The following is a 57,671-nucleotide window of genomic DNA, read 5'->3' on the forward strand; positions in this document are numbered from 1 at the left end:
TTAACGATTTATAATACCGAAAGACCGCATGAGGCGTTAAATAACATGACACCGATTGAGTATAAAACACTAAAACAAGCAGCATGATTTTCTACGTGAGTTGTGTACTAGGTTTGGGGTATTTACAAAATATAACCTGAAAAGTGAACATCACATCTTCACTCAATTACCTATCTCTTTCAGCTTTTCCATTGATTTAAGGGCAAACGGTTTCATGAATATTTGATTGATACACTGGTTATTACTCGATTTAATAAATACTGTGCAACCTCAATTAATCGCGAAACGGTATAGAATCCTGAATATTTTTTACAAAAATCTAAAAAGAGAATATTTAACTTACTGTCTTAATTTATTTGCAGACATGTAATACCATAATTGACAGTTTTATAACGTTCTTTCTTACTAGATAAGGAAATGAACAGCTTCAATTGACCTTTCTTTGGCATATTATAAATAGTCAGATGAATGACCATAAAGCGTTTTGCCAAATTAGGCACGGTGATTTTTCTTTATGACGTAAGCGACATATCGCTTATCTGTGAGAAAGCGTTGTTTTGTTTTTTTATGTTTATCCATTATCGTAGTTTCTCAAATTACAACAATGCGAGCAATTCCTACATATCATCTATGTTTAAAATATAATTAATATGACCTACAAAAATTATTAGTATATAATTGGTGAAAGTTTATTTTCCATTTTTGAGATAAGGGGTTATAGATGGACAAGGAAAAAGCAAGCGCATCATCATTTCAAGATGTATTAGAATATATTCGTCTATCACGTCGTTTAAATAAATTAAAGCGTGAAATATCGGATAATGAGAAAAAAATTCGTGATAACCAAAAACGCGTACTCTTACTTGAAAACTTAAGTGAATATATTAAACCAGATATGACTTACGAAGAGCTTCAAGCGATTATTGCGAATATGAAAAGTGATTATGATGATCGTGTTGATGATTATATTATCAAAAACGCGGAAATATCTAAAGAGCGCCGCGAAATTAGCAAAAAAATGCGTAGTTATCGATCTAATTAACATTGATTATTTTATAAATAGCGTCCATTTTATTATGGGCGCTATTTTTATAACTAAATCATCCGCCAGCTAGTTTTACTTTAAATCCTTTACCTTCTAGCAATGACTTTAATAAATCGCGTTTATCACCTTGAATTTCAATATTGCCATCTTTAAGCGAACCACCACATCCACAGCGTTTTTTTAATTCTGCGGCTAATTGTGATAATTGGGCATCATCAATATCGAATCCCGTAATAACACATACGCCTTTGCCCTTACGACCTGATGTTTGCCGTTGAATTCGAATAATACCATCCCCTTTAGGACGCGAGATGACCGGTTCAGTAGGTTTAATTCGTCCTTTATCGGTTGAATAAACAAGTGGATTACCAGACATAATTTAATTAACTCTTACTTGGTTCAAGTGTTGCTAAAATTGTTTGTAACGCGTTAGCCGGATCTTGTGATTGCGTAATCGGGCGTCCAATCACTAAATAATCAGAACCGGCTGCCTGAGCTCGCTGAGGCGTCATAATACGACGTTGGTCATCCGGATTGGTACCTGCTGGTCTTATACCTGGTGTGACCAATTTAAAATCACCGCCTAAACGTGTTCTAAAACTTTGTACTTCTTTAGCTGAACATACCACACCGTCAAGCCCACAGTTTTTAGCAAGTATTGCCAATCTTGTCGCTTGTTCTAAAGGCGATACATTGATACCAATGTCTTGAAGATCGGTTGATTCCATACTGGTTAATACTGTCACAGCGATCAAAATTGGCGCATCTTTACCGTACGAATAAAGCGCATCTTTAGCTGCTGTCATCATTCGCGAACCACCGCTAGCATGAACATTTGTCATCCAAACACCAAGGTCAGCTGCTGCGGCAACTGCTTTTGCGACAGTATTTGGAATATCATGAAATTTAAGATCTAAAAAAACATCAAAACCTTTTTGCATAATCTGTTTAATAAAATCAGGCCCTGCATGCGTAAAAAGCTCTTTACCGATTTTAAGACGGCAATCTTTTGGATCAACTTTATCAATAAAATTCCATGCTGATTTAACATCCGCAAAATCAACTGCAACAATAATTGGTGATGATGATGACATAACTCATTTATTCCTTTTAATCAAAATTTGTTAGCTATTTTTTCTAATAAATTCATTTAAATCAGCATAAAAAATGCGAGCACTTTCTTTGTAGCCTTTTAAAGTTTGGTGCACTAAATCAGGACGAGCCAATCCTCGTTGTCGCCACTGTTTAATGGAAAACTTACCCCCCATCGCAACTTGCCAATCCCAAAATAATGTTTTTTCGGATTTGGCAACTTGTTTTTGAATATTCATTATTTTTGCAAAAGACTTTGGCATATTTTTTTCATTTGCCATAGTATCAGGTGGCGTCATTATTAAAATGGCCGCATTAGGTAAATTTTTACGAATCAACCTGATATTACTCACTAAATTTTTTCGGTATTGATTGGCGTCTAATGTTTCATCAAAACTTTCATTTGTCCCATATTCTAAAATTACTAAATCACTTTGTGATACAGCAAGTTCTTTAAACCAATCCTTCCCCCACTTTTGCCAAATCGTTTGTTTAGCACCATTAGTAGCAATAGATGAAACAATAACGCCAGATTGTTGATTGCGCGTTAACCAAATTCCACCCAGCTCCACATCTTTTTGACCTTTTATAACTAAAGGCATTTTAGTCACAACCGATGCAGTTTGCCAAACATTTGGGGTTGGCGTATAGCTTAAATTAATTTTTTTATCATTTGTATCATAAAGCGCTAGCGATCTTGAGTTGTTTTTAAGTGTCTTGAAAGTTAATTTAATTTGCCAATCTTTATTATTCGATCCTCTTGGAACAATTTGAATAGTAGCCGAATCTTTACTGGGTTTTGCAATAAAGCCGCCCATAGGAAAGTCTAGGTTACTTAACGTTCGGCTACTTAGCACATCCCAATTTCTAGATTTCCATGTAACAACCGCATGACTTTGTCCTTTTATAGCGACAGGCGTTATCCAACCAATACCGGCGTTACCATATTTTTGTTGCATTAATGTTCTAAATTCACCAGTAAAGAAATCGGCTGCCGAATGCGAATCACCAAATTGTGTAATATTGACGACTTGATTTGTTTTTTTGTTATCGGCTAGCGATTTTAAACGCGTAGCGAATTTTTTAGCGTTAGGATCACCAAAATCAATAATAGTAGATACTGTGGTCGTTTTACTTTCCGCCACACTGCACCCAACCGTAATCGCTATCGCAATTACGGCTGTAATATATTTTAAAAATCTAATCATTATGGGTATCCTCTAATTCTTTATAAATTATTTTTTCCATAATAGCCTTTGCCAAAATTTTTTGGCCTATTGACGTAAAATGGACCCCATCATCAACCCTTACTTTAATTTTTGCTTTATCGGTTTCTATAAAATTACTAAATTTTTCGTATGTACAACCCAGTAATTCATTTGTTGTTAAAAAATGTTGTTGAACTTTTTCTAACTCCGACTCATACAAATTATTTAGGTAAACCATCCCATTGTTTAATTTTGGTTTTCGCATACAAGGTGCTGCAAGCCAAAGTACTTGAACATCATGTTCAATGGCGCTATTTAAAATAGACTCAATACGTAAACGATAATGTTCTTCCCATAATTCGGATTTAAATTTAGCATATTTGACATAGCCTTTAACTGGAAAATCCCAAGGATCATTAGCGCCAAGAAAAACAACAAGCAATTTGATTGAAGGATCGGCAATTAGATTATCATTAATTGTTTTTGGCCAATCAAAAGCGCTTGGATAAGCAAGTCCTGTGCTCTGTTTGCTTAAGTCAAGGCTTTCTATTTTATATTGCTTAAAAAGCATTTTTTTAACATATGGTGCAACTCCTTGCATTAAAGAATCACCAGCAAAGAACACTTTATCATTACTTGTTAATACAATCGGTAACGGCTCATGGGGTAGTTCAATATCCCCTTGTATTTTTTTAGGTTCATCTTGTAATGCTAGCTCGGCTTTGGGTTTATTATGATCGACGAAATCAGAATAATTTTTTAAATCAGGGCCCATCAAGCTATTTTCAGTATCGACTTTTTGATCGCTTTTTACTTCGGCAGTATTTTTATTTTGTTTTATATCTTCAAGCTCAGTGACGGCTAATTTAGATGTTTTATTTTCGGTGACAGGCAACACAGCATCAAACGGCCTAGTAAATGGGATTGATGTGTGTGTTGATGCATATTTTTGCTCGTCACTTTTGCTGTCTTCAAGCTCTTGTATTGAAGTTTCTTGAATCGCTAACGTGTCACTATTAAACAAATCGGTATGATACACTTGCTCGCCATAAATCAATATTGATTTGTAATAAATCGCTATTAATGCAATGGCGGTAACAAACAATATCACCAATATATAACGAGCAGATAAAGGTTTACTTGCAAGAATAGGAGAAGTACTTACTTTGTTAGTTTTTTTATGATCTTTTTTAAGCGTATTTTTATTTAGCGATTTATGACGTTGTCGCTTCAAATTCGATTTGGATTTTCTATTATTTTTTGAACACGATTTTTTATATATCATCATAATTAAGCGTTATTAAAAATTAGCATAAATAAAGTTTGGCATACCTGATGGTGCAATATAAATAACTAACCACAAAATTAAAATAAAGACCATTGGTAAATAACAATGCGGTATTTTTGTTAGCTGTATAATAAACCACTCAGGAAAATTTTTACACATTGGATAGGCAAAGTAGATGAAACAAATAACCAAAAATGCCCCCGCATAGTGCGGTTCTATCAGAAAGTTATGCATTAATGCAGTCAAATAATCAACTGCATCAGACAAACTTTCACAATTAAAAAATAGCCATGTAAAACAAATATAATGCCATGTTAATAATCGTGCAACCAGTGGCGAGCGTGCTGTTACCCAGCCTTGTCCAAAATAACGATCGCCGATATTAAGTGCCACTATACCAATACCATGACAGCCCCCCCAGATAATAAAATTAATACCAGCACCATGCCATAATCCTGATAGCAACATAGCTAACATGACATTAATCTGAGTTCGTATAAACCCACGACGATTTCCACCGAGAGGAATATAAATATAGTCGCGAATCCAACGTGATAAGCTAATATGCCAGCGAGCCCAAAAATCTCTTAAATTCAATGCCAAGTAAGGAAAATTAAAGTTAATTGGCAAGCGAAATCCTAACAATAACGCAATACCTGTAACTAAATCAGTATACCCCGAAAAATTTAAATAAATTTGCATTGCATAAGCATAAAGCCCCACTAACAAATCAATCACACTAAATTCTAACGGATTGGCAAATATTGGATTAACCCAGTGTTCACTAATAAGTCCGCCTAGACAATAAACCTTAATCACAGCCAAGATAAGCAACGTAAAGGCACGAATTGGTTCTAAAATTTCACGGGGCTGAGTTATGTTAATTTGCGGCAAAAAGTCTTTAGCACGGTTAATTGGGCCGGCAATTACACTTGGGAAAAAAGACAAAAATAAGGCAAAATCCCAAAATTTAGCAACGGGTAGCTCTTTCTTTTTTACCGAAACTAAGTAACTTACCGAATGGAAAGTATAAAAGGAGATACCGATAGGTATTAATACGGTTATAACTGGTAATAAAATAGGCAAATTGAAGAAGTTAAGCAGATCTTGCAACTCATAACGAAAGAAATCAAAATATTTAAATAATGCAAGATTAACGATTGATACACATAACCCCAAAAATAGCCATCGCTTTGCATGCCGATTCGATGCTGCAATCATCACTGAAAATAAATAGATCGCACAAGTATAGATAAAAAGGATAAGTGCAAATTGCCAGCTATAACTACCAACAATGAGATAACTTGATACTAAAAGTAGGATATTTTGTATTTTAGGCGATCGGTAACATCCCCAATACAAGGCAAAGAAAGCGATAAAGAGTAAACCAAATTCAATAGATAAATAACTCACTACGATCCTTTTTTACTTAAACGTATGGTTTCCTGAAACTTCTTTACAAAACCCTTTATAAAAAGACTTAGCTTTTTACTTCGCTAATTAATTCGGATTGAGCAAGTACATTATAAATAATAAGTTCCTTATTCAATCCAGTAATCGTTAACAACTGATTTCTTGCTTGCAACCATAGATGATAAAGGGCAGAAATCTTTTCATTACTTTTAGTCGCAAGTAGCCGAATTAATGGGACTTGATCACGATTCACAATAAAACGCCCAACTTTTTGCTTCGCTTTCAGCGCATCGCTTAACAAGGCACAAAACCAAACAATTCGTTCAATAAAGTCTTCATTATCAAAAGTTTTAGCTAGCTGCCAATAATTATTTTGTGGTACCAGTTCTAATAGATGATCACAAAATGCTTTTCGTTGTTGCCACTTTTCTGGTGCTAATAGTGCAGCCGCTTTTAGTGGCGCATTTTCGCTCAATAATAACGCCGAAGCAAGCTCATTATCGCTGCATTGCTGATTTTGTTTGCTTTTTAGCCATTCAATCGACTGCTGTAATTTAGGAACAGGTAAAAAATAAGAAAAGCAACGACTATGGATCGTTGGTAACAATTGGCTGTTATGCTCATCACTTAAAATAAAATAGGTGTTTTCGGGCGGTTCTTCTAACGTTTTTAGTAATGCATTGGCGGCAGCTTCGGTCATTAAAGCTGCCCGTTTTATCCAAATGACTTTATTGCCACCTTGCTGGGATTTTTCGTAAACCTTGCTCGATATATTACGTATTTGATCAATACCTATTGACTGTTTACCTTGTTCATTGGTTATCACATAATAATCGGGATGGTGGTGAGACAAAAACAGTTGACAACTATGGCATTTTAAGCACGGTTCCAATTGCAGTGAAGATTGACATAATAAACGGTTTACAAGCGTTGAAACAAACTCATCTTCACCACTGCCTTGAACATAATGTATTAATAAGGCATGATGAGCCCGTTTATGCATAATGCCAGTAGCTAATTGCTGATAAGGTAAGGAAAGCCAAGGATAGTCATTTAAGATCATGCAATATTACCCTGTTTTGTTAACCATGTTGTTAAAATTTGTTCAATTTGCTTAGTCACATTGTCGATTGGTTTTCCGGCATCAACAGTAATAATTGTTTTATCTTGCTTGGCAAGTTCTAAATAGCGTTGACGAATTCGTTTAAAAAATGGCAATGATTGTTGCTCAATGCGATCAAGCTCACCTCGAGATCTTGCTCGCATTAAACCAATTTCAGGTTCGATATCCAAATATAAGGTAAGATCAGGTTTAAAATGACCTAATACTTGCTCCTTTAATGTCGTCATAAAGACTTTATCTAACCGTCGCCCACCACCTTGATAAGCTTGCGTGGATAAGTCATGGCGATCGCCAATCACCCATTTACCTGCTTTAAGTGCAGGTTTAATCACATTATCAATCAACTGAATGCGTGCAGCATATAACATTAACAATTCGGCTTTATCTGTCAAAGGCTCATTATCTAAACCATTTTTAATAATATTACGTAATACTTCAGCTATCGGCGTTCCACCTGGCTCACGTGTAAATTGCAAATCACCAATATCGTGTTGATTCAAAATGCGAGCAACAGTATTAATAGCCGTTGTTTTACCCGCCCCTTCAAGCCCTTCGATGACAATAAATTTGCCTGTCATACTAAATTCCTAATCTATTTATGATACGCCAGTGTTAAATACCGCGCTATTGTACGCTATTTTTGTCCATTATTTTAGCCTGCTATTATTAATACATACTTTCAGTTTTACAAAATAAATAAAAATTACCAATAAATGCCAAAGCACAAGTCACAACAAAAAACATGCCGTTAGACTATTATTTTATTATTTTATTATTTTCATAATAAAGATTTTATTAAATAAATAATTAATACAGTTATTACCAAATTTTAGATGTTTAATGAAGTAACTAATAAAATCACCTAATAAAACCATTGATTGATTGATTGATTTTTTATGTGTAACAGACTTATATATGCCAGTAAAAAATATGATAGATAGATGGGTAGATAAATAAAATATATATTTAATAGCCTAATTAATTATATAGAAGTTAGTTTATCCTTGTGTATACAAGGAACACATCATAAAGAAAAAAGAAGAAAATAAAACCAACAAACTTTAATCTATACCATGATTCAATTTATTAACTATCCAAACTCTCAGTTTTTTCCCCTTTGATCTAGATGAAAAAACCCAATATCCTTTGTATTCCGTTGGAACAGTGACTGATATAAAATATCGTTGAGATGCGGGAATATCGTTATGTAACAATACATCCTGATTGCAATCGAATTCAATATCTGAGTTTAATTTGTTAATAATCCAATTCGCTAGTGTTAAGTTGTTCTTTTTTGCTTCTTTGCTCCACTTCGACTTTGTTTTAAAAGTAACAGCAAATTTAACGATAGTAGTTTTCATAAAAAGCTCCCTATATTAAAAAAAGTAACTATTGATAAATAAATAGTTAATTTCTCGTATACATGTTATATAGAAAATTAGTTTCTACCGAATATGATAGTTTCAAAATATTGTTCAACAGTATTACGATCATTACTTGATAATGATTTAAAAAATTCCAGTTTATCCCTGTGTATACAGGGAACACGTTGTCGGTTGTTCCTCCGCTGTATTCTCCACCGGTTTATCCCTGTGTATACAGGGAACACCCAACATTAAACTTGGCATAAAACTGCCCTCGCGGTTTATCCCTGTGTATACAGGGAACACTGTGAAGTGTCGTTTGCTGAAAAAGATGATGACGGTTTATCCCTGTGTATACAGGGAACACTTTGCAGTTGTATTTGAACGGGATTCATATTCCGGTTTATCCCTGTGTATACAGGGAACACCCTGTTAGGATCAGGATTGTGGAATATACAAACGGTTTATCCCTGTGTATACAGGGAACACAAATTATATGTAGAACATGTTAATGAAGTGCCCGGTTTATCCCTGTGTATACAGGGAACACCAATTATGAGTTGACCGCTCATACCGTATGAGCGGTTTATCCCTGTGTATACAGGGAACACTCTAAACATAGCTATTTGTTTTATTTATAATTATATCGACTGATAAATTCCACCAAATTTTTTAAATTTTTAAAGAACTTTAACCTATTGATTTTTAACAGGTAAAAAAGAGACCAACCGTAGTCCATCTAGATCTACCGGAACTCTTCTATTTGTACCATAAGTTTGGAAGTCAAATCCGGATTCGGTATTCGTTGCCCAAGCAAGTACTACATTGCCTTCTTCTGCTAATTCCATTATCTGTTGCCATACCATTTCTCTAATTGGTCTGGAGATATCACCAATGTAAACTCCTGCTCTAACTTCTAGCAACCAAATAGCTAAACGCCCCCTTAGTCTGGGCGGTACATTTTCGGTCACAACCACACACATACTCATAATTAGTGACTCCTAAAGCCACTATCGGCAAGCGATTTAGGTTCAGGGATAGCTGGAGGCTGAACATCATCAGGTGGTAATGGCGGTTCAATTCCTCCGGCTGATAAGACATCTTCAATCAATGGGATTAATTTAGCTAATGTTTTTTGACTTCTAAAAATTTCACGGCATGCAATACGTACTTCGCGATCAGGATCAGGGATTTTTTTAGCGGCTATTTCAAATGCTTTGGGTACAACCGTATCAAATTTAATAATATCTGCTATGTCATAAACAAAAGAGAGTGGCTTTCCGCTATGCACAAAACCAATCGCTGGCGCATAGCCGGCAGCCAAAACCGCAGCTTCAGTGATACCATATAAGCAAGATGTTGCGGCACTAATGCACTGATTGACTTTATCGCCTTTTTCCCAATCTTTAGGATCATACTTTCGACCATGCCATTTCACATGATAGCGTTTAGCTAATAATGAATAGGTTTCGCGTACACGTGCTCCTTCTATACCTCGGAGCTGATCAACCGAACGTCTAGTTGGTGCTGGCTCGCCAAAACGTAGTTCAAACATCCTTTTGACGACTTTTAAACGTAAATCATCATCTAACGCTAATTTTGCTTGATAAAGTAGTTTATCCGATCTCGCTCCGCCGGGCTGTCCAGATGAATACATTCGAACACCGGCTTCACCAACCCAAACAAGCAATGTTCCTACCGTTGCCGCTAATTTGACAGCAGCATGAGAGATCCTTGTGCCAGGTTCGAGCATAATACAAGCAATAGAACCAACGGGAATATGGGTTCTAACGCCTGTTTTATCAATTAATACAAATGCACCATCTAACACATCAATTTGTCCATATTGTAAAAATATCATTGATGTTCTATTTTTGAGAGGGATGGGATTAAGCGGAACATATACCATGTTATGTTCCCTATTGATGCCGTTTAATCAAGAATAATCCACAACCAAACCCTTTACTTTTACCAATTCCTTGATAGAGCGTATCTAAAAACAGTTCAGGATGAGTAACCGTTAAAACGCCTTGAAAATCAACACTACTAAAAGTAATAGGTTTAGCATCTACTTTCTTTTTAAATCGATGTTGATAATAACCAATAATATTACATTTAGGTTGCTTCCCTGTATTTTGCATAAGTGAAAATCCTCTTTTTTCACCTTGATTAACTAACCAATTTAATGCGGCTTGATTCTGTAAACCGTTTATCTCTATTGCCGAGGATAGTCCTTGCTGTTTTGCCAAAAATTTGGCATTCATCATCACATCACTGCGTTTACCATTTTTAAAAATAATAGGATTAGCGCGCAGTGAAAACATTAAATTCATACCGATGGTTAATTGTGGTGCATAGGGTTTTGTTTCAACAATAAATAATTGATGATCTTTTATCGGTGCAACTTCAGATAGCAGATAGTAGTATCTACTTTGTCTTGTTGCTTCTTCTCGAAACAAAAATGTCCGTTTTTCTTGATGAGGAAAAAGTTGCCATAACCATTGATGAATCGCATATTGACCAGCATACTGCATCTTTTGCTGCATGACATAAGGGAGGCGATCTAGTTTTAGGGTAACTCGAGAAAAATACATCTATTCGCTCCTTTTTAAATATCCTGAATATTGCAGGCGTGGTTCAAAATACCAATGATTACGGTTTATTGGTTGATCTTGCCGGCGCTGAATTTTTATTATTTCAAAATCGGCATCTTGATCTTTATGTTCCCAATAATATTCATCAGCAACACTGTTTAACAAATCGCTAATGACAGGATCGCGTTGATGATATTGTTGATAATGTTTATCAGCAAAAATAAATGCATCACAAAGCGTTCCTTCATAGAGAACAGGGGATAAAGGCAGTGCCAATGGCGAGTTTTTTCTACCTACATATAATGGAAAAACTGGCGTTAATAATGCTTGTTGTATTTGCTGCACATTATAGGGAGCACCTTTGGTTTCTGTCATCACAATTTGATAATAAATGTCGTTATAATATTCACGCTGTGAAAGTAGGGTTTCTAACTCATTAGGATTGCGACGAATTTCATCAAAACGGGTATATAATAACTGCTTTTTATTTGCTCTGGGGGCTTGGACGGTTTGAAAATCTCTAAACCAACTGCTGTTTGCTTTAAATGGGCGTATCGCAAAATTATAGTGTTGATTAAACGTATCGACTTTATTATCTTCACGCCGAATACCTAATGCCGCCGCCACTAGCCCTAATAAAGCCGAGCGAGAAGGAATATCATTACTATGGCGAACCTCGCCAATAGCATGCTCTCCCCACGATGTCAATGGTGCATAAATCTGGAAGATAAGATGTTTTATCATCTCGACGGCTCCTTATTTTTGGGCAACAAAATCTAATGCAGCGGTTAAGGTTCCTTTTCCTGTTTCAGTATTGAGTACGTAGCGACTATCGGCACATTGACCATATACCTTATCAAATTTATCAAGCTGTTGTTCTAAACGCGCAATCGCATCATTAACCATATCGTCGCTACGAATTGGATTAAAATAAGCAACAGCTAACGAGCGTGGTTGTTGAACCCCTTTTTCAATCAATAAGTAAGAGGTATAAGCCCGTGATGCAAAACTATTTTGCATACCGGTTGGTGCTACTTTAGCCGCAGCTTCGGTTAAGGCTTTTAATGTTTTTTCAACCAATGCCTCATCGCCATTTAGGTTTTCTAACAATAACTCACGACTAATACAGATGTAAGTATAAAACAGGGCTGAAGCAAAACCACGCTCATTTAAATGTGCTGAGCCGGCATCTTCCTCATTATTATTTAAATCATCCACTGCAGTAAAAAAGTCATATTCAATAGTAACGGTACTAACCCCTAAAGCATGAGATACTTGGCAAGCAGCTTCAACATTAAATGCAGGACTATCAGCTAACATTCGTCCAAACAAAGCAATATCAATGCAGCTATTTTCTTTACGGAGTAATTTCACCTCGGCATCGGTCGGCTCACGATTTTCATTAATTAACACGTCTACTAATTGATCAATGGCTTGTTTTTCATTGCTATTAATATGCACCAATTGTTCAATCTCCAAATTATCCAATGGATCTTTGGGGGATTTTTCATTTTTTACTTTGCCAAATTGTGCAGCAATTTTAATGGCGCTCGCTTTCGCAATTTTTTCCGAAATGCCTTGATCAAGCATATTTTTATAAACCCAATCTCGCGCAAATCGACGCGAACGCACGCCTAGATTGTCACTTAATGATTGATAAAAGTAATCCGAAGTTCGCCATGCTCTTTTTAAACTTTGCGATGAGATACGTAATCGGTCACTATTGCCCATTTTTGCAGTTTTTGGTCGACCAAGTTCATCACGGTTCAAATTAGATGGCGCATAAGCAGTCAATAAGTGTAATTGAATAAATGTTGTCATTGTCGTTATTCCTTAGGTAATTTATTAGTCGAATAGTAATCCATCGCCCAACGAACAGAAAGGCGTTCAAACGGATTGATAGTTGGAGATAAATTTTGTAGTCGATTATGCCACTCTCGCACCCACAAAAAAATTCCATCAGCAAGTGAAAAAAGGTTGACTCCCTGTTCACCACGTAATTTGGCAGCACGAATTAATCGTCGACAAAACTCTTCAGGTGTTTCACTGGTTTGCAATTGCTCAAAACGTAAAGGAGACATAATATTACGCTGTCCGCCTTTTGCCTTTTCGCTTAATTGTGCAGCAAAAGGGGCTTTCTCATTATTAGCGCTTGCAAAAGCAGCAACCGCAACAAATATTGCTAATGCCTGCTGATGAACAGGGGTTGGGGTTAATCTGTGAGTATCGTTAAATAGTACGTTGGCTAAACAAAAATACCCTTCATGTAACATAACCCCAAAAGGTAATGTCGCTCGACGTAGTTCAGCTCGTAATTTTCGCCCATTATAAGTCCCGCCATAAAAAGGATATGATCTTTGTTGCAGCATTGAAAACCATTCATTAATACATTTTTTGTGACTTTCATTTAATATAATTGTCTTTTTAATAAGATTGTTTGACATACTGTTCTCCCTATCCAAAAACAAGGCTATTTGGTGTTTTTTATCTTTTTTATATGCTTTAGTTTATTAAAATCAATGAGTAACTTTTCTCTAGCACTGATTTTTTGGGATGTAACCAACTGTTCATCAGGATTAGCAAACGCCGCTTTATCATAGGTTTGAGTAATATAATGTAGTAAAGTATTTGCCCAATTTGCTAACAAATGGAATCGACCTTCGGGATTATCTTTTTGGTCTATTAGTTGTTTTACAAATTGGTAAAATGCTGGTTCGGTCTCTTTCCAATAAGCGATGTCTAACAAACTAGATTGTTTATTTATCGCTGTCATAGCTTTACGCAGTATTGGCAAGGTCTCTTTACTTAATTCTAATGCCAGTGCAATAAGCTCTTCTAGGTCGCTGTCAGGATCAGCTAAAGCGGGATATACAGGAAAAGTGTGTTCATACCAGCAACGTGCTTTCATATTGTCAAAATCATAACCAAAGCACCATAAGCGATAGTGTTCGTTATCTTTTAGCCTACGCGCTTCATGGATAAAGACCACTTTTGCCGCTTCAACATTATCATGTTTTGTTAGCATACCTAGCCAATCGCGATAAATTAAACCACCGGGTTGACCTTTAATCGCTAATGGTGCGCCTGATTTACTATCAATTCGATATGGCGTTAAAGGATGTCGCCAATGTTGATATTGAACACCATAATTTTTAGTGTGATATTGCGTAATTAATTGTGACGAAGTTGCACCACACAGATCACATTTCCCTTGCTTAGTCTGTTCAAAATCAAGTTCTATTCGTCGTGGCATTCCCCAAAAAGCTTGGCAATAACTGGCTTGTTCAGGAAATAGACTCAAATTCTTCGGTGGTTCACTGGTTTTAGTCGTATTGAGCCATGGAAAGACAGATTCATCAAATTGGCGTGGTTTATCATCATCTAATGGTATTACGTTTAACCATAATTTCTTCCATAATGGTGTTGGTTTATTTAGTTCTGGCATAATCAACGTCGTTATCGGCCCACCACCACGCAAACTAACTCGATGTCCTTGTCCACCAGATGGTGCATTAGTTTGTAAAGTAAATAGTGCTATTGCTGCACAGTGTGGGCAAATTTCCTTGACAAAATCACGTTTGATAAAGTGGTCGGTGTTCTTCTTTAATGCGTTTTCACCCGGTGCTTCAACTAATAAACCTGATATTGGTAAAGCATTGCCGTCTAATTTCGTGAAATCTTGCATAAAGGCGGGTTTATTTGCACCAAATTGCATAGCCGATTTAACTTGATCAAATGCTTTATCTAAATCAGATTGCGAAATACCATCATCCCAGTAGTCAAACCACTCCTCATTATCTTCTGGAGAAAAGGTGGTTTGCAACAAACCGATAAGAAACTGATAGGCAGCACCTTGAAAATCAGCTCTAAAATAGGCTAAATCAGAAATAGTTTCATCAGCGATTTGACTAGGTTTAATCTTACTAACATGACCATCAAAATGGATAACCGGAATCCATTTTTCATCTAACAGCGAGAAAGAAGACAAACTATACTCCTTATTTAGAATTTTAATGTAAGCGGAAAGTTAGTTGTTCCGCTTATCGGCATTAACTTAAATTATTTAAGTGTTCGAGGGCTTGTTTATTGATCTCAATACTTAAACAATAAGATCGCGTTTCTTGATCATCTATTTTCTGTTTGATTTCAACAGCCCAAACTTTCTTACAAAATTGGCTACTTTTTTGCATTGCTCTTTGTATTTGTAAATGAATAAAATACTTTATAAAATCCAAAGTTAATTATTATAAATACTAATTTAAATTAGCCATTAAAAATATAAACAATATATATGTATATCAAGAATTACTAATTTTAACCATCTTTAAATTAGCATAAAAAAAAATCAGCATCAATAAAAAAGTCTGTAGACAATATAAAAATTTAGCGATATGTTAAACTGGTACTGTTTAATATGATCGTTCCTTATTTTATAGGGTTAAACCGTCTGTCGACAAAATGTAGTGTAGTTCCCCACATCTAGTGGGGTTTTCCATCTAAGAATACTACTTAAACAAAAATTTTTATTTTTGACTACTATTTATTGTCAAAAATGAGATCTGCATTTACTCTTTTTCAAGATATAAAAATAATTTCGCTAAATAGACTGTATTTAAAACTTGATAGTTAAAGCTCTTCGAGGCACATTATGCGAAGCATTATATTAACCAATGCCTATATCATAGCAGCCCATAAATGAACGACATACCGTTGATTAGCCATTATAATAACGAAATAAATATTAACCCTAACAAATCATTACCAATATAATGCAACCTAGAGAGATTTATGAATCAACAAAATAACAATAATTACCTTGATGCAGTTCAAACTGATGTAAAGCCCCCTTTTATAATTGCTATAATGCGTAAATTAGTCCCTTTTTCAATGATTTGGATAAGCTTAGTGTTAATGTATGGTGTCGTTTGTATGTACACAAATGCCGTTGGGCAAGATGAGTTTTACCGTTTTATCTTCTTTTTGCGTAGTCCATTTGTTGTGGCGCTTAATTGTATTGCGTTATTGGTTAGCGTTTTCCATTCAATAAGTTGGTTCAACTCAGTGCCTAAAACGATATTTTCATACCATACTGATAAAAAAACAAAATATTATTTATTCATTGTAGGGTTATGGCTGGTAACAGTTTTTGTTTCGGCATGTTTATTATTATTTATATTAAAATAAGTGGTCTTTAATCAATGAAAAACCAACAAATGCAAGCTAAAAGGTCTCATGGAAAAATCACAAAGGGGTTATTTGCTTTAGGTGGCACATGGGCGGCTGTTTTTTCACCCATTGTACTGGCGATTATCACATTTATCATTCCTTTTGGTGACGCAGCAACACGTTCTCATATTCTAAAAATAGCCAATACTGAAATGGGTAAATTGTTTTTATTTTTGATGATTTCATTACCTATCTGGTGTGGATTACAACAAATTTTAACGCTTTTGCACGAGCGTAAAATCTATCCAAAACGCGAAAAATTACTGACTTTTGGCTTAGCGTTAGCATGGACAATACATGCTATTTATATATTGTTTATTCGGGTATAGCTGGCATTTTTGATTATAGGAATATAAAAAGCGTCATAAACAAAATAACGCTTTTTATATTTTCAAAAACTAATAATATGTGAGTTCGCGGATAATATTCGTTTGTTTATTCTCTTGATTATTTTTAACTTTACTTGCCGTAAGCCAATCATTTTTTTCATTAAACGTTAAAAATTTAGTTAAATAATGTGAAACTTCTTTTCCTGATGATAAGTAAGAAGATTCAATGGTAGTTAATCGATGATGATCGTTATCATATTGATACGAAAAATCACTTTCGTTTGTCATATTGTTGCTAAATTGGTACGACACTTTAGCAAGCTGTTGCTCTTGATATCCAAACGTATAGACTGAAGCCCCTTTTTGCTCTGCTCCGGTATATTTACCATTTTCATCAATTTCTTTAAGCTGCCATTGTACATTTTTATTGATAAGACAGTGATTACTATCGTATACGTAATTATCGGTTTCGAAAAAAACAAAATCGATAGCTTTTTTAGTCTGCTGTGATACGACAATTTTACCTTGTTCATCAGTATTAAATTGGATGATGCTATTGGTTTTATCTTCTACATCCTCAATAATATTTTCCCAACCAGATTTATTTTTTTGTAAGTGTTCGGAATAAATTCGAAAGTTTTTATCCGAATAAAGATCATAATGGCTTTGTGTGATAAGCCCATTAGGATCATATTCTAACGTGTGCTTAGCTAGCGAACTATTCGCATCAGTACCCAATTTGGTGGTTGAAGTCCGAATCTCTTGCTTTATACCTTTTACAGGTGAATCAATATAATCGAGGATTTGAAAAATATAGTTATTTGCCTCAACGATATTTTGGTTTGGATTATCACTACAGGTTATCGCCATCGCATTTATTGAAATGAGGGATAAACAGGGTGTTAATAAAAAAGGAAGTATTCGTTTTTGCATAATGAAACCTGTTAACTAGATTGATATATGATTTATTAACAATGGTCTATAATATAGACCATTGTTATCTATTGCTTTATACATTTATTTTTTGCGCATTAACAGTGCTTCTTCCCAATTGACCTTTTTGTCTTGCTGTTGCGCTGGCTGAGTATCATCTTTATGAGCAAATTTTTCTGTTTTTTCAACTTTATCTGCGTGTATCAATGTTTTATTTATTTTACGAGGTGGTTTATCTAAAAATGAGAGTAATGTTTTGGTATACTCAGTTTCGGGGGAATAAAAGATCTTTTCCCGTGAGCCTTGCTCAATAATGTTCCCCTCTTTCATAACAACCACTTGATGACACAGAGAATAAACCAAAGCTAAATCATGGCTAATAAACAAATAACTAAGCTGATACTTTTCTTGTAATGACTTAAGTAAATCAATAATTTGTTTTTGAATAGTATGATCTAATGACGAAGTTGGTTCATCTAAAATCAATAATTCTGGCTTCAAAATTAAGGCACGGGCAATGGCTATTCGCTGGCGTTGCCCCCCTGAAAACTCGGTTGGATAGCGATAACGCATATCAGGATCAAGACCAACTTCTTGCATAATGTCAACTACCGCTTGCTCACGCTCTGATTGGCTCAGTTTTTTGTGAGTGATTAAGCCTTCACTAATAATCTGTTCAACATTAAAACGCGGATTAAGAGATGAAAATGGATCTTGAAACACCACTTGGATACGGCTTCGAAATGGTAACAGCTTTTTGCTGGTTAGATTTTGTATCGGATGGCTGTCAAATACAATGTTACCTTGCGATTTTATCAACCGTAAAATAGCTAAAGCAGTAGTGCTTTTGCCCGACCCTGACTCACCAACAATCCCAACTGTTTCGCCTTGATGCACGGCAAAGCCAGTATTGTTGACGATCTTCTTCTTTTGACTGCAAAATAAACGTTTTTTGGCAATAACTTCAACATTAAGGTGGTTAACATTAAGCAGTATTCCAGGTGTATCAGGCAATGGCACCGGCTCACCATGTGGCTGAGAATTTAATAGTGTTTGCGTATATTCATGTTCTGGACGTAAAAAGATACGCTGCTTATTATTGTATTCAACAATTTTGCCTTGTTGCATCACCGCTACTTTATCAGCGATTTTTTTAACAATGCTAAGATTATGCGAAATAAATAGCATGCTCATATTCAGTTCTTTTTTTAACTCTTTTAATAACTGAATAATTTGTGCCTGTACTGACACATCTAAAGCAGTGGTGGGTTCGTCTGCTATCAATAATTTTGGATGGGTTAAAATTGCCATAGCAATCATAACTCGCTGCCTTTCTCCGCCTGATAACTGATGAGGATAAGCCGATAATTTACTTTTTGGATCTTTAATCCCCACACGATCAAGATATTGCAAAATCTCGCAACGCGCATCATGTCGATGCATGCCTCGATGTAATGCTAGTACTTCATAAAGCTGTTTTTCAACCGTATGTAGAGGGTTCAATGACACCATTGGTTCTTGGAAAATCATACTAATTTGATTGCCACGTACCTGACGAAGTTCTTTATCTGGCGCTGATAATAAAGAGTTTTCTTCAAATAAAATATCGCCAGTTGGATAAACTACTTGCTCTTTATGTAGCAAACGCAGGATAGACAAAGCGGTAACACTTTTACCTGAACCTGACTCACCAACGAGTGCCAATGTTTCTTGCTCATCAATATCAAAGCTGATATTACTCACGACTTGTGATATCGTTTGTGTACCACATTTAAAAGCGATACTTAAATCCTGAACGGATAATAAAGGAGAACTCATCGATACGCTCCTTTGTTTGGATCGAATGCATCTCTTACTGCCTCACCAATAAAAATAAGTAATGAAAGCAAAGTTGCAATAATTAAAAACGAACTAAGACCAAGCCAAGGGGCTTGCAAATTGTTTTTCCCTTGTAGCAACAGGCGACCTAAAGATGGTGAATCAATCGGCAAACCAAAGCCCAAAAAATCTAGCGACGTTAAGGTGGTAATTGATCCACATAGAATAAAAGGTAAAAAGGTTAATGTTGCCACCATTGCATTAGGTAATATGTGGCGAAACATAATTTTACTGTCGCTCACCCCCATTGCTCTGGCCGCACGGATATAATCAAAATTGCGAGTACGCAAAAATTCGGTACGTACAATTCCAGCTAACCCCATCCAACCAAATAAAACAGTAATGCCCAGCAACCACCAAAAATCAAGTGGTAAAATGCTGGCTAATAAAATAATTACAAATAAACCCGGCAAACCACACCAGATTTCAATAAATCGCTGTCCTAACAGGTCTACTGTTCCGCCATAATAACCTTGGATTGCCCCGATGATGATACCAATAAATGAAGTAAACAATGTCAAAAAAATAGCAAAAAACATTGAAATACGAAAACCATATAAGATATTGGCCAGTACATCGAAACCCGCATCAGTTGTACCTAACCAATGCGATGCTGAAGGAGGCGTTGGGAAAGTATTTTGCGTATCATAGATTAGTGTACTATAACTATAGCGAAACGGAGGCCATAAAATCCAGCCATTCGCTTCTATTTGATTTTGCACAGCAGGATCAAGATAATTAGTTTGTGTTTCTAATTGCCCACCAAACTCCGTTTCTGGATAAAAATGAAAAATTGGTGAATAGTAATTATCCTGATATTTAATAAAAATGGGTCTATCGTTAACAATAAAATCAGCAAATAGACTCATCACAAAAAAGATCGAAAATAACCAAAGTGAATAATAGCCACGGCGATTATGTTTAAATCGTTGCCAGCGTTGTTGATTAAAAGAATAATGAGTGGTCATCAGTTTCGAGCCTCAAAGTCAATGCGTGGGTCTATCATCATGTAAGATAAATCAGACAGTAGTTTTGTGATGAGTCCAACTAACGTAAAAATATAAAGCGACCCAAAAATTACAGGGTAATCACGTTGAATAATTGCTTCATAGCCTAATAAACCAAGCCCATTAAGCGAAAAGATGATTTCAATTAGTAATGAACCGGTAAATAAAATACCGACAAAAGCAGCGGGAAAACCCGATACAATCAGTAACGTGGCATTACGAAAAACGTGTTTATACACGATCTTTCTTTCACTTAATCCTTTTGCACGTGCGGTTATGACATACTGTTTGCGAATTTCATCTAAAAATGAGTTCTTGGTCAACATAGTAAGTGAAGCAAAACCACCAATAACCATTGCAATAGTAGGCAAACAGATGTGCCATGCATAGTCTTTCACTTTTCCCCAAAAATCGAGTTGTTCAAAATGATTCGAAATAAGTCCACGAAGTGGAAAAATATCCCAATAACTACCACCGGCAAACAATACAATTAACAACACTGCTAATAAAAAAGGCGGTATGGCATAACCAATAATAATTAGGGTACTTGACCAAAAATCAAATGCCGAACCATCTTTTACTGCTTTGCGAATACCTAACGGAATTGAAATCAGATAAACAATTAACGTACTCCATAATCCCAATGAAATTGAAACAGGTAAACTTTTGGCAATCAAGCCTAATACCGATTCACTTTTAAAAAAACTGTTACCAAAATCAAATAATATGTATTTGTTTAGCGTTTCGATATAACGTTCAAATATTGGTTTATCAAAGCCGTATTGTTTTTCAATCATCGCGATAACTTGTGGATCAAGCCCGCGCGCTCCACGATAGTTTGACTCATTTTTATACTGCTGTACTGATGTAGATGAACCACTGCTCCCCGGCAATAGCCCTTGCCCTGCTTGCGGTCCATTTTCAATCATAGCAAGCGCCTGATCGACCGGTCCACCTGGTGCAACTTGCACAATAAAAAAGTTGATTGTTAAAATTACAAATAATGTTGGAATAATCAGTAACAATCGACGAATAAAGTAATTTAGCATATTAATGTTCCCGATTTTTAGGCAGGCTAGCTGCTTTGTCTGCATCATACCACCAGCTATCAACCCCGATTGCGTAAGTCGGTTGTATAGCTGGTTGCCCAAATTTGTTCCAGTATGCATAATACGTTTTACTGTTATACCACATTGGAATCATTGGATATTCTTGCGTTAAAATACGATCAAGTGCTCGCCCAAGTGGCACTAGCTCTTCTTGATTATCCACATTTTTGGTAATTTCAGCAATTATGCCATCAATAGCCTTGTTATGTAATCCTGAAGCATTCCATGATGAGTTAAGATACTCACTTCCCCACAGTACCAGCAAATTTGAACTTGGGTAATTTACGGCATAATAATCACGTGCCACCATATCATAATCACGTTCACGAACGCGGCGTAATTGTTGTGCCGAATCTAGCAAGGTAATTTTCATGGTGATCCCCAAACGTGCCAAATTTTGTTGAAAGGGAATGGCATATTTAATATCACTACCAAGATAACTGATTAGTTCAAATTCAAATGGTTGCTGTGTTTTAGTGTTAATGAGTTTGCCGTCTTTGAGCGCCCATCCGGCTTGTTTTAATAATTCTGTCGCCTTTAATAAATTATCACGATTAAAACCCTGACCATCACTTTTTGGTACATAATAGGCATTGCCAAAAGCACGCTCAGGAATAATCTCTTTGTAAGCATTAAGCCACTTTAGCTCTTGCTCACTAGGCATACCTGTTGCTGCATATATCGTATTTTCAAAAAAGCTATAAGGTCTTTTGTAACTGTCATAATAAAAGGCATGATTTAACCATTCAAAATCAAATGCCAAGGTAATGGCTTCACGCACTTTGACATCTTTAAACAGATCGTTTTGTAAATTAAAGGCTAACCACTTAGTATCAGTTGCCGTTTGAACGGGTCTTTCTTGTTTAATAATATGGTTAGAATCAAAATATTTGCCTTGATATTGAGTAAACCAGTTTTTAGGCTGATCTTCTGCGCGCAGATCATATTCACCTGCTTTAAAGGCTTCTAGCGATACGTTATCATCCATATAGTAATCAATACGTTTTTCGTCAAAATTATCTAAGCCTTTATTAATGGGCAAATCGCGCGCCCAATAATTCGTATTACGTCGATAAACTACATACTGTCCTAATTTATATTCACTAATATAGTAAGGACCACTACCAACCGGTGGCGAGCTTAATGGTTCAGAAAGGTCATGATTTTGCCAAAAATGTTTAGGAATAACCCGCATACTACCAACAAATGAAAGGAGTTTTTCACGATCAGAATCAGGTATATCAACACGCACACGGTAATCATCTATTGCCTTAACCGTAATCCCTTTATTATAAACACGATACTGAGGTACCCCTTCGGTCATAAATTTATCAAAGGTAAATTCAACATCTTTAGCTGTAATTGGCTTATCATCTTGAAAACGCGCATTAGGGTTAATTGAAACTTCTGCCCAGCGGTAACTATCGGAATAAGTTATTGATGTCGCTATAAGTGGGTAAAAACTGGTAATATCGTCAGCAGTATTAGTAAAAAGGGTGTCATATAGCGATGCCGAGTTTCGCTCAGGAGCGCCACGGCTAGCAAAACGATTCAAATTATCAAAAGAACCAACTTCAGCCAGTTTGATTATGCCACCTTTCGGAGCATTGGGATTAACGTAATCAAGATGCTGAAAATGATCCGGATACTTGGGTTGACCTGAAAGTGAAAAGATAGTTTTGTGATAAATTTTCTCACGTTTTTCACTAGGAGCAACGATATCAATTTGTTTATCATCAGTCAATTGAGCTGGACTATTGGCATCAGCATCAATCTCTCTTTGGGGTAAAATTTGTTGTTCTTCATCGGCAAAAGCAGGTGCACAACAAATGACTATGCCACTTAGGCAACTCAAGATGAATAATGTTTTTATGGGTTGTTTCATTCGACTAATCATCCTAATTCCGTTCCTGCTTTTATTTAACAATAGCATGTTTATATTTCTTTTTATTTATTATTAACAAATCCAAATCATTTAAGACAATCATAATCGCCCTGTCAGGGCGTCTATTTTGCCAAACTTCAACTAAATGAGCAAAACCTAATTAATAAAGTTTATATAAAATGATAATATTAGCTAAAAACATAGCTTTATTTTTACATTAGAAATGCCTATATTAAACTAATTGTAAACAATAGGTCTCTTTACGTTTTTCAATATAAATAATTCATATTCTTTTAAATAAATATGCGTTGTATAAAGCATATTTTCCCAAAAGTCATAAAAGGATAAAATTTAATGATCGAATCGTTTTATCAATACTGGGGAAAATGTCGTCAAGGCTCTGATAATAATAACTACCATTTACTTCCATATCATAATTTAGACGTAGCCGCTTGTGGATATCAAATAGTTAAACACAACTATTTCAATTCAGCTGAACTATTTGTGCAAATCGGCTTTACTCCACAAGACAATGAAAAGGCAGCCCTCTGGTTTGCCTATTTTTTGACTTGGCATGATATAGGAAAATTCGCCAATGGGTTCCAACAGTTGTTTAAGCACAACAATCCTCAACTCGTTGCTGCTGATCCCGCAAAAAGATATATGTCCAGACATGATTCTCTTGGATTTTGGTTATGGGATACTTTTCTTATGGATAAAACCGAAATTCAGTTATCTAACTATAATAGGAAGATAAACCGTTTTTTGGATATATGGTTACTCATCATGACAGGGCATCATGGCAAGCCACCAGAATTGGGAGTAAATGGCAATTTGTCATTTAATCAACAAGATAAACAAGCAGCATTAGATTATATAAAAGCAATTAATGAGTTTTTTATTAGCGAACATAAATTAGCAGACTATTGCTCTTTCTTTTTTGATAAAGAATTGCAAAAAAAACTTAATCAAATAAGTTGGTTAATTGCTGGTTTAACCGTTATTAGTGATTGGTTAGGATCTAACGAATCATTTTTTCCCTTTTGTTCCCAAGTAATACCGCTTGCTGAATATTGGCATAAGCATGCTATTATTCAAGCAGAAAAAGCGATATCCACTTTACCCAAAATATCGCCCATCGCCCCTTTTATTGATATCAAAAATCTATTTCCATTTATTGAAAAGCCCACACCACTGCAACAGCAAGCATTATCATGCCAATTGTCTGATTCTGGTCCGGAATTATTTATTATGGAAGATGTTACAGGAGCAGGGAAAACCGAAGCATCAATGGTTTTAGCACATAGACTAATGACAGCTAAAAAAGCTCAAGGTATTTATATTGGCTTGCCAACCCAAGCAACCGCAAATGCCATTTATCAGCGTACAACGGGAATTTATGGTCAGTTATATCAAGACGATAGTCGCCCTTCGCTAGTATTAGCGCATGGTACTAGCTATATGAACCCTCATTTTAATCAATCAATTATCAGCAGCGAGGATAACAGCGAACAACTATATCCTAAAGGTGAACAGACCATTAGCACAGAGTGTCAGGAATGGTTTGTTGATACTCGGAAAAAAGCATTATTGGCTGAAGTTGGTGTCGGTACCTTGGATCAAGCATTAATGGCGGTTATGCCATTTAAACATCAATCATTACGATTATTAGGTCTAAGGCATAAGTTACTCATATTAGATGAAGTTCATGCTTATGATAGTTATATGGTTAAATTATTAGAATCGTTATTGCATTATCACGCCTTACAAGGTGGTAGTGCCATTATTCTTACCGCTACCTTACCCTATTTTTTACGTGAAAAGTTACTCAATGCATTTTATACAGGCTTAACAAATCACCCTCGAGATCTACATTTAAACCATAACTTACCTTTCCCTCTCATAACACAACTAAATCATAATGGTTTAATAGAACAAGCAATAGATACTCGGGATGAAGTCAAACGTCAAGTAAACATTGAATGGATAGATGATATTGATGCAGGTATAAACAAAATCCGCCACACGATAGCACAAGGTAAAATTATCTGCTGGATCAAAAACAGTATTGACGATGCAATTAGTTTGTATCAACAATTGCAATTAAAGTTAGAGATAGATAGCAATAATATATTACTTTTTCATAGTCGTTTTGCTTTTTGTGATCGCCTTGAAATTGAACAAAAAACACTAAAATGGGCAGGTAAAACATCTAACCATAATACTCGCCACGCAAAGGTGATTATTGCAACTCAAGTTATTGAACAATCGTTAGATCTTGATTTTGACGAGATGATTAGTGATATTGCCCCAATTGATTTATTGATACAACGTGCCGGCCGTTTAAGACGCCATGTACGAGATCAACAAGGTAATGTTAAACCTTTTGATGAAAAAACTCAGCCTTATGATGATCGTGGACAACCCATTTTAACTGTACTTGCGCCACATTGGCAGGACGATCCCCAAAAAGATTGGCTTGATAATCCAATCTTTCGCAATACCAGTTATGTCTACCCTAACCATGCTTATTTATGGTTTACCCAAAAAATATTACTGACTCAACGCGTTATCAAAATGCCTGAAGATGCCCGATTGTTAATTGAGTCAGTTTATGCACAAGATATTGAACCACCAACAGGATTACAGGAAGCCTTTTATTCTGCACAAGGGAAATCACTTGGCCAAGCTTCGATCGCAAATCAAAGTTTATTAAAGCTTAATGATGGGTATAATCGAATCTCTTGCAACGGATGGGAAAAGAGTGTCGAACTATCTACCCGACTATCAGAAGATAACGTCGATCTGTATTTAGCTTATAAGCTAGAAGATAAAATAATACCTTATTGCACCAATAGTGAATATGCGTGGGAGCAAAGTCGTGTTCCGCTAAGCATTTCAAAATGGGAAAAAATAAAAAAGGCTATCCCACAACTTGATCAACAAAGCTTAGAAAAGATTAGACTGCAAATACATAGACCTCAAGCCATTATTATCTTAATTGAACAAGGTAAAGACTCAATTTTTTACTCAAAAGAGATAGGATTTTATGCAAGTTAATTACGTATATATTTACTAATAATATGATTAAAAATCAAACTAAAAATTTGGTGGAATTTTACTTTTTTATTTTAATTATATAACCATTAGCGATAATTAGTCTGCTCCCTATATGTGTGGGAATAAACTGAGTTAGAAAACGGTATTTCCGTCGAAATGCCGCTGTTCCGTGAACACTAAAGATAATTAATTTTTGTAAAAAAGTTTCAGGTAACTATACGTTTCAGTATAAATATCTTAAAAATAGATAAGAAACAAAAAAATTGATTATCATTATTCAATTGAAAAGAAAGTTGGATGCACTTACCGCCTATACAAGGAATATTAAGTATTGTTAACTAAACTCAAAATATTACTTATTGCCGTTTTTGCTTGATGACTGTTTTTCCAACAAGTTGAACCTGTTAATAATGCACCTTTGTTAAGGATTTCATCTAAACTAGCATTACGCAATTTATCGAAAGAATCGAAGTTCATCTCTTCAAGTCTTTCAATAATTTTGGCACCCACGAATTTAAGCTCCATCAATTGCTGTCGTTCTGTTTCTGTAAAGGCCATATTATTCTCCTTACATTTTATTGAATATAATTTTAAACTGATGCATTTAGTTTTTTCCACTTTCTGATTTTTGCTCTAAACGATTTAAAAGGCGCCACAGAATTAATATGGATAAATCGAGCAACAGTCCAAGATTCAGGATAAGGTTTAGTCCAATTACGGCTATCTTTTATAAATAAAGTGTCTTCATTCAAAGATTGAATCCAATCATTCCAAATAGTGATTTGCTGATTAAATGCTTGAATTAATGCCTGTAATGAGAGGTATTGATATGTTTTATAAAATTGCTGATACAAATTACCCAATTGATTCCATTTGTATCCAGAGGCCGGTAATTCAGGTGTTTGACCAGCAAGCTCATCATCATCCCAAGATTTCACCAAATTAAGCCAACCGAGTTGATAAGCAATCATTTGTGCAGGAGTACGATCAACGCCCTCTACCAAAGAGTCTTTTTGTGATTCAGATAAAACTATAAACTCATCAATAAATAATTTAGCTGTCTTGTTTATTTCATCTAATAACTGCTGTTTATTTGCATAAGCCATTTTACCTCCTTCTTAATTTTATTAACGTATTATCCTTTATCAAAAAATAACAAAGATACTGTAAACTAAGCCTCAAAAAAAGCAAACAAACATCATGATTTTATTAAAGCTTTTAAGTGGTTATTTTAGATGTTTTATCTTGGCTTTCTGTTCTATTTTTTGAGACAACTATTTTTTAATAGTTGAATACAAATTAAAGGGACATTACTTGATTGATTATACTATCCATAACTACCATATAACTAAAAAATTATGGTTATAAATGTACCTTACTGATACTTAATGGGCAATAAAATAGACTTTAAGGCTTGTTATTACTGGGTTTGGTGTACTTTGTAGGGTTTAAAAGAATGTTACGCCAAAGGAAACAAAATCATATAGATAAACACACTGAAAATACTGAAAGATTAACTTTTAAAAATCGAATCGTATACCTAAAACAAAAAGTGCCCCTCAATATTAGGTATTTTAATCTTGCTAAATTGAAAGGTTAAAAAAATTGGTTTTAGAATTTTGACGGTGTAAAAATTTATCTAGGTGAGCGATATCCGTTAATTATGTTTTAGATTTTTTATACCTCCCGCCCATAAAAATAAAATTTTATAAAAAATTGTTCACTACTTGCTTGAAGCCTTATTCTAAAAGGGTTTGAGCGGTGTATACTTGAATGTTTACTATTCACAAGTGTACACTTTAGGTGTTCACCACAAGATAAATAATGGATTAATTTAGATCTAGCTATATATGTTTAGCTAAATATTCCACCATTTCTTTATTATTTAAAAAAGAATAAAATCTTTTTGCTAAGGCTTTTATTCTTGTATATCGTTTTTCTTCACTAAGTTGTTTTTCGGCACAATAACAATTAAGACCATCATACATATCAAAGTAATCATAATAGATAAAAAGCCAATAGTGCTTTATTCGATGAAAATATCTGTTTCCAAATTCTATATATTTAAATACAAAACTATGAAGAAGATCGCCAATATCTTCTAAACTATTACATACCATAATTTTTTGGCTAAAAAGCCTCATGAAAACTAAACAGCTATAATTAATGCTTGGTATAGAAATATTTTTTTCCGAAAGATATCTTTTTAAGTACGTCATAACCTCATCGCTATCTATTTTTTTATCAAGTCCCAAAGAAGCAATAATCAATAGTATTTCTGAATCATCACCTTGCATAACTTGTTTTTCAGCCCAATCAATTATTAGGGCACTAGAATAAAAATATTCTGATGGTGAACCATAATATTGATTAAATCTATAAAGCGATAAAATTTCATCGAGAGATAAATTACTCAATTTTAAAACCTTTTATTTATAAGAAAATACCCATTTAATGTATCTTATCTTACATAAGCGAACAACAAAAAACCACCCCAATTAGGCGGTTCATAGGTTAACAAATATTAACAACTAGCTAGCTTCTTCAGCTTCGGGTAACCAGTCTTGACTAGTATTGATATTAAGCTCTACGTTGGTCCTCATCCCTTTATTGGCTCTTTTACGCATGTAGTCTTTACCGTTTTCTTTCATTGCATAATTAAGCGATATTCCAAATTGCGTTAGTGATAGCGGATTGTTTAAACCTGTATTGCGGATGTATTCAATATAAGCATGATATAAATATTTTCGGGGGTTAAAGGGCATTATTCACATATTGCCAATAAACATACCATTGGGATAATCAAGCGCATCAAGATAACTACAAAAATCTACTAAGTGGTCAGATTCGCATTTAATCGCCGTCGCTTCATCTCGTTGTTTTCGCGCTTGCTATAGTAAAACCTCAGGATAACTACCAAAGCTAATTAATGCGCCCTTTTTGGTATACGGACGCGTATACTTAAAACGTCAGATTTTAGAATTATTCGATTTAACTAAGAGATACATACCACCGCCATCAAATAAAGAGTAATCTTTATCTCTTGGTTTGGCGGCTTTTATTTGGGTGTCTGTTAATGGATGTGTTTTCCTTGCCATAATTATTTTAGGTATACGATATATAGGTATATTGCGTCTGTATACCTAAGCATATACCTAAAAATTATGGTTGTAAATGTACCTTACTGATACTTAATGGGCAATAAAATAGACTTTAAGGCTTGTTATTACTGGGTTTAGTGTGCTTTGTTGAGTTTAAAAGAATGTTACTGATTATTGAATTGGTGGAGCCAAGGGGGATCGAACCCCTGACCTCAACGCTGCCAGCGTTGCGCTCTCCCAGCTGAGCTATGGCCCCAAATAGAAAAGGATAAAACTGTGGCTAATAATATGCAACTAAATAATAAGTGTCAATCGATTTGATATTATTTGTTTGAAAAACAGCCAAATAAAACTCTGCCCATTGATGGCAGAGTTTACATAATTAACGCAATATTGAAGGTTGATCTGCACCTTCTGCTTCAATTTTAGGTGGCATAAAGTGTTCACGTTTTACGCCCAATTTAAGTGACATATACGCAGCCACATAAATTGATGAGATTGTACCAAGCACAATACCAACGCCTAATGTTTCAGAGAAGCCTTTTAACATTGAACCACCAAAGATATACAGAATAACGACCACTGCAAGAGTTGTACCTGATGTCATTAAAGTACGATGCAATGTCTGTGTTAACGAGATATTAATAACATCGTAAGGTTCTGCTCGGCGAATCTTTCTAAAATTCTCGCGAATTCGGTCGAAAACAACTATGGTATCGTTAAGAGAATAACCAATAATCGATAACATCGCAGCAATGATTGTTAAATCAAGTTCTCGTTCAAATAGCGATAAATAACCTGCGGTGATGATAACATCATGCGCTAAAGCCACAACTGCACCTGTACCGAATCGCCACTCAAAACGAAAGGCAATATAGATTAAAATACACACTAATGCGGCACAGATTGCCAAAACACCATCTTGCGCAAGTTCAGAACCAACAGTTGGACCAACAAATTCAATCCGTTTAATTTGAGCTTCTGCATCAATATCTTTATGGATTAAATTAGAAATTTTTGTGCCTAGTGCATTATCAATAGCGGATGAGGCACTATCATCTTCTTGCTTGGCCGAAGGTAATCTAATGATGATATCTTTACTACTGCCGTAATATTGTACTATCGGTTCGTGATAGCCAGCACTGCGTAAGCTGTTACGAAGGTCATCAAGGTTAACGGCTTTTGTTACGGTGAGCTCGACAGTTGTACCGCCAGTGAAATCTTGTCCTAGATTAAATCCTTTAACAAAAACAACCACAAACGATGCGACAACTAATAACATTGAAATAACAAAAGCAATAAAGCCAAATTTTAAAAAGTCGAGGACTCTGCGACCATGATTTAATTCTCTAACATCATGATTTTGTTGTTTAGTAATACTCACAATAAACCTCTAAATTGATAACTTATTAACGCGACGACCGCCATAAATAAGATTGGCTAATGCACGAGTACCGACAATCGATGTAAACATCGATGTTACAATACCGATGCCTAATGTAATGGCAAAACCTTTAATTGATCCTGTACCAACTGCATAAAGAATAACAGCAGTAATTAAAGTAGTCAGGTTGGCATCAAAAATACTGCTCCAAGCGCCTGCGTACCCTTCGTTAATTGCATGCTGAACGCCACGTCCATTACTAAGCTCTTCTTTTATTCGTTCGTTAATCAGTACATTGGCATCAACAGCCATACCCACAGTTAACACAATACCTGCGATACCAGGCATGCTTAGCGTTGCCCCAGGAAGTAAAGACATTGCACCAACAATTAAAATTAAGTTTGCAACTAATGCAAGGCTAGCAAACACGCCAAACAGACGATACATCACTAGCATAAAGATAACAGAAATCGCTAACCCCCATGCGCAAGATTCTAGACCTTGGGTGATATTTTCTTGCCCCATTGATGGTCCTACTGTTCGCTCCTCAATAATTTGAATAGGTGCAATTAATGCCCCTGCTCGTAATAATAGTGATAAATTTTTAGCTTCATCAATATTACCAATACCGGTTACTTGAAAACGATCACTAAAAACACCCTGAATAGTCGCTACGTTAATAATACGTTCTTGCTTTTCAAGTATTGGTTTGTCGTTTTCATCACGCTTACCGGTGTCTTTGTATTCAACAAATAAAGTTGCCATCGCTTTATGAAGATTTTTTTGGGTAAAATCAAACATCCTTTTACCGCCTGAACCATCAAGTGTAATAGCTACTTCGGGTTGGCCATATTGATTAACCCGATATGAAGAATCGGTAATATGATCCCCTGTTAATACAATACGTTTATACAGTAGTACAGGACGACCACTTTCCATATACTTAATTTCGGAACCATAAGGAATGCGCATATCACCATTTAGAATAGCAGGCAAATTAGGTGTACTCTCTTCGTTAACTTGTCTAAATTCTAATGTTGCCGTTGCTCCCAAAATACGCTTGGCTAATGCGGTGTCTTGTATGCCGGGTAATTCAACAACAATGCGATCTGCCCCTTGACGTTGAACAATTGGTTCAGCAACACCGAGTTGGTTAACACGATTACGTAGAATGGTAGTGTTTTGTTGTACAGCATCATTTTTCGCTTGTTGTAAACGTTGTTCACTGACATTGATGACAACACTGTTGTCGCGTTGAGAGATCACTTTGTAATCTTGTATTCCATTGATCTTGGTAATGGCTTTATTGCGATCTTCAGTATTATCAAATTGCATTACAATTTGCTGATTACTATCTTTGCTTATCGTTTTATAATTTAACTTGCTATTAGTAAATTCAGCTTTGATGTTTTCGATAGACTGTTCAGTGAGTTTACTTAGTGCTGTGGTCATATCGACTTCCATTAAGAAGTGAACGCCACCACGCAAATCAAGACCCAGTTTCATCGGTTCTGCACCTAACACAGTAAGCCATGCAGGCGTTGCTGGCGCTAAATTTAATGCAACAGTATACTCTTCACCCAATGCTTCAGATATAAGTTCTTTCGCTTTAAGCTGGGTATCGTTATCGCCAACACGAATTAAAATGGACTTATTTTCATAAACCAATGATTTCGGTTCGATATGATTATCGGCCAAAAGTTTTTTGACCTTATCTTGCATAGCAACATCAATTTCAGCAGTCTTTGAACCTGAAATTTGTATAGCGGGATCTTCACCATAAATATTTGGAAGTGCATAAAGAAGGCCGAGGCAAATAACAACGACCAACATAATGTACTTCCACAAAGGATAGCGGTTTAACACGACATATTCTCTTGTGGGATTAGGTAATTAATACAATGAACGATAATAGATAACAGCCTATTATAGTGATTTCATTGTTCCTTTTGGTAAAACTGATGTAATAAAGTCACGCTTGATCACAACTTCAGTCGTATCGTTTAATTCTAGCGCGATGTAACCATTTTCGTTAACTTTTACTACACGACCTATAAGCCCGCCATTGGTTAACACTTCATCACCTTTTGAAATTGATGCCATTAAATCACGATGTGCTTTAGCACGTTTTTGCTGTGGGCGCATAATCATAAAATAGAAAAATAAACCAAACACAACTAACATAATTGGCATAAAATAGTCGCCACCTGGTTGGCTACCATCGGCTGCATAGGCATTAGAGATTAAAAAATCCATACTGGTCCTCTTGTTTCAAACTAAATTTTTAAAGGTCGGAATTATAACACAATAAATAAATCTGTTATTAACTATTTCTTGTCAAAAAGTTTCAGGAAAGTATGCGTTTTAGTATAAAAAGTGTTTTAAGCTACTTTGGTTAATATAACTCCGCCAATCAAGCGATGATGGCGGATAAACGTTAATTACGTAGTTAAATATTGCGCCATGCTAACTAAGTTAAATAACCATTTAGGGTAAATGCCACAAAGCAGTGTCAATAAGGCACATAATACGATGATTAACTCGCTTATTCTAATATCCTGCCATTTTAATTTAATCGAAGCTCCACTTAACATTTGTCCATCACGACAAGGTGGCCTAATATAAAGATTGATAATTAAACGAGCATAAAAGTAAAGCCCCAATGCACTACCAATAACTACAGCGGCAACTAACCACCATAATTCCGCAGTTACGCCTAATAACACCAGTAAAAATCGCCCAACGAAACCCGCAGTTAGTGGTGTCCCTGCTAAAGATAAAAACCCAATGCCCATTGCTAATGCAAGAATTGGTCTGCGCCAAAATAGTCCTGAAAGATCAATTTCGTTTTCATGATCTTGCAGTTCGTTAGAATGCGAATCTAAACTGATCGCACCTAATATACAGATATTAGCTAAAATATACCCAATTAAGTAAACGCCAATGGTTTCTAATGCAAGTACTTGATATTGGACAGCAATTAAAGCCGTAAATAAATAGCCGAAATGCGCTATTGATGAATAGGCAAGTAATCGCTTTAAGCTACTTTGCTTTAACGCCAATAAATTACCCCACAAAATAGAACAAAAAGCCATAATCACTAAAATAATACGAATAGTTTCATTATTAACGATCGGTGCCAATAGGAATAGCCTTGCGATGGCACAGAAAATCGCAACTTTTCCAACTGTTGATAATAATAAGGCGACAATCGTTGGCGCGCCTTGATAAACATCCGGCAACCAAAGTTGAAATGGTACTAGTGATAATTTAAAACCAATACCAACCAACATTAAGCAAACACCCATCAGTAATAATGTGCTTAGGTAAGGCATCGTTGAGAGTTGATAACTTAAACCACTAAAAGTGAGCTCTCCAGTAGTTGCATAATAAAAGGCAATGCCCATCAATAGAAATACACTGGCAACAGCAGATAAAATCATGTATTTAACTGCGGCTTCTAATGAATGAGTTTGTGTATATTGATAACCAATTAGTCCTACAAATGGAATAGATAATAGTTCAATCCCAATAAAAAGGGCGATTAAATGGCTAGCGTATACTAGTGTTACACCACCTAATGCCATAAAGAGCAAAATCAAATAAAATAATCCGTGCTGAATCTGCTCTTGTTTAAACCAGCGATAAGCAAAACATGCAACTGCAATGGATATCATTAAAATCAAACTGGTATAAAGTAAGCCATAGCCATCACAGGTAAAAAGTGCGGTAATATGGCGCGCTTTCCATTCATCCTTTGGACTACCATCAATCTTTGAATTATCATCAATATTAGTATGAGTATCGATATCTGTCGCTGTATTATCAATCTTACTGTTGTCGATATTACTATCAATACTTGTATCTTCACTTCCACTTGATGAGCCTATAGCGTCATTAGGTACAGTATCAATTGCGATTGTTTCTTCACTTGCTGTATTTAGTTCTTTAGTTGGCTCAGAAACTGATACCGATATTTGCATATTGTCACTGCTGATATCAGTAATAGTCTGAGTACTAAGTGAAATTTTATAGCCAACCACTGCAGAACAGATCAACGCACAAACTAATCCACATACCGTTAAAATAGTGCAACCTCTGGTGCTTATTTTAAAAACAAATAGTGAAAATAACAAAACAATGATCGAAAAGCTTAATACAAAAATTGGCGATAAAGCTATCATAGATTATTACTCTCCCACTCGCTCTGTGGCTATGTATTGTTGTGTTTGATTCACGACAGAATAAGACATATCTAAAACCACTTGAGGATACAAACCAATAAAAATAAGGACAATTAAGATGCTCGATAATAATAGAAGATCTTTCTTGCTGAGTAGATGTTTTGTGGCAACACCTTTATCAATAACGCCATAAAAAATTGGCTGCATACGTACAATAAATGATATCGACAGTAATAATAAACCAATGACTAACAAAATTGTATAAAATGAAAAAGTGTTATAACTACCAAGTAACATCATATAATTACCAACAAAATTAGCAGTACCTGGAATACCTAATACCGCTAATATAAAATACAGGGTAAACGAAGATAGATAAGGCACCCGCTCTTTAAGCCCAACAAATTGGCTTATATTTCGTGTGGAATAACATTCAACTAGCAATCCACTAATGATAAACATACCAACTATTGCTAAATTGATGGCTATCATTTGAATAACCACGCCTTGATAAGCAATAACAGAACCACTATAAATAATTGCCGTCACAAATCCCATTAATGCGATATGAATATAAGCAATGAGTTTTTTTATATCTGTTTGATTAAATGCAACTAGCGCAGCATAAATAATTGTAAGCAAAGCAAGAACCAACATAATTGGCATAATCATGATGGAAGCATTAGGAAATAGTGGTATAACAAAACGCAATAAACCAAATGCAGCTGTATTGAGTAATAAACCACTGATCATCATTGAGCCTGTTGTTGAAGATTCGATATTGGCTTCAATAAACCAGCTATGAAAAGGAACAAAAGGAATACGCACAATGAAAGCGGCTAAAAATCCTAGCATGAGTAAAAATTCGGTATCACTTGAAATTGGCGTTTTTGTTAATACCTGATAATCAAACGTCCAATGCCCTGTTAAGTTCCAGTTAGTTAAGGCTAATGACACAATTGAGATTAACATAAGTAAACTACTCAATTGGGTATAAATCAAAAATTTGCTGGCACCGTTAAAACGTAATTGTGAGCTTGAATCTCGTCGTCCCCATAGTGAAATTAAAAAATAGATAGGTATTGCGACCGCTTCCCAAAAGAAGAACATTAAAAATAAGTCAGTGATAACAAATAACATCATAATGGCTGATGTCATAAATAATAGACATAAGTAAAATAGACCAAGATTGTTTAGGCTTTCTTTACTAGAATAAACAATTGTCAATAACACAATAAATAGTGTTGAGGTGATAACAACCATCGATAGACCATCTAAAACAAGATGAAAATGAATACCTAACAAAGGGATCCAGTCTAGGTTCACTTCCTGTACCCAATTTGTCCCTTGATTCAACACATTTATGGCATCTATCCAAAATACTATCGCCATCAATAATGTCATGCAAATTGTGATAAACGCTACAATTATTGGTAGTTTTGACCAGCGCATTTGTACATCGACGGAAACAACGCCCCTTTGTAAACATACATGGCATAACCAACCAATAAATCCGCCTATTACAGGTAAAAAAACAAGCCATAATAACATGAATGATTACACCTTTATTAAATAAAAATCAGTAACATTAATATGATAATGCTACCTATAACCATCGAGACCATATACCACCGAATTTGCCCATTTTCGAGATCAACGATGAACGAGTTTACTTTTTTGATTCCTCTCATTATCCAATCATCCCATAATGCTAAAGGGTCTTTTTTTAACAAATGGGTCAAATAGACATAAGGTTTAACAAATAGTGTGTTCAACAAATAATCATAATGCCAATCACTATTACATAAGCGTAAAAAGTATTTTACCATTGGCGTATTTATAATCTCGTGTACTTCACTATTTGGGCGTACATATAAAATATAGGCAATAAGAAAACTTAATCCTGTCACCGCCGCCAACAGTAGCTGAAAGGGTAACTGCCCATTGGTATCTAACTCAGCGATTGGAATGATGCCGCGAATTGGTAATGGAAAATAGATAAACAATGCTGTGCTAAATATCGATAATATAAAAATTGGGCAAAAACTTATCCATTTAGTTTCTGTAAAATCATGCTTTTTGGATTTGTGATAAAATACCATGGAAATTAAACGCCAAATACCTAAGCTGGAAAGTAAAATACCGAGTAAACCAATGGTTCCAGATATCAATTTATCTTGAGCCATTAAGCCCAATATAATATCCCCCTTGATATAAAATGATGACGAAATCCAAGGCATAGCACTCAGTGACAGCATAATTAACAAAAAGACCGCGTATAACATTGGAAACGATTTAATTAAACCACCAATTTTGCTTATATCACGTTCGCCCTGACATTTTTTGATTAAAATTGATGAAGCTAAAATCAGCAATGTGCTTGTTATGGAATAATTAATTAAGCAATTAAGAGACAAGCTCCAACTCTTGGTTGAAAAAGCATAAAATAGATAGCTGATTTGCGCTAAATTGATATAGGTGATAATTCGTTTAATATCATACTGCACTAAGGCGATCGTACTAGCAAACAATATGGTTAATGATGACATTATCGATATAATAGCAAGGACATCGCTCGACATCATAAACAAATTACTAAGTCTTAAAACTAAATATACTCCAGCTAAAATCACTGTTGAAGATTGTAACAAAGCTACCGCAGGCATTGGTGCTAATGTTGTTTCGGCAAACCATGAATGCATAGGAAATAGTGCAGACTTACTCATTGCACCAAGAAACAACATTAAAGTTATCCAAAATATGATGTCTGAGTCAACGGCCAAGTTATCATGTGCTTGCGCCAATACATCATGAATATTTAATGTTTCTAATGTTTGATACAATAAAAATATGCCAATAATTAGAAAGATATCAGTTAAATGCATAATGATAAAGGCTTTTGCAGCAGCATAACCATTTCGAGCCTGTTTATAGTAGATACCGATAAGTAAGTAAGTACTTAGACTCACGCCTTCCCAGCCAATTAACATAACAAATAGATTATCAACTAATATGATGGTTAATATACTGGCAATTAATAAATTACTATAAGCATAAAAAGTATAAATATCCTTTCTTGACGTTAAATAGCAAGCCGCAAAAAAGTAAATCAAAAAACCAAAGAATGATATTAAAACTAAAAATGTTAGTGATAAACCATCCAATATTAAAGCAATCGGCACCGAAAATTCACCCACAGAAAACCATTTCCACAATGGTCTAGAATAAACTAAGGCCATGTCAGGTACCGTGTTTGAACTAAAATCAATATAAGAAAATAGAGTAATTAATACAATGATCAGCATCGTAGTAATGCCTATAATCATCACATTAATTGTTCGAATATGTCTCCCTAGCAAAACCAATATTAAAAAAGAGAGCAAGGGAACAATAATAGTTAAATAAAGTAAATTCATCCTTTCATTTCACTCAATGAGTCAATATTAAAGATTTTTCGACGGTAGAATAGTTTCATCATTAATGCAAGACCAACGCAAACCTCTGCTAAGGTTGTTATTACTGCTAATATTGCCAGTACTTGTCCATCGGATTGTTGCCAATAGCTACTTGCCGCAAATAATGCAACTATCGCCCCATTGTTCATAATAATCAGACTAAGTAATAAAAAATAGAGATGACGCCGAATCATTATTCCTAGTAGTCCAATCACAAATAAAATAGAAGCCAAAATAAGGCTGTGCATAAGTGGAATCATATTATTTCTCCGACATAAGCCGATGCATAAAATGGTAAGCAATCACTGCTGCACCCAATAATAAAAATATCGCTAGTTCAGCCATTAAAATGTAAGCATATACAGACATTTCATGCATTAATTCATGAGACTCTTTCAGTTCTGAATAGTTAGCATTTACTACGCCATAAATAAGAGCCACAAGTAAAATAAAAGCTAAAATTAGTGGCCCTAACCAAATTTTAGGGCTGATACCCCGTTTATTGTTTTCTACATTATCAACGCTAATTTTCAGAACGGATGCGACAAGTAAAAAAAGTGTCACCGAGCCACCAATAAATAATAGGATGTATAAAAAAGTAGAAAAATACGTTGCAAGCAGAATAAATATCAAGGCCGATGCAAAAAGTGAAATACCAAGGTATAAGATTGCTTTATCAATCCGTAAACTACTAATCACTTTTACACTGGCAAAAACAGCAATAATCGACGCAATATAAAAAACAGCGATCATTAAATAATCCAATATGTATTGATAATGCTTTAGTATATACCCAAATGATATTAAGATACAGTTTACAAACACAGTGTTCATCGAAAATTAAACTCGTTAAGCTGTATTGTCTTGAACATTTCACGATTAAGAGAATATTATTATTTCTTGATTTTTTCATATTAAATATAATTAAAACAACTAAAAAAAATAAAAACCATAAAATTTTATTATTTAAATTCAAAGCAACATTGTTATAAAGTATATAACTTACGCACATTAACCAATAATTATACCTATCCCATTAATTTATCATTTGGGTCATGCAGCTTAAAGATGCTTAGGCATAATAAAATCGAAGACGAGAAAATCATGAATCATAAATATTCCTCAATGCGAAGTAATGTCAATATGTTAGGCACTTTACTGGGCAATGCGATAAAACGCGCCACTGGCAATGAAACCTTTGATTTAGTTGAAAAAATAAGAAAGCTATCAAAATCGGCTCAACAAGGAAACACCCAAGCACATAATGAGCTACTCAAACTAATTGAAAACCTTAATGATGATGATTTATTACATGTTGCACGCGCATTTAATCAGTTTTTAAATTTAGTCAATACGGCTGCTGAATATTATGGTATTTCTCCCCATGGAGAAGCATCTAGTAGCCCGAAAAAAATGACTGAATTATTTAGTACACTTAAAAATCTTAATTTTTCAACTCAAACTATTACAGAAGCGATTAATGAGTTATCGATTGAATTGGTGCTAACTGCACACCCGACCGAAATTAATCGCCGAACCATGATAAATACTTATACGGCTATTAATAACTGTTTATCTCAACTGGATCATGATGATTTAGCCGACTATGAAATAGAACGAATTATGCGCCGCTTAAAACAGTTAGTTTGTCAGGCATGGTATACCGATGAAATCCGCAAAAAACGCCCTACCCCCATTGATGAAGCAAAATGGGGTTTTTCGGTCATTGAAGATAGCTTATGGGAAGGTGTACCGCTATTTTTGCGTGAGCTTAATGACCAGTTAGTAGATGCTTTTGATGAGCAATTACCAGTTGATCATGTGCCTATTAAATTCACCTCATGGATGGGCGGAGATCGTGATGGTAATCCAAATGTGACAGCAAAAGTGACCGAAAAGGTCATGCTACAAGCTAGATTAAAAGCCATTGAGTTATTTTTAGCCGATATTCAAATACTTGTTCGTGAACTTTCAATGACGGAATGTAGTGATTCAGTTATTGATCTGTTAGATGAAAAAAACAAAACCGTTTCCGAGCCCTATCGAGCTGTAATGAAACAGTTACGAACACGTTTAATTAACACTCATAATTATATTGAAGCTTTGCTGAATAATGAACGAGTATTACCACCTAGTGATATTTTAATTAAAAATGAACAATTATGGATACCGCTTTATACCTGTTATGAGTCATTAATTGATAATGGCATGTCAACCATAGCCCATGGTCCATTACTTGATACTTTACGACGCATAAAAAGTTTTGGTTTACAATTAGTCAGATTAGATATTCGCCAAGACAGCTCTGTACACACCGAGGCGCTTGACGCATTAACTACAGAACTTAATTTAGGTAGCTATGCAAAATGGTCAGAGGAAGAAAAACAAGCATTTTTATTAACAGAGTTACAATCTAATCGACCATTATTACCTTATAACTGGCAACCAGATCAAATGGTCCAAGAAGTATTAGATACTTGTCGTGTAATAAAAAAAGCTGGCGAAGAATCGATTGCCTCTTACGTAATATCAATGGCTAAAGCCCCTTCTGATATATTAGCCGTTTACTTATTATTGAAAATTGTTGATTGCCAAAAATATATTCCAGTTGCACCGTTATTTGAAACATTAGAAGACTTAAATAACGCAAAATCGGTGATGCAAAAACTGTTGGATATTCCTTGGTATCGCAATAAAATTCAAGGTAAGCAGATGGTGATGATAGGCTACTCTGACTCGGCTAAGGATGCAGGGACACTCGCAGCATCTTGGGCACAATATCGATCTCAAGAAGAATTAGTTAACTTATTTAAAAAATATAATACTAATTTAGTGCTATTCCACGGGCGAGGAGGTTCAATAGGTCGAGGTGGAGCGCCAGCGCATGCCGCACTACTTTCGCAACCTCCAGGATCATTAAAAGGCGGGCTTAGGGTGACAGAACAAGGCGAAATGATTCGTTTCAAACTTGGTTTGCCAGAAGTGGCACTCAGCAGTTTAATGCTGTATACATCAGCAATTTTACAAGCCAACTTATTGCCACCGCCAGCACCCAAACAAGCATGGCGCGATATAATGGATAAAATGTCAGAACTTTCATGCAATTGCTATCGTAGTTATGTACGAGTACGTGCTGAATTTGTTGATTATTTTAGAGCAGTAACACCAGAAGCTGAATTAGGTAGATTACCACTTGGTTCCAGACCACAAAAACGCCGTACGGGCGGTGGTATTGAAAGTTTACGTGCTATCCCATGGATTTTTGCTTGGACACAAAACCGTTTAATGGTACCGTCTTGGCTTGGTGCTGGTAGTGCACTTAGAGCAGCAATTGCAGATGGTAAACAAAATCTTCTTAAAGAAATGTATCACAATTGGCCTTTTTTTAATTCCCGATTAGGTATGCTTGAAATGGTCTATGCCAAAGCGGCACCAAACATCCACGAATATTATGAACAACGTTTAGTTGATCCTGCTTTATGGCCATTAGGCGAAGAGTTAAGAAGTTTGTTAGCCCAAGATATCAATACCGTGCTAACCATTACTGACGATATTAGCTTAATGGCTGATTTACCGTGGATAGCACAGTCGGTGGCTTTACGTAATACTTATATTGAACCATTAAATTTATTGCAGGCTGAGTTATTAAGTCGTTCACGAAAATACAACGATAACGAGAATATCATAGTAGAACAAGGATTAATGATTACTATTTCTGGAATTGCAGCTGGTATGCGAAACTCAGGATAAAAAAGATCAATGCTTTTTCTGTTGTTAACAAAGAACTCGCTTTTCAACGAGTTCTTTGATCTGCTTGATGTATAAAATAGCCAAAGCTATTGCCCAATGCCGAAAAAACTCAAATGTTCTAAATCTAACCATATCAAATATAAATGCCTTCGGTCAAACAAGCAACGGTCTTATTTAAGATACAAAACGGTCAAAAAACATTGATTTTATTGAAGTTTTTATTTTTGTTTTTTAATAAAAATCATTTACTTATGTAATATGAGGCAAAAAAACAATTTCTGATAATAGGTGATATATCAAGAGGGAAACCAAAAAGCACCGATATTTTTGCCACCAGACAGGTATAAATTGATAAAACAACTATCCAAAAATATCGCCATTATGACTAATCAAACACAGTGTATTATTATCAATAATAAACAAAAATGTATGTTAGACGATAGCATATTTATAAACCTTTTTGATAGCATCTCAATAAACAATAAACCCCGAATGATATCGAGGTTTGTCATCAATCTGCAAAAGCACAATGCTTTTTTATTTTTTAGGTAATAACTGTTCTAAATAAGCTTTAGCGTCTTGATCCCCTTGCTCGCTAGCTTTAGTAAACCAATAGATAGCACGCTCTTGATCTTTATCAACACTTTCACCTTCTAGATATTTAACGCCCAAATTATATTGAGCATCAACGCTACCTTGCTCTGCAGCTTTTAGATACCATTCAACGGCTTTTTTCTCGTCTTTAGCAACACCACCGCCTACATCATACATCACGCCAATATTATATTGAGCATCAGCATTGCCGGCTTGTGCAGCTTTAGTAAACCAATAGGCTGCTTGCGTATTATCGGGTTTCGTTCCCGTTCCTGTTGCATACATAATGGCTAAATTATACATAGCTAGCACATGCCCTCGTTCTGCCGCTTGTGTATAAAAATAGCTAGCCGCCATATAATCTTGAGTCAAACCATCGCCATTTTCTGACATTAGTCCTAAATAATATTGTGCTTCTGGAATATTATCTTTTGCAGCTTTGCTAAACCAGTCCGCTGCAGTCATGCGATCTTCGGGTACGCCATCACCAAAAAAATAGATCATACCCAGATTTAAATAAGCATCATAAATACCTTCATTACCTGCTTGTGTAAAATAGTCAATTGCCGTTAATGTGTTTTTTTCTACGCCCTCACCTTCTTGATACATTAAAGCTAAATTATATTTAGCCAATGCATAATTTTGATCAGATGCTAATTTAAAATATTTAACTGCTTCGTTTAAATCACGATTGGTTCCCAATCCGCTTTGATACATAAACGCTAAATTATTTTGTGCTTTGGCAAGTCCTTGCTCTGCTGCTTTTTTATACCAAAAAAAAGCACGAACATCACTAGCTTCAACACCCAATCCTTGTTTATAAATACCACCTAATGAGTACTGAGCTTCTGCATTTCCTTTTTCTGCAGACAAGCGTAAAGACGGGAGCAGTGACTCTGACTCCTTAAGCTTTAATTGCGTATCGTCAGATTGGGTCCTATAATTTGTAGCCATTGCACCATAAGAAATAGATAATAATAGTACTAATAAAATTCGATTTTTTTTCATATTTTTTAATTATAGTGACATTAATAATAATTATACATAAATGTAGCCAAAGGGAATAGCGTTTGTTTAATACCTACTCAGTGTGAAATTATATTTTTTATATCAAGCTGTATCACTTTATTTTCCCTTTAATAAACAATATATTAAACTATAAACCAAGTTCATCCCAAATTTCATCAATCCGAGCAACAACTTTAGGATCTTTCTTGATAACTTTTCCCCATTCACGATTGGTTTCACCCGGCCATTTATTGGTCGCATCCAACCCCATTTTAGAGCCCAATCCAGAAACCGGTGAGGCAAAATCTAAATAGTCGATAGGTGTATTATCAATAAAAGTGGTATCACGTTGCGGATCCATGCGTGTTGAAATAGCCCACATAACATCTTTCCAGTCACGGGCATTAATATCATCATCACAGACAATCACAAATTTTGTATACATAAATTGCCTTAGATAAGACCAAACCCCCATCATGACGCGTTTAGCATGACCTGGATATTGTTTTTTAATTGTCACAATCGCAATACGATATGAACATCCTTCGGGAGGTAAATAAAAATCGACAATTTCAGGAAATTGTTTTTGTAAAATCGGTATAAAGACCTCATTCAACGCAAGTCCCATTACCGCGGGTTCATCTGGCGGCCTACCAGTATAGGTTGAATGATAAATCGCATCTTTACGACGAGTTAAATGTGTCACAGTAAATACGGCAAATTGCTCAACTTCATTATAATAACCGGTGTGATCGCCATATGGGCCTTCTGATGCTAATTCATTAGGATCGATATAACCTTCAAGCACAATTTCTGCACTAGCTGGAACGTCTAAATCGTTTGATAACGATTTCACCACTTCGGTTCGACTACCACGTAATAATCCAGAAAAAGCATATTCGGATAAAGTGTCGGGCACGGGTGTCACTGCGCCTAAAATGGTTGCAGAATCGGCGCCAATCACAATGCTAACAGGGAATTTTTGGTTAGGATTTTCTTGTTGCCACTCGGCAAAATCAAGCGCCCCACCACGATGTGAAAGCCAGCGCATAATTAATTTATTTTTACCTAAAAGCTGCAAGCGATAAATACCCAAATTTTGCCGATCTTTATAAGGACCTTTAGTAATAGTCAGTCCCCAAGATAACAGCGGTGCCACATCATCGGGCCAGCAATGCATAATAGGTAAACGCGTCAAATCCACTTCATCATCCTTAAAAATCACCTCTTGGCAGGGGGCTGATGAACGATGTTTGACAGGCATATTAAACACTTGTTTATATTTAGGTAATACATTAAAAAATTGCCGTATGCCTTTGGGTGGTTCGGGTTCACGCAAAAATGCCAATAACTCACCGATTTCACGCAAAGCTGAAGTATCTTCACGCCCCATACCCATCGCAACACGTTTGGCGGTACCAAACAGATTACATAAAACAGGCATATCATAACCAATCGGGTTTTCAAATAATAAGGCAGGACCTTCGCTGCGTAATACGCGATCAGCAATTTCGGTCATTTCAAGATAAGGATTAACAGGAAAAGTAATTCGTTTTAATTCGCCTTGCTGCTCAAGATAATCTAAAAAATCTCTAAAATTTGAAAAATGCATGTATTATTACTCCCTGTTACTGACTCATCTTGAGTTAACCAAATCTAAAAGTCTTTTAATCCTTGATGAAAAACTATCATGCAATTGAATTAGTCTGCATCAAAGTTTTCACTGTAAATAGGTACTTGCTTATTTTGATTACACGCAACAATTTTAGGTAATAGGGTTTCAAACTGTTTTTTGTCAATTTCAATAAATTCATCCTGATCAACTTGATAAAATAAATATTGTTCAGATTCATCATCGAATCGGAACGAGGCTAGCCAGTCATTGCGATCATCACTATTTTCATTAGCAAATATCTGAATAATACTATTTTCACGCTTTTCAGGTTGGTCATGTAATTTATAATCAATGATCTTTTCAGCAATTTTAGCGTCATATTCATCAAAAATAATATAATCACTTTGATTGGGTTGGCACTTTTTTATACTTATTTCAGCATGACTGATTGGTACAAAAAAACATAAACAGGAAAACACAAGAGCAGATAGACTCAATTTCATTTTCGACCTCTTAATTAAGATTTAATCAAACTATGAATTTTACTAATAGCCTCACTGTTATTTGGCGATAAAGTAAGACTGGCAGCCTCATCAATCGTTAGCCATTGATAAGCTAAATGTTCAGTAAGCACAGGTGTTACCTCATTAAGAAGAGGCAGATAAAACCAATGTTCTTTATTTATCTTAACTTCTGGCGCATATCTATGTCTAAATTGAGGAAAAATCTCAAACTCAACGGTATGCTTTGCATCAATTAACTCAAGATGTTGCCCTATAATATCAATGCCTGTTTCTTCAAAAACTTCACGAATCGCAGTATCTAATGGCGATTCATTGGCATCCATGCTACCTGTAACTGATTGCCAAAAACAAGGATCATCCTTACGCTGCAACATAAGGCAGCGATTTGTTGTCTGGCAGAAAATCACCACTAGAACAGATTCAGGATTTTTGAATTTTTGCATCAAATATCGCTATTTTTTACTTACTTCAATACCCAGTTCAGTTAATGCCACCGCGTTAGCTGGGCTTGGAGCATCGGTTAATAAACATGCGGCAGCGGTTGTTTTAGGAAATGCTATTACATCGCGAATATTATCGGTTCCACTTAATAACATGCTTAATCTATCTAATCCAAATGCTAATCCTGCATGTGGTGGTGTGCCATATTTTAATGCATCAAGTAAAAAGCCAAATTTTTCACGTTGATCATGTTCATTAATACCTAAAATTGAAAAAACCGCTTGCTGCATTTCACTACGATGAATACGAACCGATCCACCACCAACTTCATAACCATTTATAACCATATCATAAGCATTCGCAACTGCATTTTCTGGATTCTTGATAAGTTCTTCTGGTGTATAGTCTTTTGGTGACGTAAATGGATGATGCATTGCACTTAGTCCTTCGTCGGTTTCTTCAAACATAGGGAAATCAACAACCCAAAGCACTGCCCATTTACTTTCATCAGTTAAGCCTAAATCCTTACCAACTTTTAAACGTAATGCGCCGAGTGCATCACTCACAACTTTATAACTATCAGCACCAAATAATAGAATATCGCCATCTTTAGCATTGGCTCGATTAAGTAGGGCTTCCATTTGTGATTCATTTAAGAATTTTGCTACAGGACTTTGTACGCCTTCTAGCCCTTTATGACGTTCATTAACCTTAATCCATGCCATACCTTTAGCACCATAAACCGAAATGAATTGTGTATATTCATCTAACTGTTTGCGAGTTAATTGAGTGCCATTTGGTACACAAAGTAAAGCTACGCGACCTTTAGGATCATTAGCTGGAGTTGAAAACACTTTAAAATCAACATCTTTAACAATATCAGCCACATCAATAATTTCGAGCGGATTTCGTAAATCGGGTTTATCGCTACCAAAACGACGCATCGCCTCAGCAAAAGTCATGATAGGGAACTTACCTAAATCGACATTCTTAACATGCAACCAAAGTTCACGAATCATTTGTTCCATAACCTCACGCACTTGTTCGGCTGTCATAAATGAAGTTTCAACATCGATTTGAGTAAATTCAGGTTGACGATCGGCTCTCAAATCTTCATCTCGAAAACATTTTACAATTTGATAATAGCGATCAAATCCTGACATCATCAGCAATTGCTTAAATAGTTGTGGCGATTGTGGAAGCGCATAAAATTCACCTTTATGAATTCGGCTTGGTACTAAATAGTCTCGAGCCCCTTCAGGTGTTGCCTTGGTTAACATTGGGGTTTCAATATCTAAAAAACCATGCTCGTTCATAAATGAACGAACAAACGCAGTAATTTTGGCACGAGTTTTAAAAATCGTTGCCATTTCAGGGCGACGTAAATCAATATAACGATATTTTAAACGCTGTTCTTCACTATTGTTTTGATTGAAATCAAGAGGTAAAACATCGCTACGGTTAAATATAGTCAGCTCAGTGGCCAAAATTTCAACCTCGCCAGTTACCATCTCTTTGTTGATTTGACCTTCAGGGCGAGCTCTCACTTCCCCTTTGATCTGAATACAAAATTCATTACGTAACTCACCAGCAAGTTGATACGCTTGTTGATAATCAGGGTCGAAAAACACCTGAACAATGCCTTCACGATCGCGCATATCAATAAAAATCATACCGCCTAAATCTCGACGTTTATTGACCCATCCACACAATGTTACTTCTTGATTAATATGAGATGCCGTTAACTGACCGCAATAAATTGAACGCATAAAATATCCTGTTTAAGTATCAATCTTTAAAAATAGCGTTTATTATAAAACAAATAAAACCCTTATAAAGGCATTTATTGAGATTTCTTCTTTAATTGTTTAAATATTTTGTGCTGTTATTACCATATTGTTTACTAACGCGTAATTGATGAAACTTGTTTGTTGACGTAAGTAAATTAGGTTATGTATATTAACTACACAATGATAATTGTTGATTACGATTTTAGTGACCATAACTAATTTTATTAACAATAAAATATTCTATGAGGCCATAAGGATGGAAATTTTAAAAGACTATAGAGTACATGCTCTTGCACTAGTCGTTGTTTTAGTATGTGAGTTCATCGGTAAACAATCGATCTGGACTATCTCAGTGTATCCGATGTTATACGCCATGATTATTGGCGGAATAATTAGCCTGCCCAAATTAAAAATATTAAAACTAAAAAATATGAATCATGCTAGTGCTATCATGATAGTCACTTTAATGCTGCTTGTTGCCAAGCTTGGCGTCTCGGTTGGTCCTAAAATTGATATGATTCTAAAAGACGCGAAGTTAGCCTTAATTTTTCAAGAGTTGGGGCATTTTGCCGGCACGATTTTATTAGGTTTACCACTGGCAATGATATTAGGCATGAAACGTGAAGCGGTGGGCGCAACGTATTCAGTTGCTCGCGAACCCAATATCGCGATCGTTGCCGATAAATATGGATTAGATTCTGCTGAAGGTCGAGGCGTTATGGCGATGTATGTTTGTGGCACACTTTATGGTGCTATTTGGATGAGCATACTTGCTAGTGTAATGGCAAAATTAGATATCCTTCATCCTTATGCGTTAGCGATGGGAGCTGGGGTTGGAAGCGGTAGTATGATGGCGGCTTCACTTGCACCAATAAGTGACCTTTATCCTGAAATGGCTAGTGAAATAAAAGCCTATGCAACAACCGCAAACTTAATGTCGAGTATTGTTGGCATTTATATTTATACGCTATTTTCGTTACCTTTTGCCTCTTTCTTATATAACCTTTTTGCCCGCTTACGACGTAACAAAGAAGGATCGCTATCATGAAATGCCTAGAAACAATATTTTTACTGATCTTAGTTGCTATTATTATGGCTGCCGGCAATACTGTAGGTTACAAAATTGATTTTATGATGTCATTACAAGCATTATCAATCTTAGTTGCTATATCAATAGCCGGCTATTTTGTTGGTAAAATTCCACTATTAAACAAATTTCCAGTTATTTTATGGGTATCAGTCGTAGCCGCAGTAGCTTCATCACCAATATTTCCTTATCACGAACAAGTTGTTTCAATGACTGATCAAGTTTCTTTATTGGCTGTCTGTACCCCAGTACTTGCTTATGCAGGACTAGCTATTGGCAAAGATTTAGCATTATTTAAAAGTATCTCTTGGCGAATCATCCCTGTTTCGTTAGCCGTGTTTTCAGGTACCTTTATTTTTGCGGCAATCATTGCACAAATCACCTTGCATTGGGAAGGTGTCATCTAATTTGAATTAGGATTTAACGTATGACAAAAGAAGAACTTAAAAAAAAGGTTTGTAACGCAATAGCAAACCGAAAAGCTGACATCAAAGCGATTGCTCAGTCAATTTGGGCTGAACCAGAACTTGGTTATAAAGAACACAAAACCGCCAAAAAAGTCGAAGAAGCCTTTGAAAAATTAGGTGTGCCATTTAAAAATAAATTGGCTATAACTGGCGTAAAAGGTCGCTTAAAAGGAGGAAAAGGTAGTCAGTACAGCATTGCTGTTATTGGTGAACTTGATGCCATTATTTGTGCAGATCACCCTGCTGCTGACGAAATCTCTGGCGCTGCGCACTGTTGTGGGCATAATGCGCAAATTGCCAATATGATGGCAGTCACGATGGGATTAATTGATGCAGGGGCTATGCAATTTTTAGCGGGCGATGTCGTACCTTTTGCAGTACCTGCTGAAGAATATGTTGAAATCACTTATCGCAATCGCTTAATTGAAGAAGGTAAAATCAAATATATTGGTGGCAAACCAGAACTAATTTCGCGGGGTGAATTTGACGATGTTGATATGGCACTACAAATACACTTAACTAGCGTACCCAATGACCGCCAAGATGGTTTTATCGAAATATCAACCACCAGTAATGGTTTTATCGGTAAACTGATTAAATATAAAGGCGAAGCGTCACACGCGGCTGCTGCGCCACATGCGGGTGTCAATGCTTTAAATGCAGCAATGATGGGAATGATGGGTGTGCATGCTATTCGCGAAACATTTCAAGAAAAAGACTATATTAGATTCCACCCGATTATTACCCAAGGTGGTGATTTAGTTAATGTGATTCCAAGCGATGTAAGAATGGAAAGCTATGTACGAGCAGGCAATGTGCCCGCCATGATTGATGCCAATGAACGAATTAATCAAGCACTAAAAGCAGGCGCTATGGCAGTTGGTGCCACCTGTGAAATTAAGGACTTGCCTGGCTATCTACCATTAAATAACAACTCAACGCTTAACGAGCTTTTAAAACGTAATGCCGAAGAGTTAATTGGTGAAGAAAATGTTTCAGTTGCCCCTCATATGACAGGAAGCACGGATACTGGCGATCTATCCCATATTATGCCTGTTAGCCACCCATGGATTGGTTCGGTTCGAGGTGTTTTACATGGTAAAGATTATACCGTATTTGATGAAGATATGGCTTACATCCGTCCTGCGCAAATGATGGCCTGTACAATTATCGATTTACTTTATGACGACGCAAAACCAGCACAAACACTGATGTCAGAATATAAACCACTCATGACCAAAGAAGAATATTTAACATTCCTGTCTGGCTTTGACAAATAATCTTAATGGCTTGGCACATTGTTGTGCCAAGTTTCTGTTATAATGCTTCTTCATAATTAACCACAATAAACACCCACTATGCAAGAACTGACTGATCAAGAACTGTTTCGTTATGATAGACAAATCACATTGCGTGGTTTTGATATTGATAAACAACAAATATTAAAAAACAGTTCAGCACTGATCATCGGTTTAGGTGGACTCGGCTGTGCGGCATCGCTCTATTTGGCAGCATCAGGTTTAGGTAAATTAACGTTAGTTGATTTTGATACCATATCAAAATCCAACTTAAATCGACAAATCTTATATACCGAAAGAGCTATCAATCAATACAAAGTCGAGGTTGCAAAAAAAGCCTTAACCAATATCAATGCCAATACGTTAATTGAAACAGTGCATCAGCAACTTGACGATGACAAGCTCATTGCGCTTATCAAACAGCATAATATTGTCATCGACTGTACTGATAACTTAGTGACACGAGAGCAAATTAACCGTTGTTGTTTTCATGTAAAAAAACCACTAGTTTCTGGAGCAGCAATCCGTATGGAGGGATTATTAAGCGTATTTACTTATCAGCCTGATGAACCTTGTTATCACTGTTTGAGCCGCTTATTTGGTCAAGATCAACTCACTTGTGTTGAAGCGGGTGTCATGGCACCACTTGTTGGCATGTTTGGCACCATGCAAGCCTTAGAAGCCATCAAAGTGCTAACCCAATATGGAAAACCATTAATTGGTCGTGTATTAATGATTGATACAATGACAATGGAATTTAACCAAGTTAAATTTACCAAACAACTTAACTGTCGCATTTGTGGAAATAGTCATACTAATCAGGTTTCTCAATGAAAATTAATCGCATTATTTTAGCGCCCATGGAGGGTGTGCTTGATTATCAAGTCAGACAACTTTTAACTTCAATTAACCAATTTGATTATTGTGTGACTGAATTTATTAGAGTAACCCATCATAAATTATCTAATCGAACCTTTTATCGCCTATGTCCTGAGCTTTACCATAACGGAAAAACTAAATCTGGCACGCCAGTTCGGGTGCAAATTCTTGGCCAGTCGCCAGAATGGATGGCGGAAAATGCCGTTAAAGCTATTGAATTAGGCTCTTATGGTATCGATATCAATTTTGGTTGCCCAGCCAAAACGGTCGTTGGCAGTCACGGAGGCGCTTATTTATTACAATATCCCGAGCAGATATTTAATATTGTTAGCCAAGTAAGGCAAGCAATTGGGGCAACGCATAGATTATCAGTCAAAATTCGCTTAGGATGGGATAATAAATCACATTGTCACGACATCGCCAGCGCCATTGAACTTGCCGGTGCCAATGAAATTGCTATTCATGGCAGAACCAAAGAAGACGGCTATAAAGCCGAAAAAATAGATTGGCAAACAATAGGTCAAATCAAGCAACATCTAAACATACCCGTTATTGCTAATGGTGAAATTTTTTCTATTGAGGATGCAAAAAATTGCATAAACCAAAGCCAAACTAACGACATTATGCTAGGGCGTGGTATTTTAACGATTCCTAACTTAGCTAATATGATTCGAACTGAACAATCAGCATTCAGTTGGCAACAAGTGATGGAAATTTTAATCCACTATGCGACATCCTCCGTTGATGACGTTAAAGCGCTTTATCATTCTGCACGCATCAAACAGTGGCTTGCTTACTTAAAACAGCACTATGCTCAAGCAGCAGACGTCCTACAAAATATTCGAACACTCAAATCACAGCAAGAGATCAGTGATTTCTTAACGAAGAACAGCCAAAATAACTTCCTTAGGTAATAACAAAATAGCAATTGGTGTTCATTTATTATAACGATGTAGGGGGATAAGGTTTCATAAAAATCAGTCAGGAAAGGCATTGATTTTATTAAAGTTTTTTACAAGCTATTCCATCAAAAAACTTTAATAAATCAATACTTTTTTGTGATTACAATTGATTGGGTGCAATGGTTTCGGACGTATTAGCGTTGTTGAACAAAATAAACTTCGAATTTAAACCACAACAACCGCACTCCCAATAAAGCCCCCCAACTACGCTAGGGCGCTGTTCTTTAATAAATTATCCTCGTTTGCACCATCTCCCTCCCTCCACGACCTAAGGATTAAGGGCTAAGAAATAAAAGCTAAGGTGTGGTGCAATAAATGTGCTCGCGGTACGACCCATCTCTAATGCGGACATCACCGCCATAGACAATAAAGTGGACACCGCTATCTGTAGCGTCGCTTGTCCAGCTGGAGTCCCAGAAGCCTATAAAGTTGGAGCCCCCGTCAATGTAATAATGGCCTAAGTCGCCCCACTCCGTGAAAAATCCTGCGCCTATATAACGCGTGTTATACCATGTATTTGACGACGGCGTGGCACCATCTATGCCATCATAACATGGGAACCGATTATCTGAACCACACTTCGCGTTAGTTAACTCCTTGAGCTTTGGCGCACGATAACCCAAACGACCACACCAAGATATTTGGTTAGACCAATAATCCTGTTTAGTACCTCGATGGACAAACCACTGTCTCAACACAAATCCATACCTCACCTCATTCCCACTACTATCTCTACCCACCAACTCAAATGTCTGCGGCAAAGATGGCACGGTTAAAGGGCTAGGATTATCTGACTGCATTTGAGCATCACTTGCCTTAGGGCCCGTTAAGGTTACTCGCGTTACATAACTAGATCTATCATCATCCTCATAAATCCACGCATCCTCTTCCTCACCTTGTTTTGGCAGTCTCCAACTCACCCTAGCTGTTATCCCTCCACGCGAGATTGAAGGCCATGTCAACTGACTGGCATCAACCCCAGCTATGAGTAAATCAAAATACAAACCATCCCCCCCATTGTTGGAAAATTAAGGCCGTAAGATGACGAACTTGTTGACTGAACTAAAAATCCCTTATTAGGAACCATGCTAGAGGGTTTGAAGACAGAACCATTAGTATTCGGCCTGACAAAACAAATACGAGTACCACCATACGGATTAATATAATACGTCACTGTTTGACTACTAAAATTTCTTGTATTAGGTAACCCGTACTTTGTTTGTAAACCTCCTCCTGTACTACTTAATGTCATCTTATAAGGAACCTTACAAATATCTAATGCTTCACTACGACTTACAGTATTATTATCCGCATCAGTAAAACTCACCGATACACTTCCCGTCGCAGTAACACCATTAGTACCCTGGCCATCCCCATCGTCATCTCCCCAATTACCTTGAGTAATTAAGTCATTTAAACTGACTGTATTTACCGATAATGGCACCACCATGTGTATATCATTAAAAGTAGTTCCATTGACTAGCTTTATCGGATTTCTCGAACTTGATGTGTTAGTTGATGGCTTGAGGGTTCTACCATCCGGCAACTCAATAGCTAATAGATTATCCGTCGAAGTCACTTTAGTTAGTCCACCATCAAACGTTAAATACGGCGCGTTACCCTCAATTTTCCTTGATGTATGCGATGTTAATGCCTGAGAACCCTGCGTGTATGATAATAAAAGCAGTGGTGCAAATAACAGCGAGAATTTAGTTAATTTAAATAATTTATGTGATTTAGATAACCCAAATAAATTAGATAGGTTAGAGAAGAAAAATGAAAAAGGTAAAAAACTCAACCTCCACAAAAAAAACACCGATATATCCGACGACTTTACTAAACGTGATGATTTCGATAACTTCGGTGATAAAAATAAGAAAAGAGTCTGATTTTGACTATAGTGAAAATAAAAAAGATTTAGGGCGCAGGTTTGGCAAGCCAGATGCCAGATGCCAGATGCCAGATGCCAGATGCCAGATGCCAGATGCCAGATGCCAGATGCCAGATGCCAGATGCCAGATGCCAGATGCCAGATGCCAGATGCCAGATGCCAGATGCCAGATGCCAGATGCCAGATGCCAGATGCCAGATGCCAGATATGATAGTCATGGTAACGCATTTCGATTATCCAGTCAATTAAATTTATGTTTTTATTTAAATTTAAATAAAAACAGCTCAATTAATGAGCACTACTTTATTTTAAAGTGCCTGTATCATATCCTGTTGATTAATAATGCGCTATTTTTTTGTTGAAAATTTGTAAAGTTTTATTAAATAGATAGCTCGTAGAAATAAATAATTATACTTTGTTGAATAAATGCAGCAATTATTGAAAATATTATCATCATAAAAATCAATAATATTACATTGATTTTATTAATAATATGAACATTTTTGTAATGAAGAACAAGCGACAACACGCCAAAAACCCATAATGTATCTACAAATTTATTTTGATAGAAATAAAATGAAATACCAAAATCTAGTAACCGAAATACGTCTAAAAAAGTTTCGTAATGGTATTGCACAAATGCGAAATACATTGAAAAAAACAACTCAATAAAAAATAAACTACACCCCCAATAATGGGGAGAGTAAAAAAAGACACTTTTTTCATCTTATTTCCTTATTAATTTTTACTTAAACGTTCCTATTACCTAAATTTTTAATAAAATTTTAATGATTGTTTGTTGTTAATCAATTCTTTTAATAAAGTGTTTGATCTTAAATCCCATAGAAATCAATGACGCAAAATAAACAACGATTCCAACAATTACCAACGCAAACAATCGTCCAATACGAACCAACATTGAGCCGGTTGACCAGTCAGGTAATAAGTGTGAACCAAACCATAATGCCGCAGACATTAAAATTACCGCTATGATGATTTTGATTAAAAATCCATACCAACCGGATTGCGGTTGATAAAGTTGTTTTTTACGCAGTTGCCAATACAATAATCCAGCATTAAAGCAAGCAGCTAAACCAATGGATAGTGAAAGGCCTGCATGCTGTAATGGCCCAATAAAAACGAGATTCATTAGCTGTGTTAAAATTAACGTGACTATTGCAATTTTGACGGGGGTTTTAATGTCCTGACGCGAATAAAATGCGGGTGCTAACACTTTAATTAAAATCAATCCAAGTAGACCGATAGAATAAGCCACTAAGGCTCGCTGTGTCATCAATGTATCATGTAAGGTAAATTGGCCATATTCAAATAACGTTGATATAAGCGGTCGAGAAATAACACCTAATGCAATCGTGCTTGGTAAAGCCAATAAAAAGCAGAGGCGTAATCCCCAATCTAACAACTCTGAATATTGTTTATGATCGCCTTTAGAAAAGCTTTTGGCTAACGATGGCAATAATATGGTACCTAATGCCACACCAAGTACACCGGCAGGGAATTCCATTAATCGATCCGCATAATACATCCACGAAACCGAGCCAGAAACGAGAAATGATGCAAAAATCGTATTAATAATTAATGATATTTGCCCAACAGATACCCCTAAAATTGCCGGCCCCATCTGTTTTAAAACGCGCCAAACACCGCTATCTTTAAGACTAATACGGGGCAATACTAGCATGCCAATCTTTTTTAAATAAGGTAGCTGATAGAGTAATTGCAAAATCCCGCCAACTCCAACCGACACGGCAAGTGCTAATACGGGAGGGTTAAAGTAAGGTGTTAAAAATAGCGTGAATATAATCATACTCACATTGAGTAGTGTTGGTACAAAAGCGGGAACCGAAAAACGATTCCACGTGTTGAGTATAGCGCCAACAAGTGAAGCCAGTGATATAAAAAAGATATAAGGAAAGGTTATACGCAACATGGTCGTTGCAAGTTCAAATTTTTCGGTTGTCTCTTGCATAAATCCTGGTGCTGTTAGCATAATAATAAAAGGTGCTGTGACAACACCAATTAGGGTAACAATAGCTAATACTAGCGTTAATAATCCTGCAATATAAGCAACAAAAGTACGCGTTGCTTCAATACCTTGCTGATTTTTATATTCAGCTAAAATAGGCACAAAGGCTTGTGAAAAAGCCCCCTCTGCAAAAATACGACGCAGTAAATTAGGAAGTTTAAAGGCAACAAAAAAAGCATCGGTCGCCATACCAGCACCAAAAAAACGCGCAATAATGGCATCACGCACAAAACCTAATACGCGTGAGACCATCGTCATTGAACTAACTGTGGCTAAAGATTTTAAAAGATTCATATTCAATTTATATACAAAGTATACAGCCTAAAACCGATAATTGAGCATAGTCTACAAACTATTACTTTAAATCACCATGCTTTTTTCAATAAACTTAGTTTTTTACAAATCAAACTGATAGTTGATATTTTTGCAAAAGTAATGCGTTGTGTATCACCTTGATAAGCTTAGGTATCCAACTACCATTTAGAGCCGATCACGAATTTTCTGCAAAATGAGAACATATTGTAGGTAGCCTTAATAGATAGGAATATGTTAATTAATAACAAAAATAGCTATTAAACTCTGATGTTGATTAGGTTAGTTTAGTATTTTACTCACAAAATACATTCTATTTTTAAAACCA

Annotated in this window: 50 protein-coding genes, 1 tRNA gene, 2 pseudogenes and 1 CRISPR repeat array; of the genes and pseudogenes, 11 read left to right on the forward strand and 42 right to left on the reverse strand. The window is 35.8% G+C overall.

What is annotated here, in order from left to right; all coding sequences use genetic code 11:
- Nucleotides 1-6 precede the first annotated feature (6 nt).
- Both ACYIAM_RS07910 and tmaR read left to right on the forward strand, forming a co-directional pair.
- Nucleotides 7-87 carry an integrase core domain-containing protein gene (locus ACYIAM_RS07910; protein WP_141670356.1) on the forward strand — a complete coding sequence of 27 codons (81 nt, stop codon included), beginning with the start codon at nt 7-9 and terminating at the stop codon, nt 85-87.
- A gap of 634 nt (nt 88-721) precedes the next feature.
- Nucleotides 722-1,042 (forward strand): PTS system regulator TmaR, encoded by a 321-nt coding sequence (gene tmaR / locus ACYIAM_RS07915; RefSeq protein ID WP_065639049.1) that lies wholly within the window; start codon nt 722-724, stop codon nt 1,040-1,042.
- A gap of 58 nt (nt 1,043-1,100) precedes the next feature.
- Here tmaR and yciH read toward each other — a convergent pair whose 3' ends face one another.
- The 16 genes from yciH to ACYIAM_RS07995 form a co-directional block, all read right to left on the reverse strand.
- Nucleotides 1,101-1,424 carry a stress response translation initiation inhibitor YciH gene (gene yciH, locus ACYIAM_RS07920; RefSeq protein WP_174796751.1) on the reverse strand — a complete coding sequence of 108 codons (324 nt, stop codon included), beginning with the start codon at nt 1,422-1,424 and terminating at the stop codon, nt 1,101-1,103.
- Nucleotides 1,425-1,428: 4 nt separating this feature from the next.
- Nucleotides 1,429-2,139, reverse strand: a complete 711-nt coding sequence (gene pyrF, locus ACYIAM_RS07925) for an orotidine-5'-phosphate decarboxylase (protein WP_483747888.1) — start codon at nt 2,137-2,139, stop codon at nt 1,429-1,431.
- A gap of 30 nt (nt 2,140-2,169) precedes the next feature.
- Entirely contained in the window at nt 2,170-3,345 is a 1,176-nt protein-coding gene (locus ACYIAM_RS07930; protein ID WP_483747889.1) for a GDSL-type esterase/lipase family protein, read from the reverse strand.
- Nucleotides 3,338-4,633 (reverse strand): SGNH/GDSL hydrolase family protein, encoded by a 1,296-nt coding sequence (locus tag ACYIAM_RS07935; RefSeq protein WP_174796697.1) that lies wholly within the window; start codon nt 4,631-4,633, stop codon nt 3,338-3,340. The genes ACYIAM_RS07930 and ACYIAM_RS07935 overlap by 8 nt, the downstream gene beginning before the upstream one ends.
- Before the next feature lie 12 nt (nt 4,634-4,645).
- Entirely contained in the window at nt 4,646-6,046 is a 1,401-nt protein-coding gene (locus ACYIAM_RS07940) for an MBOAT family O-acyltransferase (RefSeq protein ID WP_483747890.1), read from the reverse strand.
- 67 nt (nt 6,047-6,113) lie between these two features.
- A complete protein-coding gene (gene holB, locus ACYIAM_RS07945) occupies nt 6,114-7,109 on the reverse strand; it encodes a DNA polymerase III subunit delta' (protein WP_483747891.1) in 996 nt (331 codons plus the stop codon).
- Nucleotides 7,106-7,747 (reverse strand): dTMP kinase, encoded by a 642-nt coding sequence (gene tmk / locus ACYIAM_RS07950; RefSeq protein WP_483747892.1) that lies wholly within the window; start codon nt 7,745-7,747, stop codon nt 7,106-7,108. Before tmk ends, holB begins: the two co-directional genes overlap by 4 nt.
- A gap of 483 nt (nt 7,748-8,230) precedes the next feature.
- A complete protein-coding gene (locus ACYIAM_RS07955; protein WP_483747893.1) occupies nt 8,231-8,530 on the reverse strand; it encodes a hypothetical protein in 300 nt (99 codons plus the stop codon).
- Between the two features lie 158 nt (nt 8,531-8,688).
- A CRISPR array of direct repeats spans nt 8,689-9,144; the repeat unit is 29 nt; unit sequence CGGTTTATCCCTGTGTATACAGGGAACAC.
- 84 nt (nt 9,145-9,228) lie between these two features.
- Entirely contained in the window at nt 9,229-9,522 is a 294-nt protein-coding gene (gene cas2e, locus ACYIAM_RS07960; RefSeq protein ID WP_160430689.1) for a type I-E CRISPR-associated endoribonuclease Cas2e, read from the reverse strand.
- A 2-nt stretch (nt 9,523-9,524) separates the two neighbouring features.
- Nucleotides 9,525-10,442, reverse strand: a complete 918-nt coding sequence (gene cas1e, locus ACYIAM_RS07965) for a type I-E CRISPR-associated endonuclease Cas1e (RefSeq protein ID WP_085246887.1) — start codon at nt 10,440-10,442, stop codon at nt 9,525-9,527.
- Between the two features lie 10 nt (nt 10,443-10,452).
- Nucleotides 10,453-11,127 (reverse strand): type I-E CRISPR-associated protein Cas6/Cse3/CasE, encoded by a 675-nt coding sequence (cas6e, locus tag ACYIAM_RS07970; protein ID WP_174796702.1) that lies wholly within the window; start codon nt 11,125-11,127, stop codon nt 10,453-10,455.
- On the reverse strand, nt 11,128-11,871 hold the full coding sequence (gene cas5e / locus ACYIAM_RS07975) for a type I-E CRISPR-associated protein Cas5/CasD (RefSeq protein ID WP_174796703.1): 744 nt from the start codon (nt 11,869-11,871) through the stop codon (nt 11,128-11,130).
- Nucleotides 11,872-11,883: 12 nt separating this feature from the next.
- On the reverse strand, nt 11,884-12,948 hold the full coding sequence (cas7e, locus tag ACYIAM_RS07980) for a type I-E CRISPR-associated protein Cas7/Cse4/CasC (protein WP_174796704.1): 1,065 nt from the start codon (nt 12,946-12,948) through the stop codon (nt 11,884-11,886).
- Nucleotides 12,949-12,953: 5 nt separating this feature from the next.
- Complete coding sequence (casB, locus tag ACYIAM_RS07985) at nt 12,954-13,571, reverse strand: type I-E CRISPR-associated protein Cse2/CasB (protein ID WP_483747894.1); 618 nt, start codon at nt 13,569-13,571, stop codon at nt 12,954-12,956.
- 26 nt (nt 13,572-13,597) lie between these two features.
- Nucleotides 13,598-15,115 carry a type I-E CRISPR-associated protein Cse1/CasA gene (gene casA / locus ACYIAM_RS07990; RefSeq protein ID WP_483747895.1) on the reverse strand — a complete coding sequence of 506 codons (1,518 nt, stop codon included), beginning with the start codon at nt 15,113-15,115 and terminating at the stop codon, nt 13,598-13,600.
- Nucleotides 15,116-15,176: 61 nt separating this feature from the next.
- A complete protein-coding gene (locus tag ACYIAM_RS07995; protein ID WP_483747896.1) occupies nt 15,177-15,317 on the reverse strand; it encodes a hypothetical protein in 141 nt (46 codons plus the stop codon).
- 598 nt (nt 15,318-15,915) lie between these two features.
- Between ACYIAM_RS07995 and ACYIAM_RS08000 the strand changes: the two genes are divergently transcribed.
- Together ACYIAM_RS08000 and frdD are read left to right on the forward strand one after the other, a co-directional pair.
- Nucleotides 15,916-16,311 (forward strand): succinate dehydrogenase/fumarate reductase transmembrane subunit, encoded by a 396-nt coding sequence (locus ACYIAM_RS08000; protein WP_483747897.1) that lies wholly within the window; start codon nt 15,916-15,918, stop codon nt 16,309-16,311.
- 14 nt (nt 16,312-16,325) lie between these two features.
- The gene (frdD, locus tag ACYIAM_RS08005; protein WP_483747898.1) at nt 16,326-16,682 is read left to right on the forward strand and encodes a fumarate reductase subunit FrdD; all 357 of its coding nucleotides are present in this window, start codon (nt 16,326-16,328) and stop codon (nt 16,680-16,682) included.
- A 69-nt stretch (nt 16,683-16,751) separates the two neighbouring features.
- Here the strand turns inward: frdD and ACYIAM_RS08010 are convergent, their stop codons facing one another.
- From ACYIAM_RS08010 to ACYIAM_RS08030, 5 genes and pseudogenes are all read right to left on the reverse strand, one after another.
- On the reverse strand, nt 16,752-17,615 hold the full coding sequence (locus ACYIAM_RS08010) for a hypothetical protein (protein ID WP_483747899.1): 864 nt from the start codon (nt 17,613-17,615) through the stop codon (nt 16,752-16,754).
- A 234-nt stretch (nt 17,616-17,849) separates the two neighbouring features.
- Nucleotides 17,850-19,433: pseudogene (gene yejF / locus ACYIAM_RS08015) on the reverse strand (microcin C ABC transporter ATP-binding protein YejF); the annotation flags it as partial.
- Complete coding sequence (locus ACYIAM_RS08020) at nt 19,430-20,461, reverse strand: ABC transporter permease (protein WP_174796712.1); 1,032 nt, start codon at nt 20,459-20,461, stop codon at nt 19,430-19,432. The pseudogene yejF and the gene ACYIAM_RS08020, both read right to left, overlap by 4 nt.
- Complete coding sequence (locus ACYIAM_RS08025; RefSeq protein WP_483747900.1) at nt 20,461-21,549, reverse strand: microcin C ABC transporter permease YejB; 1,089 nt, start codon at nt 21,547-21,549, stop codon at nt 20,461-20,463. Before ACYIAM_RS08025 ends, ACYIAM_RS08020 begins: the two co-directional genes overlap by 1 nt.
- A gap of 1 nt (nt 21,550) precedes the next feature.
- Nucleotides 21,551-23,494, reverse strand: coding sequence for an extracellular solute-binding protein (locus ACYIAM_RS08030; RefSeq protein ID WP_483747901.1), 1,944 nt, complete (start codon nt 23,492-23,494; stop codon nt 21,551-21,553).
- 354 nt (nt 23,495-23,848) lie between these two features.
- On the opposite strand from ACYIAM_RS08030, the gene cas3 reads away from it, so the two are divergent.
- Nucleotides 23,849-26,554: a CRISPR-associated helicase Cas3' gene (cas3, locus tag ACYIAM_RS08035; protein ID WP_174796715.1), complete on the forward strand. Its 2,706-nt coding sequence runs from the start codon at nt 23,849-23,851 to the stop codon at nt 26,552-26,554.
- A gap of 324 nt (nt 26,555-26,878) precedes the next feature.
- Here the strand turns inward: cas3 and ACYIAM_RS08040 are convergent, their stop codons facing one another.
- From ACYIAM_RS08040 to ACYIAM_RS08105, 14 genes and pseudogenes are all read right to left on the reverse strand, one after another.
- On the reverse strand, nt 26,879-27,112 hold the full coding sequence (locus tag ACYIAM_RS08040) for a helix-hairpin-helix domain-containing protein (protein ID WP_160430674.1): 234 nt from the start codon (nt 27,110-27,112) through the stop codon (nt 26,879-26,881).
- A gap of 32 nt (nt 27,113-27,144) precedes the next feature.
- A complete protein-coding gene (locus ACYIAM_RS08045) occupies nt 27,145-27,660 on the reverse strand; it encodes a ClbS/DfsB family four-helix bundle protein (RefSeq protein WP_483747902.1) in 516 nt (171 codons plus the stop codon).
- 738 nt (nt 27,661-28,398) lie between these two features.
- Nucleotides 28,399-28,971, reverse strand: a complete 573-nt coding sequence (locus tag ACYIAM_RS08050) for a hypothetical protein (protein WP_483747903.1) — start codon at nt 28,969-28,971, stop codon at nt 28,399-28,401.
- A 114-nt stretch (nt 28,972-29,085) separates the two neighbouring features.
- Nucleotides 29,086-29,319: a primase-like DNA-binding domain-containing protein gene (locus ACYIAM_RS08055; protein ID WP_483747904.1), complete on the reverse strand. Its 234-nt coding sequence runs from the start codon at nt 29,317-29,319 to the stop codon at nt 29,086-29,088.
- A gap of 129 nt (nt 29,320-29,448) precedes the next feature.
- A pseudogene (locus ACYIAM_RS08060) lies at nt 29,449-29,652 on the reverse strand (integrase arm-type DNA-binding domain-containing protein); the annotation flags it as partial.
- Nucleotides 29,653-29,835: 183 nt separating this feature from the next.
- A tRNA-Ala gene (locus ACYIAM_RS08065) sits at nt 29,836-29,911 on the reverse strand.
- A gap of 126 nt (nt 29,912-30,037) precedes the next feature.
- Nucleotides 30,038-31,033 carry a protein translocase subunit SecF gene (gene secF / locus ACYIAM_RS08070; RefSeq protein WP_483747924.1) on the reverse strand — a complete coding sequence of 332 codons (996 nt, stop codon included), beginning with the start codon at nt 31,031-31,033 and terminating at the stop codon, nt 30,038-30,040.
- A 15-nt stretch (nt 31,034-31,048) separates the two neighbouring features.
- A complete protein-coding gene (gene secD, locus ACYIAM_RS08075; RefSeq protein WP_483747905.1) occupies nt 31,049-32,905 on the reverse strand; it encodes a protein translocase subunit SecD in 1,857 nt (618 codons plus the stop codon).
- A gap of 60 nt (nt 32,906-32,965) precedes the next feature.
- Nucleotides 32,966-33,295, reverse strand: a complete 330-nt coding sequence (yajC, locus tag ACYIAM_RS08080) for a preprotein translocase subunit YajC (protein WP_483747906.1) — start codon at nt 33,293-33,295, stop codon at nt 32,966-32,968.
- A gap of 185 nt (nt 33,296-33,480) precedes the next feature.
- The gene (locus tag ACYIAM_RS08085; RefSeq protein WP_483747907.1) at nt 33,481-35,223 is read right to left on the reverse strand and encodes an NADH-quinone oxidoreductase subunit N; all 1,743 of its coding nucleotides are present in this window, start codon (nt 35,221-35,223) and stop codon (nt 33,481-33,483) included.
- 6 nt (nt 35,224-35,229) lie between these two features.
- Entirely contained in the window at nt 35,230-36,774 is a 1,545-nt protein-coding gene (locus ACYIAM_RS08090) for a complex I subunit 4 family protein (RefSeq protein WP_174796719.1), read from the reverse strand.
- Nucleotides 36,775-36,791: 17 nt separating this feature from the next.
- Complete coding sequence (locus ACYIAM_RS08095) at nt 36,792-38,639, reverse strand: NADH-quinone oxidoreductase subunit 5 family protein (RefSeq protein ID WP_483747908.1); 1,848 nt, start codon at nt 38,637-38,639, stop codon at nt 36,792-36,794.
- On the reverse strand, nt 38,636-38,938 hold the full coding sequence (gene nuoK, locus ACYIAM_RS08100) for an NADH-quinone oxidoreductase subunit NuoK (protein WP_174796721.1): 303 nt from the start codon (nt 38,936-38,938) through the stop codon (nt 38,636-38,638). The genes ACYIAM_RS08095 and nuoK overlap by 4 nt, the downstream gene beginning before the upstream one ends.
- Nucleotide 38,939: 1 nt before the next feature.
- Nucleotides 38,940-39,431: an NADH-quinone oxidoreductase subunit J gene (locus ACYIAM_RS08105; RefSeq protein WP_160430667.1), complete on the reverse strand. Its 492-nt coding sequence runs from the start codon at nt 39,429-39,431 to the stop codon at nt 38,940-38,942.
- A gap of 351 nt (nt 39,432-39,782) precedes the next feature.
- Between ACYIAM_RS08105 and ppc the strand changes: the two genes are divergently transcribed.
- Nucleotides 39,783-42,428 (forward strand): phosphoenolpyruvate carboxylase, encoded by a 2,646-nt coding sequence (ppc, locus tag ACYIAM_RS08110; RefSeq protein ID WP_483747909.1) that lies wholly within the window; start codon nt 39,783-39,785, stop codon nt 42,426-42,428.
- A gap of 537 nt (nt 42,429-42,965) precedes the next feature.
- On the opposite strand, the gene ACYIAM_RS08115 is transcribed toward ppc, so the two are convergent.
- The 5 genes from ACYIAM_RS08115 to aspS all read right to left on the reverse strand — a co-directional run bounded on the left by ACYIAM_RS08115 (nt 42,966) and on the right by aspS (nt 48,379).
- Nucleotides 42,966-43,976, reverse strand: a complete 1,011-nt coding sequence (locus ACYIAM_RS08115; RefSeq protein WP_174796724.1) for an SEL1-like repeat protein — start codon at nt 43,974-43,976, stop codon at nt 42,966-42,968.
- 202 nt (nt 43,977-44,178) lie between these two features.
- Nucleotides 44,179-45,642, reverse strand: a complete 1,464-nt coding sequence (gene ubiD, locus ACYIAM_RS08120) for a 4-hydroxy-3-polyprenylbenzoate decarboxylase (RefSeq protein WP_483747910.1) — start codon at nt 45,640-45,642, stop codon at nt 44,179-44,181.
- Nucleotides 45,643-45,731: 89 nt separating this feature from the next.
- Nucleotides 45,732-46,148, reverse strand: a complete 417-nt coding sequence (locus ACYIAM_RS08125; RefSeq protein ID WP_483747911.1) for a hypothetical protein — start codon at nt 46,146-46,148, stop codon at nt 45,732-45,734.
- Nucleotides 46,149-46,162: 14 nt separating this feature from the next.
- Complete coding sequence (gene nudB / locus ACYIAM_RS08130; RefSeq protein ID WP_483747912.1) at nt 46,163-46,612, reverse strand: dihydroneopterin triphosphate diphosphatase; 450 nt, start codon at nt 46,610-46,612, stop codon at nt 46,163-46,165.
- 9 nt (nt 46,613-46,621) lie between these two features.
- Nucleotides 46,622-48,379, reverse strand: a complete 1,758-nt coding sequence (gene aspS / locus ACYIAM_RS08135) for an aspartate--tRNA ligase (RefSeq protein ID WP_483747913.1) — start codon at nt 48,377-48,379, stop codon at nt 46,622-46,624.
- Nucleotides 48,380-48,656: 277 nt separating this feature from the next.
- Between aspS and ACYIAM_RS08140 the strand changes: the two genes are divergently transcribed.
- From ACYIAM_RS08140 to dusC, 5 genes are all read left to right on the forward strand, one after another.
- A complete protein-coding gene (locus ACYIAM_RS08140; RefSeq protein ID WP_065638865.1) occupies nt 48,657-49,448 on the forward strand; it encodes a DUF3100 domain-containing protein in 792 nt (263 codons plus the stop codon).
- Nucleotides 49,445-49,894 carry a hypothetical protein gene (locus ACYIAM_RS08145; protein WP_174796729.1) on the forward strand — a complete coding sequence of 150 codons (450 nt, stop codon included), beginning with the start codon at nt 49,445-49,447 and terminating at the stop codon, nt 49,892-49,894. The genes ACYIAM_RS08140 and ACYIAM_RS08145 overlap by 4 nt, the downstream gene beginning before the upstream one ends.
- Before the next feature lie 20 nt (nt 49,895-49,914).
- Nucleotides 49,915-51,234, forward strand: a complete 1,320-nt coding sequence (locus tag ACYIAM_RS08150; RefSeq protein ID WP_483747914.1) for an amidohydrolase — start codon at nt 49,915-49,917, stop codon at nt 51,232-51,234.
- 78 nt (nt 51,235-51,312) lie between these two features.
- On the forward strand, nt 51,313-52,086 hold the full coding sequence (locus ACYIAM_RS08155) for a molybdopterin-synthase adenylyltransferase MoeB (RefSeq protein ID WP_483558681.1): 774 nt from the start codon (nt 51,313-51,315) through the stop codon (nt 52,084-52,086).
- A complete protein-coding gene (dusC, locus tag ACYIAM_RS08160; RefSeq protein WP_483747915.1) occupies nt 52,083-53,045 on the forward strand; it encodes a tRNA dihydrouridine(16) synthase DusC in 963 nt (320 codons plus the stop codon). Before ACYIAM_RS08155 ends, dusC begins: the two co-directional genes overlap by 4 nt.
- A 1,030-nt stretch (nt 53,046-54,075) precedes the next feature.
- On the opposite strand, the gene ACYIAM_RS08165 is transcribed toward dusC, so the two are convergent.
- On the reverse strand, nt 54,076-55,212 hold the full coding sequence (locus tag ACYIAM_RS08165; protein WP_483747916.1) for a hypothetical protein: 1,137 nt from the start codon (nt 55,210-55,212) through the stop codon (nt 54,076-54,078).
- A 574-nt stretch (nt 55,213-55,786) separates the two neighbouring features.
- Nucleotides 55,787-57,325, reverse strand: a complete 1,539-nt coding sequence (gene murJ / locus ACYIAM_RS08170; protein WP_483747917.1) for a murein biosynthesis integral membrane protein MurJ — start codon at nt 57,323-57,325, stop codon at nt 55,787-55,789.
- Nucleotides 57,326-57,671: the final 346 nt, after the last annotated feature.

This window comes from Gilliamella sp. X-60, assembly GCF_057063585.1.

Excerpts from the sequence above, each read along its gene's own strand:
- tmaR (WP_065639049.1), top strand. The coding sequence starts at position 722 with ATGGACAAGGAAAAAGCAAGCGCATCATCATTTCAAGATGTATTAGAA.
- pyrF (WP_483747888.1), bottom strand. The coding sequence starts at position 2,139 with ATGTCATCATCATCACCAATTATTGTTGCAGTTGATTTTGCGGATGTT.
- ACYIAM_RS07930 (WP_483747889.1), bottom strand. The coding sequence starts at position 3,345 with ATGATTAGATTTTTAAAATATATTACAGCCGTAATTGCGATAGCGATT.
- ACYIAM_RS07935 (WP_174796697.1), bottom strand. The coding sequence starts at position 4,633 with ATGATGATATATAAAAAATCGTGTTCAAAAAATAATAGAAAATCCAAA.
- holB (WP_483747891.1), bottom strand. The coding sequence starts at position 7,109 with ATGATCTTAAATGACTATCCTTGGCTTTCCTTACCTTATCAGCAATTA.
- tmk (WP_483747892.1), bottom strand. The coding sequence starts at position 7,747 with ATGACAGGCAAATTTATTGTCATCGAAGGGCTTGAAGGGGCGGGTAAA.
- ACYIAM_RS07955 (WP_483747893.1), bottom strand. The coding sequence starts at position 8,530 with ATGAAAACTACTATCGTTAAATTTGCTGTTACTTTTAAAACAAAGTCG.
- cas2e (WP_160430689.1), bottom strand. The coding sequence starts at position 9,522 with ATGAGTATGTGTGTGGTTGTGACCGAAAATGTACCGCCCAGACTAAGG.
- cas1e (WP_085246887.1), bottom strand. The coding sequence starts at position 10,442 with ATGGTATATGTTCCGCTTAATCCCATCCCTCTCAAAAATAGAACATCA.
- cas6e (WP_174796702.1), bottom strand. The coding sequence starts at position 11,127 with ATGTATTTTTCTCGAGTTACCCTAAAACTAGATCGCCTCCCTTATGTC.
- cas5e (WP_174796703.1), bottom strand. The coding sequence starts at position 11,871 with ATGATAAAACATCTTATCTTCCAGATTTATGCACCATTGACATCGTGG.
- cas7e (WP_174796704.1), bottom strand. The coding sequence starts at position 12,948 with ATGACAACATTTATTCAATTACACTTATTGACTGCTTATGCGCCATCT.
- casB (WP_483747894.1), bottom strand. The coding sequence starts at position 13,571 with ATGTCAAACAATCTTATTAAAAAGACAATTATATTAAATGAAAGTCAC.
- ACYIAM_RS07995 (WP_483747896.1), bottom strand. The coding sequence starts at position 15,317 with ATGCAAAAAAGTAGCCAATTTTGTAAGAAAGTTTGGGCTGTTGAAATC.
- ACYIAM_RS08000 (WP_483747897.1), top strand. The coding sequence starts at position 15,916 with ATGAATCAACAAAATAACAATAATTACCTTGATGCAGTTCAAACTGAT.
- frdD (WP_483747898.1), top strand. The coding sequence starts at position 16,326 with ATGAAAAACCAACAAATGCAAGCTAAAAGGTCTCATGGAAAAATCACA.
- ACYIAM_RS08010 (WP_483747899.1), bottom strand. The coding sequence starts at position 17,615 with ATGCAAAAACGAATACTTCCTTTTTTATTAACACCCTGTTTATCCCTC.
- ACYIAM_RS08020 (WP_174796712.1), bottom strand. The coding sequence starts at position 20,461 with ATGACCACTCATTATTCTTTTAATCAACAACGCTGGCAACGATTTAAA.
- ACYIAM_RS08025 (WP_483747900.1), bottom strand. The coding sequence starts at position 21,549 with ATGCTAAATTACTTTATTCGTCGATTGTTACTGATTATTCCAACATTA.
- ACYIAM_RS08030 (WP_483747901.1), bottom strand. The coding sequence starts at position 23,494 with ATGAAACAACCCATAAAAACATTATTCATCTTGAGTTGCCTAAGTGGC.
- cas3 (WP_174796715.1), top strand. The coding sequence starts at position 23,849 with ATGATCGAATCGTTTTATCAATACTGGGGAAAATGTCGTCAAGGCTCT.
- ACYIAM_RS08040 (WP_160430674.1), bottom strand. The coding sequence starts at position 27,112 with ATGGCCTTTACAGAAACAGAACGACAGCAATTGATGGAGCTTAAATTC.
- ACYIAM_RS08045 (WP_483747902.1), bottom strand. The coding sequence starts at position 27,660 with ATGGCTTATGCAAATAAACAGCAGTTATTAGATGAAATAAACAAGACA.
- ACYIAM_RS08055 (WP_483747904.1), bottom strand. The coding sequence starts at position 29,319 with ATGCCCTTTAACCCCCGAAAATATTTATATCATGCTTATATTGAATAC.
- yajC (WP_483747906.1), bottom strand. The coding sequence starts at position 33,295 with ATGGATTTTTTAATCTCTAATGCCTATGCAGCCGATGGTAGCCAACCA.
- ACYIAM_RS08085 (WP_483747907.1), bottom strand. The coding sequence starts at position 35,223 with ATGATAGCTTTATCGCCAATTTTTGTATTAAGCTTTTCGATCATTGTT.
- ACYIAM_RS08090 (WP_174796719.1), bottom strand. The coding sequence starts at position 36,774 with ATGTTATTATGGCTTGTTTTTTTACCTGTAATAGGCGGATTTATTGGT.
- ACYIAM_RS08095 (WP_483747908.1), bottom strand. The coding sequence starts at position 38,639 with ATGAATTTACTTTATTTAACTATTATTGTTCCCTTGCTCTCTTTTTTA.
- nuoK (WP_174796721.1), bottom strand. The coding sequence starts at position 38,938 with ATGATTCCACTTATGCACAGCCTTATTTTGGCTTCTATTTTATTTGTG.
- ACYIAM_RS08105 (WP_160430667.1), bottom strand. The coding sequence starts at position 39,431 with ATGATCGCTGTTTTTTATATTGCGTCGATTATTGCTGTTTTTGCCAGT.
- ppc (WP_483747909.1), top strand. The coding sequence starts at position 39,783 with ATGAATCATAAATATTCCTCAATGCGAAGTAATGTCAATATGTTAGGC.
- ACYIAM_RS08115 (WP_174796724.1), bottom strand. The coding sequence starts at position 43,976 with ATGGCTACAAATTATAGGACCCAATCTGACGATACGCAATTAAAGCTT.
- ubiD (WP_483747910.1), bottom strand. The coding sequence starts at position 45,642 with ATGCATTTTTCAAATTTTAGAGATTTTTTAGATTATCTTGAGCAGCAA.
- ACYIAM_RS08125 (WP_483747911.1), bottom strand. The coding sequence starts at position 46,148 with ATGAAATTGAGTCTATCTGCTCTTGTGTTTTCCTGTTTATGTTTTTTT.
- nudB (WP_483747912.1), bottom strand. The coding sequence starts at position 46,612 with ATGCAAAAATTCAAAAATCCTGAATCTGTTCTAGTGGTGATTTTCTGC.
- aspS (WP_483747913.1), bottom strand. The coding sequence starts at position 48,379 with ATGCGTTCAATTTATTGCGGTCAGTTAACGGCATCTCATATTAATCAA.
- ACYIAM_RS08140 (WP_065638865.1), top strand. The coding sequence starts at position 48,657 with ATGGAAATTTTAAAAGACTATAGAGTACATGCTCTTGCACTAGTCGTT.
- ACYIAM_RS08145 (WP_174796729.1), top strand. The coding sequence starts at position 49,445 with ATGAAATGCCTAGAAACAATATTTTTACTGATCTTAGTTGCTATTATT.
- ACYIAM_RS08150 (WP_483747914.1), top strand. The coding sequence starts at position 49,915 with ATGACAAAAGAAGAACTTAAAAAAAAGGTTTGTAACGCAATAGCAAAC.
- ACYIAM_RS08155 (WP_483558681.1), top strand. The coding sequence starts at position 51,313 with ATGCAAGAACTGACTGATCAAGAACTGTTTCGTTATGATAGACAAATC.
- dusC (WP_483747915.1), top strand. The coding sequence starts at position 52,083 with ATGAAAATTAATCGCATTATTTTAGCGCCCATGGAGGGTGTGCTTGAT.
- ACYIAM_RS08165 (WP_483747916.1), bottom strand. The coding sequence starts at position 55,212 with ATGCGTTACCATGACTATCATATCTGGCATCTGGCATCTGGCATCTGG.
- murJ (WP_483747917.1), bottom strand. The coding sequence starts at position 57,325 with ATGAATCTTTTAAAATCTTTAGCCACAGTTAGTTCAATGACGATGGTC.